The sequence below is a fragment of the Aerophototrophica crusticola genome, from assembly GCF_012913305.1.
In the GTDB taxonomy this organism is placed as follows: Bacteria; Pseudomonadota; Alphaproteobacteria; order Azospirillales; family Azospirillaceae; genus Niveispirillum; species Niveispirillum crusticola.
In genome coordinates, this window is record NZ_CP051775.1 from 3,208,975 (window position 1) to 3,264,500 (window position 55,526).

Here is a 55,526-nt window from a genome sequence, read left to right on the forward strand (position 1 = left end):
AAGGGTGCGGCGGCCCAGGCTTGGGGCCGCCGCTGCCTCGGGTCATGGCTTTGCGGTTTGCTTTTTGAACACGTCCCAGGTGAGGCGCGGGACCTGTGCTGCCAACTCTGAATAGAATTGGTGCCGGGCCCAGTGCCCGTGGTTACCGATCACATACAAGCGCTGCTTTGCCCGGGTGACCGCGACGTTCAGGATGTTCGGCCGGCGCCCGGCATAGGTTGTGATGGCCCCAGGCCGGCTGGGATTGCCACCGAGCAGCAGGACCACCGCATCCGCTTCCTTTCCTTGGAAGGTGTGGACGGTGCCGCAAATCTGGCGTGCGACCTGCCAGTTGAAAGCGCCGGCGATCAGCTTGCGCATTTCATCCGCGACACGCCGGAAGGGCGATATCACATACACGTTCGCCTTTCCGTCATCCCGGATCAGCCCGCCTTCCTGCTTGGCGATGGCGCGCAGCAATTCCAAGGCCCGTGCGCCTTCGTCGGGAAGCCAGTGCCCGTCATTGCTGGCCCCGACCACGTCGATCCAGCAGCTCGCCCCTAGCCATGGCTTGGTATCCTTGCCCATGGTCCCGTAGACCATCAGGCCCTTGTAGGCGATGGTGTTGGCGATGTCGAACATCGGGCGGAAGCACCGGCGATGGACCCGCAAGGGGAGCCGACCCAGATCCGGCCCCCGTCCTCGTTACCGTCCTCGTTACCGTCGTCGGGTGTCTCGTCCTGCTTGATCCAGGTCCCCAGGGGATTGGCCCGGTCCGCCAAGACCTGCACGGAGTGGAGGGACGGGTCCCAGGCCTCGGTCACCCCCAGGGTCCGCCCCAGCGCCGAGATGGCGCGCTTCGGTACCGTCATCACAGGCTCCACCTGGAGAGGATCGCCGACGATCACCGCGCGGCGGGCACGCCACAGGGCCCCGGCGGCGAGCTGCGGCGTTGCCTGCCCTGCCTCATCGACAAGGACCCACCCGATGCTCTCCCGCCCCAGCCCGGGGAAAAGTCGGCCGAACGACGCGAAGGTCGTGGACACGACGGGAACCGAGAGGAAGAAGGTATTCCAGAGGGTCGCCCCGCCATCATGCAGCCGACTGTGGTGCATGCTTCCCTGCAGCAGCTCCACGAAGACGCGCATGTTGGCCGCAAACCGCTTCTGTGCCCCGGCCAGGAAGGCGCGATGCAGGTCGAGGGCGGCAAGGAACAGCTCTGCCCTGGCCTCCCGTGCCGTTTCATCATCCCAAGGCGCCCAGAGCTGGAGCTCGTCCACTGGCGCATGGAATTTGCGCCATCTACCTAGGGCTTCCAGCGTGGTCCCGTTTCGGGTGATCTCGCCCAAGCTGGCCGCCATGATCGCTTGATTGCCCACGATCGCCCGTTCCAGGGCGCCAAGCTTCACCTGGGCACCCGCGCAGGCCTGTTCCGCTGCTGTCATTGCCGCATGGGCGCGGCCGAACTCAGCCTCTGCGGTCGCCATCTGCTGCCTGACCCCTTCGGCCGCGGCGTCTTGGGCCACGCCAAGGTCACGCAGCCGGCCTAGGGCGGCGTTCAACTCCGTCGATGCCTTCACCCATCGCTTATGCCAGCTTTCCGCTTGCTCAAGCTGGGCAACGATCCCCCTCAGCCGGTTCTCCGCGGCGTCCAGGGCCGTCCTGGCCTGCTCGACCTTTGCCGCCTTCTCGGACTTCTCCCTCTCCCATTCTCTCAATGCCTTGCCCAAACTCAGGAGGTTCCGCAGGCCGCCAGGCCGCAAAGCCAGATGGTTCTCATAGTCCCTTCTGGCGTCGTCATATGCCCGCTGGGCCTGCCTCACGCCAAGTTCGGCATCATTCTTTTCCCGCTTCTTCTTTTCCACGTCCAGGGTGGGCCGGGACTTGTCAAGTTTCTGGAGCTTCTGCTGCAGGGTGTCCCGTTCGACCAGTGCCTTATGGGCGTTCGAGAGCGATTGGAAGGCGGCCTGTCGCAGGTCGCGCTGCTGCCTTGCCGCGGCCAACGTTTCCGAGAGACGGGTCACCTCCCGTCGGGCATCCGGTAGGCCCGCCTCGGCCTTATCGGACTCGACCTTGGCCTGGTCATGCCGCAACAGCGCCTGGGCAAGCTTTTGCACTCGGGCGAGGGCCTCTTTCGCCCGATCCAAGGCTGCCGAGAAGGCTTTACGCGCGTCATCCCAGCTTGGGCTACGCTCAGCCTCCTGCGCCAGCGCCGTCTGGATTGACACGGCGCCCGTGGCGTTAACCCTTCCCCTTTCCGGTTGCTGCGCGAACCAGAAGCGGCCAATGAAATCACTTCGGTTGGCCTTGTTCCCCAGCACGGCGCTGATCAAGCCCCAGGTCGCGCCGGGCGAGCGGCTGTTCCTCTCGGTGCAGGCAAGGGTGTCCGCGACGTCAGCGAAGTGCCTGTAGGACCCGTAGCCCTTCCCGAGGGCGGAGATGCCCGGCAGTTCCCGCGTGACGTTCTCGACTGCCGCGTTGTTGGCCGACGCCACGACGATCCCGAAGTCCATCAGACGTTCGTCAATCGCGTAATAAGGGTATTGCTGGCCCTCGATCCGGATCGATTTCGTGAAGGCTTTTTCCGGCGATCCGAACTCTGCCAGCACCAGCGCGCGTTGGACCACGATCTGGGCAACCACATCCCGGAGCAACGTCGTCTTGCCTGTCCCGGGCGGGCCGTTGATCGAGAAAATCCCCTCGTCGGCCAGGCGCTCGAAGATCGTGTTCACCCCGGCTTGCTGGGCAAAGGCCAAGGGGTGCTCGGACGCCCAGCGTCCCAAGGGGAACTTTTCGGGAGCGACCATGGCGAAGGCCGCGTTGCGGTCATTCGCCACGTCCTTCTTCGCCTCTCGCGTCCCGAACAGGTACGATTGGAACGCTACGCCGACGTCCCCCGCCCTCACCGCGTCCTGCACAAGTTTCAGGTCCGGCGCGATGAAGCTGTTCAGGATTTCGTCGTCGGAACGATCGCCATTGGCTTCGATTGAAACGGAAACTGTTTTGGCGCGCACCGGAACGGCGATCTGGGGGGAATACTCGGCCAGCCTCTCGACAAGTTCCCGTATCGCGGCGATGTCGTCGTGGGTTAAGGGGGTCTTGCAAACGGTATCCGCGTCCAGGCCGCAACCCTTTGCATAAGCCGGGGACAGCACTGCCCGTTCAACGACCAGTGCCCGCACGCGCGATACGGCTTGGGTACAGAAATCCTCAAACTCATCCGGATCGAGCGGCATCTGAGGTTGGTGCCTGATTTTCCCTGCCGCCCAGACAAGGCTGCTGATAGATATGTCTGACGCGATGCGACCTTCCGCATCGACGGTGAATGACAGCATGGCTGCTGGCTTGGACGGCTGGAACTCCTCTTGTTCTTCGAGCAGACCCAAAGATTTACGCAAGTTTTCGACAACCCAAGACATATCCATCAAGCCGACGTACAGTATGGACTGCCAGACTTTCTTTTCGATATACGGTTGAGTTCGTATTTTTATTTGATCTTGCCATGGATACTCGCCATTCGCTTCTATAGTCCATACGCGATTTTTTGCATCCTCATCGGGAGCGGTTGCGGGTTGAAGATACTCGATTGACAACCAATACTTGATGATCTGCAACGCTGTTTGCACTCTGATCTCCGTTTGACGCTCGAACACGGTCCAGATACACGCGGGAACAATGTCCGTTATATGCCGATGTAGGATTTTTTATCCCGCGACTTGCCGATATGGAAAGACTCTTTGACTATTTGTCATATTATCAGCCTTGAAAATTTTGCCAGTTGCAGCCTTGCAAATGCTTCCATAGATAGCTGCAGGAACGCTGACCCACGCCTTCCCTTCGCGTTCCTCCAGCCTGAGGTCGCGAACCTGCACGCGCAAACGAAGGGGGTGGTGCGGGTGGAGCGGCGGGCTGCCTCAGCCTGCTCGCTCAATGCTTGATGGGGCTGGACTTGGAAGCCGCGAAGCGCGCCTTCGCCTAGTTCGAGGCCAGCCAGCGCGGGCAGATCAGCCCGGCCACCACGCCGGGCGATCAAAGGGGCGACCGATGATCGTCCGCCGCCGCGACGCCTGCCCGAGATTCCGCATTACCGTCAGCAAACCCGGCCAATGGGCCATACCTTTCCCATCCCGTCGCGGCAGACCGCGTTCCATCGCGGCATCGGGGAACCACCAAGCGATGCCATCACTGCCGTCGCGCTCGACGGTTTCCGCGATTTTCCGTACCACGGCCAGGGTTTCCCCCGTCTCCGACCCGACGGGGATGACGGGGGAGAAGAAGGTCATCGCCACCCTGAACCCATACCGGGGATTTCCGGCGGCAGCCTTGTCCCCATGGGACAGCCAAGTCGAGAAGGTTTCGGATCGCGTGCCTGGCTTTGGCCAGAACTGCTTTACTTCGATGGAAGCGGATTGCTGCTTGTCACGCTCGGCAATCCAGATATCACACCGGCCAAGATAATCGACGTCTTCTTTCTTCTTCCAATTCACAAACTCTTCGATGGCCAACAGCTTCTTTTGCCAAGCCGCTGCGGCCAGGAACGAGAGGGTGGCCCGCTCATTATAAAAATGGGGAAGGTCCTCCCAACCTCCCGCCTCAGCATAGTAAGTCAGGTTTTCATGGAATTGATGGAGAGCGCCCTCCAGAAATTTCAGTTCATCACTGACGCTGACACCTTGGCCAATTCGCATACCGCCCCCTCATAAATCGAGTAAGGGAAAATATATTTTTATCAACCGGTGGGCGTCAATCATGATACCGCCCTCTAGCGGCGAATGCTCACAGAAACCGCCCCCGCTGACCCGGCTCCGGCACCAAACACACCTCGTGCCTGCCGAAGATCCGGTAGCGGTGCCGGGCCACCCAGTCGTAGGCCCGGTCGGTCAGCCCCCGCGGCAGCAGGGACAGCACCCGCAGCCAGCGCCAGGGGGCTTTCAGGTGGCGGGCGAGGCGGAAGGCGGCGGCCGAGCGCTGGTAGACCGTCCCGTCGTCGATGAACAGAAAGGTGTCGGGCATGGCGTCCATGCCCAGGCTCGCCAGCAAAGCCTGGCCGGCGGGGGACTGGACGGCGCAGAAGCGCATCCGCTGGTCGGCCTCGTGCCGCAGCAAGAACCGCACGGTGCCGCTGCACAACACGCAGGCGCCGTCGAACAGGTACAGGGGCCCGTCGGGCAAGGGGGCAGGGGGCGGGGTCATCGCAGGCCCATCCGGTCCAGCTTCTTCAACAGGCCCATGCGGGACAGGCCCAGCAGGCGGGCGGTGTGGGTGTGGTTGTGGCCCGTCTCCGCCAGGGCCTTGGTGATCAGGCGGCGCTCCAGGGCCTCCACCTCCTCGTCCAGGGTGCGGCGGCCGGCGGGCGGGGCCCCCGGCGCCAAGTCCAGCACGGGGTCCGGCAGGGTGCCGCCGCCGGCCGCGAAGTCCAGGTCGTCGGCGCCCAGGGTGACGGTGCCGTCGGGGCCGGGGGCCGCCAGGGCGGCAGCGCATTCCACCACGGCGCGCAGTTCCCGCACATTGCCCTTCCACGGCCGCTCCGCCAGCCAGGCCAGGGCGGACGGGGTGAAGCGCGCCGGGCCGGGCAGGGCGCGGCGCAGGAACAGGGTGGCCAGCACGGGCACGTCCTCCGCCCGTTCCGCCAAGGGCGGGGTGCGCAGGACCATGCCGCGCAGGCGGTAGTACAGGTCCTCGCGGAAGGTCCCCTCCGCCACCATGGCCTCCAGGTCCCGGTGGGTGGCGGCGACGATGCGGGCGTCGGCGGTCCGCGGCTCCCGCCCGCCCACCGGCTGGTAGCTGCCGTCCTGCAGGAAGCGCAGCAGCTTGACCTGCATGGCCGCCGGCATCTCCCCCACCTCGTCCAGGAACAGGGTGCCGCGGTGGGCGGTCTCCACCAGGCCCGGCCGGTCGGCATGGGCGCCGGTGAAGCTGCCCTTCACATGGCCGAACAGCTCGCTCTCCAGCAGCTCCGCCGGGATGGCGCCGCAATGGACGGCGACGAAGGGGCGGTCGCGCCGGGGCCCGGCAGCGTGCAGGGCGCGGGCCACCAGCTCCTTCCCCGTGCCGCTGGGGCCGAGGACCAGCACGGGCAGCCCGGTGGGGGCGAGGCGCCGGACCAGGTCGCGCAGCCGGCGCAGGGCCGGGCTGGTGCCCACCATGCCAAGGTCGTCCGCGGCCCCCGCCTTGGCGCGCAAGGCCGCCAGCTCCGCCGCCAGCCGGGCCCGTTCCAAGGCGCGGGCGACGACGACGCGCAGCATGTCCGGGTCGAGCGGCTTGGCCAGGAAGTCCCAGGCCCCGGCCTCCACCGCCCGCAACGCCAGCTCGTGGTCCGCATGGCCGGTGACCACCACCACGGGGGCTGGGGCGAAGGTGGGCACCAGGGCCAACCCGGCCGCCGGGTCATGGTGGGGCGGCATGGACAGGTCCAGCAACACCAGGTCCGCCGGGTCCGCGGCGAAGGCGGCGCGGGCCGCGTCCCCGTCGCCGGCCAGGGTGACGCGGTGGCCCAGCCCCTTCAGCCAGGCGCTGCCCAGCCGCTGGAAGGCGGGCTCGTCATCCGCCAGCAGGATGTGTCCGGTCAGGGTCATGGGGTGGCGGCCTCCGCCGGCAGGGCCAGGGTGATGCAGGTGGACCAGCCGGGCCGGTCGGTGAGGCTGGCGGTGCCACCATGGGCCTCCGCGATGCGGGCCACGATGGCGAGGCCGAGGCCCGTGCCGCCGGGGCGGCGGCTGACGAAGGGGCGGAACAGGCTGTCCCGGATTTCCGCCGGGATGCCGGGGCCGTCGTCGCAGACATGCAGGGAAAGGCCGCCGGCGGGGTCGCGCTCCGCGTACACGGCCACGCGGCTGCCATGGGCGGCGGCGTTGGCCAGCAGGTTGGCGAGGGCCTGGGCCAGGCGCCTGGGGTCCACCCGGGCCAGGGTGCCGGGCGGGATGGCGATGTCCGGCCGTGGCCCCGCCAGCCCCTGGGCCGCCTGGTCCGCCAGGTCGCGCAGGTCCACGGTGCGGGGGGAAAGGGTGCCGCCGCGGGCGTAGTCCAGGATGTCCGCTACCAGATGCTCCATGCGGGCCACCTGGGCCGCCACCTCCGCCCGCACGTCAGGCGCTGCCCCGGCGGCGGCCATGGCGATGATGTTCAGGGGGTTGCGCAAATCGTGGGCCACGGTGGCGGCGAGCTGGCCCAGCTCCGCCAACCGTTCCTGCCGCTGCCGTTCCCGTTCCTGCGCGGCCAGGGCCAGGGCTTGGTCCAGCCGCCCGGCCGCAGCGGACAGGCAGGCGCCGAACAGCCCCGCTACGTGCAAGGGCCCCGGCGGGGCATCCTGCCAGCCTTGCAGGCTTACGGACCAGCCCCCCTCCGCCTGGGACAGGGACAGGGTGGGGATGGGGGAGGACGCATCACCTTTCACCACCGCCACCGCCGTGCCCAGGCGGGCGGAGAGCAGGGTCCTTGCCGTCTCCAGCAACCCCGGCCAGTCCCGCGCCCGTCCCAGGGCGGCGGCCCAGGCGGCTTGGTCCGCCGCCGTGACCGCCCCGCCGGGGAAGACCAGCCGGGTGGCGAGGCGCTGGAGGGGGGAGAGGATGGCGAGGGCCAGCAGCAGCGTCAGCGCCAGCAGGGCCCAGCGCTCCCAGAAGCCGGGGCTCGCCAACCCGGTGCCCAGGGCCAGGGGCAGGGCCGCCACCAAGGCGCTGCCCGCGGCGAGCACAAGGCTGAGCAGCCCCCACGCCACCAGCCGCCGCGCCCACAAATTCACGTCCATGAACTGGTAGCGCAGGATGCCGTACACCATGACCAGCGAATAGGCCGGCAGCAGCAGCACCGGCCAGGGGTCGGCCGGCACGCCCAGCGCCGGGAACAGGAACCCGGTGAGGGAGGCGAGGCCCACCGCGCTGGACAGCAGCACCGCCCCGGCTTGGCGCCGCCGCAACCCTTCCGCCTGCCACCAGCCCTGGGCCAGGCGCAGGTGCCCCAGCACGGACAAGGCGGCACTGGTCCCCATCACGGCCCAGCCGGCGAGGCTGGGCACGAACATGCCGGGGAAGCCGCGCCAGGGCTCCACCGACCCGGTGTCCAGCACCACCCCGCCCAGGGCCGCCACCGCGCCGGCGGCATAGGCGGCCCGGGCCACGGGCGTCAGGGCGCCGCAGCGCACGAAGGCGAAGACCAGGTGGACGAAGGCGGCGGAGGGCAGGGGCGACAGGGCCACCAGCAGGCTGGCCCAGGGATCCGCCGCCGGGCCCAACAGGGCCGGCAGGGCCATGCCGACGCTCCACCCCGCCACGCCCAGCAGGAACAGGGCCAGCACCCCCCAGACCGGCACGTGCCGCGCCCGCCAGGCCAGCAGCCCGGCCAGGGCGAGGCTGGCCAACGCCGCCGCCGCCAGGGCGGCCAGGTAGGCCTGCGCGAAGCCGGGACCCGTCGCGACTGTCAACATCGTTGATACCGACCCCCGTTCCCCTGTCCACGATGGTAGCAGCGATCCCCGTCATTGTCCGCGCGGAAGGGCTGAACTGCCGGGGCTGCCCCCCGTCACAGCATCTGGCATGCCATTCGCAGTCCCACTTGGCAGCGGCCGCCGACGGGGTGGCCGGACACGGATGGAGGGGACGATGGGTAGCTTGGGTGGTTTGTTCCTGGCCTGGGGGATCACGCTGGTGCTGGCGGGGTTCGTGGCGGCGATCCTGTGGCATCCCATGCGGGTGCTGCTGGGGGAGCTGTGCGCGACGGAGCAGCGGTCGCGCTTCTGGACCGTCTATGCCACCATCATGATGGTGTTGCTGCCCATGCTGGCGGTCACCCTGCTGGGCACTGACGAGAACCTGACGCGGCTGGTGCAAGGGGTCGTCTTCTATGCCCTGGGCGGCATCGGGCTGGCCCTGGTGGCGGTGGGCTGGACCGTGTGGAGCAACCGCCCGGCCGAGGCGCCGCCCCGCGGCCAAAGCCTGGCCGGGGTGGCGGGGGCGGAGTGACGGACATGGGCCTCAAGGTGCTGGTGGTGGGGGCGGGCGGCTTCATCGGCCGGCACCTGGTGGGGCGGCTGGCGGGGGAGGGGGTGTGCGTCATCCCCGCCGGCCGGTCGCCGGCCCGGCTGGGGCGGCTGTTCCCGGGGATGCGGTACCAAGCCTGCGACCTGGCGCGGGACGGGGTGGCGGACTGGCTGCCCCGGCTGGCAGGGGTCGACGCGGTGGTGAACCTGGCCGGGCTGATCCGCGACGGTCAGGGCGGCTTCGGCCAAGTGCATGAGCAGGGCGCCATCGCCCTGTTCCAGGCCTGCCGGCAAGCAGGCGTGCGGCGGGTCATCCAAATTTCCGCCCTGGGTGCCGACGAGGGCGGCACCACACGCTATCACCGGACCAAGAAGGCGGCGGACGATTTCCTGGCGAGCTTGGACCCCACCGGCGAAACAATGGACTGGGCGGTGCTGCGCCCGTCGCTGGTCATCGGGCCAGGCAACGCCACCGGCGACCTGCTGGCAGCCCTGGGCGCCCTGCCCTGGCCGCTGCGCCTGGGGCCGGGGACTTGGGCTGTGCAGCCGATCCATGTGGACGACCTTGTCGAGGCGGTGCTGGCCCTGCTGCGGCGGGAGGGGCCGTTCGCCCGTCGGGTGGACTGCGTCGGGCCCGAGCCCATGACCACGGACGCGGTGACGGCCACCTTCCGCCAATGGCTGGGGATGGCCCCTGCCCCCTTCATCCCCATCCCGCGCTGGGCGTTGGCCGCCACGGCTTGGCTGGGCGACAAGGTGGGTATTGGTCCGGCGACGGGGGAAAGCCTGAGCATGCTGGAGGCAGGCAACACCGCCCCGGTAGACGGCTTCCGCGCCGCCTTTGGCTTCACCCCGCGCCCGCTGGCCCAGGCTTTGGCGCGGCACCCGGCGGGGGTGGCCGAGCGGTGGCGGGCGCGGCTGTTCTTTCTGCCGGCGCCGTTGAGGCTGCTGCTGGCGGCATTGTGGCTATGGACGGGCATCGTGTCGCTGGGGCTGTACCCGGTCGCGGGCAGCCTGGAGCTGTTGGCCGGGGTGGGGCTGACCGGCGGCGTGGCGCTGGGGGCACTGTACGGGGCGGCGCTGCTGGACTTGAGCATCGGCCTGGCCCTGGCCGTGCGCTGGCGGCCGGCGCTGGTGGGGACGCTGAGCCTGGTGCTGATGCTGGGCTACACCGGCATCCTGACCGTGGGGCAACCCGACTGGTGGCTGCACCCCTTCGGGCCTTTGTCCAAGAACCTGGCCGTTGCCGGGGCGACCCTGGCCATGATGGCGCTGGAGGCCGACCATGGATGAGTATTTGCTGGTCAAGACCGTGCACATCCTGAGCAGCACCCTGCTGTTCGGCACGGGGTTGGGCACCGCCTTCCACGGCTTCATGGCAAACCGGTCCGGCAACTTGCAGGCCACCGCCGTGGTGAACCGGCAGGTGGTCTGGGCCGACTGGCTGTTCACCACCCCCGCCGTCATCGCCCAGCCGGTGACCGGCGTCTGGCTGGCGCTGCAGGCCGGGTACCCCATGACCACGGGTTGGCTGCTGCTGGCGATCCTGCTGTACGGGCTGGTGGGCGCCTGCTGGCTGCCGGTGGTCTGGTTGCAACTCCGCATGCGGCGGATGGCGGAGGCGGCGCTGTGCCAGGGCACGCCCCTGCCGCCCCTCTACCGCACCTATGCGCGCTGGTGGTTCGCCCTGGGCTGGCCGGCCTTCGTGGGTGTCATCATCATCTTCTGGCTGATGGTCGCCAAGCCGGACATCCCCCTGTGAGCACCGCCCTCGCCACCGCCCTGGGCCCCGACGCCGCCCGCCTGCCCCCCACCCTGCGCCGGGCCCACGCCACGCCCGGCAGGCACCGGTTCACCGGCCTCGCCCAGGTGGAGCGGCGCAAGGGCCCCCTGCCCTGGCTGCTCTGCGCCCTGTTGCGCCTGCCGGAGCCAGGGCGCGACGTGCCGGTGACCCTGGTGTTCGACAACGGCGCAGGCAGCGACCACTGGGACCGCCGCTTCGCCCGCCGCCGCTACCATAGTCGGTTCAAGGCGGGCGACGGCCGGGACGCGGGCCTGCTGGTGGAGCACATGGGGCCCTTGCGCTTCCGCTTCCGCCCGCGGCTGGACGGGGACGGGATGCTGCACCTGACGCTGGAGAGCATGTCCGTCCTGGGCCTGCCCCTGCCCCGGCCGTTGGTCCCCCACTGCCCCGCCCGCGAATGGCAGGACCACGAGGGCCGCTTCCGCTTCGACATCCCCGTCACACTGCCGGGGCTGGGGTTCGTGATCCGCTATGGGGGCGTGCTGGAGCCGGTTTGAGGCTTTCGAATTCGAAAGTGGCGGGATGGTGTCGGATTACGCGGCCTTGTGGCCGCTAATCCGACATACGAAGTCATCGCGGTCGGGTGCAGGACGGGCCGGTAGCCCTGGCGCAGGGCCGCGACGGTGGGTTCGGGGGTCAGGACCGTCACCGCGCCCGTGAACCCCTGCGCCGGGCCATAGCCGTCGGGGGACCAGGGGCAGGGGCCGGTTGGGCCCAGGAGCCAGGCGGTGTCGGGCTGGCCGTCCCGGACCACCATGGTGCCGGGCGGCAGGGTGGACAGGTCGGCGCGCCAGGTCCGGCGTTGGCGGGTGGCGGGGTCGATGCGGGCGGCGTGGAGCAGGCGGTCAAGGTCGGCCGCCCGGGGTGGGGCGGGCAGGGCAAGGGCGGTGGTGATGGCGTCGCGGAAGGCGCGGTAGTCGGCCCGGCGGCACTCGGCGCAGGGGCGGTGGCCGGCGGCGAGGGCCGTGGCCTCGTCCAGGAAGAACAGCTCGGTGTAGTGGCCGGGGCGCATGAGGGGGCGCCGGCGGTCCTTGAACGACGTCAGGCAGGTGATCCACAGGCGCGAGCGCCAGCCCTGGCTGGCCAGGGTTTGCCGGTCGTCATGCAGGCGGCCCCGGTTGCCCATGAACAGGCCCCGGGCCGGGTGGGCGATGATGTGGCCGAAGGGGGTGACGCGGTTCTGGAGCGGCATGGGGGCAGGGTGCCGCCACGGCCTGTCCCCCGCCACCCGGAAGTTGCGCCCGCCCCCCTTCCACGGCCGCTTCTCAGCCCCCGTTCTTGCGCCGCTCGATAGCGTCCCACAGGGTCACCTCCACCTGCACCCCGTCCAGGCGGTTGATCTCCTGGATGCCGGTGGGGCTGGTGACGTTGATCTCCGTCAGGTAGTCGCCGATCACGTCGATGCCGACGAAGACCAGGCCCTGGTCCCGCAACGTCGGGCCGATGGCGGCGCAGATGTCACGCTCCCGCGCCGTCAGGCTGGTCTTCCGGGCGCTGCCGCCGGCATGGAAGTTGGCCCGGGCCTCCCCCTTCTGCGGGATGCGGGCGACGGCGCCGGCGGGTTCGCCGTCCACCAGCAGGATGCGCTTGTCGCCCTCCCGCACCTCCGGCAGGTATTTCTGGACGATCACCGGTTCCCGGTAGAGCTGGGTGAAGGTCTCCAGCAGGGCGCCCAGGTTCTCATCGTCCGGCTTCAGGTGGAAGACGCCGGCGCCGCCGTTGCCGAACAGCGGCTTGACGATGATGTCCTTCCACTCCTCGCGGGCCCGCAGCACCTCATCCTTGCTGGAGGTGATCACCGTGGGCGGCATCAGGTCGGGGAAGTGGGTGACGAACAGCTTTTCCGGCGCGTTGCGCACCGAGGCCGGGTCGTTGACCACCAGCACCTGGGGCTGGACATGCTCCAGCAGGTGGGTGGCGGTGATGTAGGCCATGTCGAAGGGCGGGTCCTGGCGCATCAGCACCACGTCGAAGCCGGTCAGCTCCACCACCTCCGCGTCGCCCAGGGTGAAGTGGTTGCCCCGCTCCCGCCGCACCTCCATCCGCCGCACGGACGCGAACAGGCGGTTGCCGCGCAGGGCCAGGTCACGCGGGTGGTAGTGCCAGACGGCATGGCCCCGCCGCTGGGCCTCCAGCGCCATCATGAAGCTGCTGTCGGTGTCGATGTTGATGGACTGGATCGGGTCCATCTGGATGGCGACCTTCAGGCCCATGGGTCACGTCCCTTGTCGGCTGGGTGCGGGAGCAGCAACGGACGCCGGGGGCGGGGTCGCTGTCAAGGGGATGCGCGGCACTGGTGGGTCGGATTAGCGGCCGGGCGGCCGCGTAATCCGACGGCACCGGGCCCGGGGGGCTGTCGGATTACGCCGCTGGCGCGGCTAATCCGACCTACGCAGCCCTCTCAGTTCAGCCGCGTCTTCAACTGCTGCACCAGGCTGGCGGTCTGGTGGAGGAGCTGGGGGGAGGCGCCCAGCTTGGAGCCCTGGACCATGAAGGTCTCGAAGGCCTGGATGGCGGCGGTCAGCTTGCCCAGGTGGGCGTTCAGCAGGCCGGCCTCCCGCCACAGGCCCGGGTTCTCCGGGTCGAACAGCAGCATGTTCTCGATCACCTCCACCGCCTGGTCGGCCCGGTCGGACCGCAGGTGGCGGAGTTTCAGGTTGTTCTGCAGGCGCAGCAGGATTTCCCGGTTGGTCACCGGGGTATAATGCTCCGGCGTCAGCTCCGCCTCCGCGCCGGCGGTCTGCTTCAGCAGGTCGCGCAGTTCCCGCGGTTCCCGCCGGGCGGCGCCATCGAAGGGGTCGAGGATGGCGCGTTCCCCGTCCAGATCCATGCGCACCAGGAAATGGCCGGGGAAGGACAGGCCCAATATGCCCCAGCCCTGGGCCCGGGCGGCATGGATCAGCAGGATGCCCAGGGCGACCGGCAGGCCCAGCCGGCGGTCGATCACCCGGATCAGGTTGGCGTTCTGCAAATCCTCATAGGTATCGCTGTCGCCGCGGTAGCCGTGCTTGGCATAGAGCACGTCGCGCAGGGCGGCGATCCGGGTGGACAGGGGCAACGGCCCCTTGCCCGCGGCCTGGGTGGCGTCGGCCACGTCCAGGGCGAGCTGGGCCAAGTGCCGGCGGTAGGGTTCGGGCTCCGCCCCCGGCTGGTCCAGGACCGCCAGGGCGAGGGCCGCCTCGGCAAGGTCGATGCGGTCGTCGGGCAGGGTCCCGACGGTACGCAACAGCTCCAAAGCCTTCTGACGCGTCTTCACGGGGCGGTTCCGGACGGCGGATCGGGGGTGGGTCACAGGCGCGCGCCTCCCATAGCGCAGCCCGGGGGCGGGTGTCGAGGGGGTGGGCGCGGACCATTGGGTGAGGGGCCAAGCTTCAACCCAAACGGGTCACAGGAGATCGCGCCCCAGCCATATCCGGTTGTTGGCGCGGACGGCCCAGGACGGGGCGCGCCCGGCCAGCCGGGCCTGCGCCTCCTGCCAGGGGCCGACCTGCCGGACGGCACGGGGCAGGCGGGAGTAGAGGCGGGCGAGCCGGCCCGTCAGGCGGGCCACCCGGCCTTCGCTGGCGGCGTCCCAGGTCAGGCCGAAGCCGTCACGCAGCACCGGGGGCAACAGGCTTGCCGTCAAGTCCAGGGCCCAGGCCGGCTGGCGCAACCAGGGCTTCACGTCATGGAACAGGGCACGGGCAACGGTGCGGGCGGCATCGGTCACCGCCAGTTCCCCCCGGGCGTGCCGGTGAGGTCCAGGGTACGGGCGAAGGCGGCCTGGAACCCGGCCCAGTCGACGGGAAGGTCGTCGCCGGACAGGCCGAACAGCCCGGCCAGGCGGCGTGTGTCCTGCCAGTAACGTTCCCGCTCCGCCGCGTCCAGCGGGGGCAGGGCCAGTTCGTAGACCCGCAGGGCCGTGTCGGCCAGGGTGGCCTGTACCCAGGCCATGGCCGCCCGGTCGTCGGCCCGGTAGGGGCTGCCGGCCGGCCAGCGGCCGGCAGCCTGGGGCAGGGTGCCGGTCACCACGGCGTGGCGGCGGTGCAGCCGGCGGGCGGCGCCGAAGGCCTGCCCCACCGTGCCGAACAGCATGGGGTAGACCAGGCCGAAGGTGCGGTGGAACCGGCCCACCGGGTCGGCCAGGGCGCGGGAATGCCGCACGATCCCTTCGGCCACCCAGGGGTGGGCCAGTTGCAGCAGCAGGGCCCTGGCGGCACCGAGGAAGATCACCGCCTCCCCGTTCACCCGCCAGATGGGGGAGGTGGGGCCGAAAAGCCCGGCCGGGTCACCCGGCGCGCCGCGAAGGGCCGCCTGCAATCCGGCTTCCAGGTCGGCGGCAGTGACGCCGGGATCGGGCGGCATGGGGCAAGGGTCCGGGCTGACGGGGGGACGGGGCGGGCCGACAATACCGCCGGGCGGACAGATAAGGAACGCTTCACCCTTTTCGTGTATCGGCCCATTGCCCGCTGCCCCCACCCTGCGTAAAAGATGGGCATGGCCTGAGCCTTTTTCCTTGATGGACCCTTCCGTGACCAGCGTCGCCGCCCCCACCCGGCCCCAAGACACCGATCGTCCACTGCCCTTGCCGGCCAGTTCCCGCGTGCGCCAGACCCGCAAGAGCATCGCCACCCACAGGCGGATCATCGAGGCGGCCATCCACTGCTTCCTGGAGATCGGCTATCACCGCACGACCACGTCGGAGATCGCGAAGCGGGCCCGGGTGACGCGGGGTGCCGTGCAATATTACTTCCCGACCACGCCGGAGGTGCTGCGCGCCACGGCGGAGCATATCCAGACCAGCTTCCTGGCGGAATTCGACGACGCCATGAAGGCCCTGCCCGCGGGGGCCGACACCATCGACCAGGGCATCGACAAGATCTGGGAGATGGTGCGCACCAACCCGCTGTGGACCGCCTGGCGGGAGCTGATCGCCGCCGCCCGCACGGATGACGAGTTGCGGGCGGTGATGTACCCGGCCTCTGCCAGCTTCGAGGAGCGGGGGTTCGAGTCCGCCAAGGCTGCCTATCCCGAGCTGTACGCCCGCGACCCCCAGCGCTTCGCCCTGGGCCGGCAGATCACCTGGCAAGTGGTCCAGGGCCTGGCCGCCACCCCCATGGGGCCCGGCGCGGACAGCGCCAAGCAGGCCCTGGTGGACGGGCTGAAGGCCCACATGCACGATTTCTGGGGCGTGCCGCGGCGGGTGGGGTGAGTATCCCTTCCGCGGCCGTTCCGTGGGTGGGGCCCTGTTTGGGGAAAACGGAATTGAACGGATCGAAACGGATGTAAACGGTAGGCCGGTGGTGCTTCCCGGCGGTCGGGAAAGCCCGCCAGTGTTTGGGCTTCATTGCGCCGCAGGCGCGGGAAACTTCTCTCGAGCAGGCCGCGCAAGCCGCCGCCGCACGGCTATCCGTTCAATTCCGTTGTGATCCGTTCCCATCCGTTTTCCCAACACACCCCTCCGCCGCGCCACGGCTGGGGACCTCCCTCACTCCCCGGCAATCTCGTCCATGAACCGCGCCATGCGGATGTCCAGTTCGGTCACGCCGCCGGCGTCGTGGGTGGCCATGGTGACGTCCACGCGATTGTAGACATTGAACCACTCCGGGTGGTGGTCCATCTTTTCCGCCAGCAGCGCCACGCGGGCCATGAAGGCGAAGGCGGCGTTGAAGTCCGCGAAGCGGAAGCTTTTGGTGATGGCGTCGCGGCCTTCGACCTCGCCCCACCCTTTCAGGCCTGCCAGGGCCTGGGCCCGCGCCGCGGCGTCCAGTTTCTGTGCCATCGTCCTGTCCCCCTGTTCTATCCGCTGGTGCGGCCTGACGTGGCGCAGGATGATGGCCCCGTCAAGTCGCAAGGGTGCCACCCGCACCCCATCAGGTCCCAACCGGCAGCACCGCACCCCATGGCCACCATCACCTCCCTCCGCCGCTTCACCACCGCCCCCAGCCTCGAGGAGATGGAGGCCATCGCCGAGCGCGCGGCGGCCGACATCCCGGAGGAGCTTCGGCGCCACGTACGCAACGTGGTGATCCATGTGGAGGACTTCCCCGACGAGGAGACAGAGCGGGAGATGGGGCTGGAATCGCCCTTCGACCTGCTGGGCCTGTACCGGGGCGTGGGCATGCCCTGGCAGAGCGTCACCGCCCCGCGGGCCGAGCCGGACATGGTCTTCCTCTACCGCCGGCCCATCCTGGATTACTGGTGCGAGACGGGGGAGGACCTGACCCACCTGATCCGCCACGTGCTGATCCACGAGATCGGCCACCATTTCGGCTTCAGCGACGACGACATGGACGCGCTGGAGCGGCAGGGCGGGGACGAGGAGTAGGGGAGACTGCTCTTGGGCGCTAGGTTGTTGGGCGCGTTGCTCTTTCTGCTTCCCCCGCGCAGGCGGGGGTCCACTGTTTTCAGCGACAGTGCCGGCACACACCGGGTCAAGAACTGTGGGCCCCCGCCTGCGCGGGGGAAGCGGTCGTGCCTGTCACGAACGGGCCAGCCCCAGCCAGCCTAGCAGGCTTGCGCCTATCGGGGTTGATAGCCCGGCGACCTCCGCCATATCGCTGCTTCCTGATGGAACCAGCGGTGGCCCTGCCATGATCGTCGAATCCGCCTTGACCGCCCCCGACCTGCCGCCCGTGCGGGACGTGGACCTGACCGTGGTGGGGGCGGAGCTGGTGACGGCCGACATCCGCATCCTGCGCCTGGCCCCGGCGGGGCCCTTCGCCTTCCGCGCCGGGCAGTATGCCAACCTGTCCTTCGGCGGGTTGCCGGGGCGGGATTTCTCCATCGCCAGCCGGCCCAGCGACACGGTACTGGAATTCCACATCCGCGACCACGGCACCGGCGCCAGCCGCTATGCCGTGCGGCAGCTGCGGGTGGGGGAGCGGGTGGGCCTGCGGGGGCCCCTGGGCAGTGCCGTGCTGCATGACGGGCACGACGGCCCGATCCTGGCCATCGCCGGCGGCTCGGGCCTGGCGCCCATGAAGTCCATCGTGGAGGAGGCGCTGGCCCGCGGCCATCAGGCGCCGGTGCACCTGTATTTCGGCGTGCGGGGGGAGGCGGACCTGTACATGGCGGGGTACTTCGCGGACTTGGCCGCCCGCCATGCCAACTTCCGCTTCGTGCCCGTGCTGTCGGAACCGGCGGGGCCCACCGCCCACCGCACCGGCTATGTGGGCGACGTGGTGGCGGCGGACTTCCCGGACCTGTCCGGCCACAAGGCCTATCTGGCCGGGCCGCCTGTCATGGTGGAGAGCGCCGTGGCCCGGCTGCTGGCCAAGGGCATGGCCGGGGTGGACATCCACGGCGACGCCTTCTACACCGAGACGGACAAGCAGAAGCGCGCGGCGGCCGGCTGAGCCCGGGGCCGGGCGCCGGCATCCCCCCTCGCCCCAAGGCCCTCCCCCGTGCGCATCTGTACCTGGAACATCAACTCCGTCCGCCTGCGCCTGCCGCTCGTGCTGAAGCTGCTGGACGAGTACCGGCCCGACGTGCTGTGCCTGCAGGAAACCAAGGTGGTGGACGACAGCTTCCCCACCGCGGAGTTCCGGGACCGGGGCTATGTCCATATCCAGATCCACGGGATGAAGAGCTACAACGGCGTGGCCATCATCAGCCGCCTGCCCCTGGAGGGCGGGGACGTCAAGCATTGGTGCGAGAAGCAGGACTGCCGCCACGTGCTGGCCACCCTGCCCGGCGGGATCGAGGTCCACAATTTGTACGTCCCCGCCGGCGGCGACGTGCCGGACCCGGCGGTGAACGACAAGTTCGCCCACAAGCTGCGCTTCCTGGACGAGATGCGGGACTGGTTCCCGGCCAACCGGTCCAAGGACAAGCCCATGGTGCTGGTGGGCGACCTGAACATCGCCCCGCTGGAGCATGACGTCTGGAGCCACAAGCAGTTGCTGGACGTGGTCAGCCACACGCCGGTGGAGGTGGAGAAGCTGACCGCCCTGCAGGACAGCCTGTCCTGGGTGGACGCGGTGCGCCGCTTCGTGCCGGCCAACCAGAAGCTGTACACGTGGTGGTCCTACCGCGCCGCCGACTGGGAGGCCAGCGACCGCGGCCGCCGCCTGGACCATATCTGGGTCACCCCGCCCCTGGCGGGCTCCCTGACCGGGTACCAGGTCCTGCGCGAGGCGCGCGGCTGGGAACCCAAGCCCAGCGACCACGTGCCGGTCATGGTGGATCTGGCGGTGTGAGTTCTCCCCTCTCCCCAGAGAGAGGGATCAGGAAGCCACCGCCCGCACCGTCTCCAGCAGCAGCGCGATGTCCTGGTCCCGGCTCAGCCGGTGGTCGCCGTCCTTGACCAGGGTCAGGCGGACGTCCTCGCCGGACAGGGTCTCCGCCAGTTCCAGGCTCAGGCCCCAAGGCACGTCCGTGTCACGCAGGCCGTGCAGCAGGCGGGCGGGGCCGGTGAAGGGCAGGGGCTTGCCCAGGACCAAGTGGTCGCGCCCTTCCTGCACCAGCTTCCAGGTGATGCGATAGCCGGCGGGGTCGTAGGCGGAGGGGCGCAGGAAGCTGCCCTCCAGCGGCAACCGGCCTTGCGCCTCCGCCGACAGGCGCTGCCAGATCAGGCGCTCCGTGAAGTCGGGTGCGGCGGCGACGGTGACCAGGCTCTTCACCTGTTCCGGCCGCGCCTTCGCCACCAGCGACGCGACCCAGCCGCCCATGCTGGAGCCCACCAGCACAACGGGCCCTTTCGCCACCTGGTCCAGCACCGCCAGCGCGTCTCCCAGCCACAGGCCGATGGTGCAGTCCTCCCACACCCCGCTTGAGGCGCCGTGGCCCTGGTAGTCGAAGCGGATGTAGGATCGGCCGTGCGCCTGGGCCCAGCGTTCCAGCGCCACCGCCTTGGTGCCCGTCATGTCGGAGCGGAAGCCGCCCAGGAAGACAATGGTCGGCCCGGACCCGGGGGTGTGGCGATAGGCTATGGTGGCGCCGTCACGGCTTAGGCTATGTATCGGCCCGTCCATCCCGCCCCCCGTCTGGTCCTTCGTATCCATCATGTCCGTCCTGGCCGCAGCCCCCGGCACCCTATCGCCCGACCCTGCCCCGGTAAACCCGGCGGACCACTTCGGCGGCGGCCGGCCCGTGGTGATGCAGGTGATCCCCAGCCTGGTGACCGGCGGGGCGGAGCGCGGCTGCGTGGACATTGCCGCCGCCGTGCAGCGGGCAGGCGGGCGGGCCATCGTCGTCTCCTCGGGCGGGCCCATGGCGCGGGAGCTGGAGCGGTACGGCGCCAGGCACGTGACCCTGCCCGTGGACAGCAAAAGCCCCCTGGTGATCCGCCGCAACGCCAAGCGGCTGGCTGCCCTGGCGAAGGCGGAAGGGGTGGACATCATCCATGCCCGCAGCCGGGCCCCGGCCTGGAGCTGCCTGTGGGCGGCGGAGGCGCTGGGCATCCCCTTCGTCACCACCTTCCACGCGCCCTACAATTTCAAGAACGGGCTGAAGCGCTGGTACAACAGCGTCATGTCCCGGGGCGACCGGGTCATCGCCGTGTCCCGCTATGTCTATGACCATGTGGCCGCCAACTATGGCGTGGGGCCGGACCGGCTGCGCCTGGTCCACCGGGGCGTGGACGTGGACCTGCTGACGCCGGAGAAGGTGACCCAGGGGCGCATGGCCGCCCTGGTCCGGGAATGGCGCATCCCGGAGCACCAGCGCATCGTCATGCTGCCCGGCCGGCTGACCCGCTGGAAGGGGCAGGGGGTGCTGATCGAGGCGATCTCCAAACTGGGGCGCAAGGATGTCCGCGCCGTTCTGGTGGGCGGCGACCAGGGCCGCAGCGACTACCGGGCCGAGCTGGAGGGGCGCATCCGCGCCCTGGGGCTGGAGGGGCAGGTGACCATCGCCGGCCACTGCAACGACATGGCCGCCGCCTACATGCTGGCCGACGTGGTGGTGAGCGCCAGCACCGAACCGGAGGCCTTCGGCCGCATCATCGTGGAGGCCCAGGCCATGGGCCGGCCGGTCATCGTCACCGACCTTGGCGCCGTGCGGGAGACGGTCGTGGCGGGGGAGACGGGGCTGGTGGTGCCGCCGGGCGACGCCGGCGCCCTGGCCGACGCCATCCGGGAAGTGCTGGACCTGGACCCGCTGACCCGCAAGGCCGTGGGGCTGGACGGCATGCGGCATGTCCGCGCCCACTTCACCAAGGAAGGCATGTGCGCCGCCACCCTGGGCATCTATGCCGAGCTGCTGGCCGCACGGGCCCCGGTCGCCAGGGGGCGGCGGTGAGCCGGGAGCGGGTGCTGGTCATCCGCCTGGGTGCCCTGGGCGACCTGGTGCAGTGCTTCGACGCGTTCCAGGCCATCCGCGCCCACCATCCGGGGGCCGAGGCCATCCTGCTGACCAAGCCCGCCTTCGCCGGCTTCGGCCGGTCCATGCCCTGGTTCGACCAGGTGTGGGAGGACCCGCGCAGCCGGTCGCCCCTGCATTACCTGCGCATGCGGTCGCGTCTGCGGGGGGCGGGGCTATCGGTGGTGTACGACCTGCAGAACAAGCCGCGCACCAGCCTGTACCGGAAGCTGATGGCGCCAGGGCGCAAGGCCCGCTGGTCCGGCATCCTGCCCGGGGCGGACTGGCCCATCCCGGACGTTGCCGGCAGGCACAACCACGACCGCTACATGGCCCAGATCGCCGCCGCCGGGGTGCCCGACGCGGGACCGGCGGACCTGTCCTGGCTGACGGGTGACCTGGCGGGACTGCTGCCGGATGGGCCGTTCGTGCTGCTGGTGCCTGGCTGTTCCCCCCACCTTCCGCACAAGCGTTGGCCGGCGGAGGGCTATGCCGCCCTGGCCCGGCGGCTGAAGGGGCTGGGGCTGACCCCGGTGCTGGTGGGCACGGGCGCCGACCGGGAGGCCGCGGACGCCATCGGGCAAGCCTTCCCCGGGGTGGTGGACCTGGTGGGCCGGACCAGCCTGGGGCAGTTGGCGAGCCTCGCCCGGTTCGCCAAGGCGACGGTGGGCAACGACACCGGGCCGGTGTTCCTGACGGCGGCCCTGGGCTGCCCCACCCTGATGCTGATGTCCCACCATACGGACCCGGCCCGCAGCGCCCCCTGGGGGCCCCGGGCCGCTTGGCTGAAGCGCGACGACCTGTCCGGCTTGGGCATGGGCGACGTCTCAGCCGCCCTGGAGCGGCTGTTGGCGGCATGAACGACCGCCGGCCTGCCGGTGCGGCAACCTGCGGCCCCTCTTCTTATATGCAAGAAATTCCGTAGCCGCTACTCTAGCAGCGGTGGTGAAGGGGGTGGATGGTCCACCCCCGCCACCTGGAGGACAGGGCTGATGAGCAAGCCCTTCTTCCTTCACCTGAGGCTTCGGCTGTTCGGCATCTCTGTCGAACTGACGATCCGTCGGTGAGGAGCGTCGGGCGGTGTGTCACGAACACTGCCCGACTGCCCTTCGCTTATACCCCAACCCGCATCCTCTTGCAACCGCACGTCCCCTGGAGCAACGCGTGTGTCAGGGCTGGATTGCCGCAATCCTGCCCCGTTTGCGTGCGATGCGGAAGTCCGGGAACCCTGGCGGCCTTGCCTAAGCCCGGCTTTTTTGCTCTAAGGGTTCTCCTCCGATCCCTGCTGGCGTTCCAGGTGGTTCATCCATGACTCGTCGCGTTACCCTGTTCGGCCGCACCGCCCTGGTGGGCTTGGTTGCCCTGGGCCTGTCCGGCTGCTCCTGGCTGAACAGCATCGGCGCGGAGGATGAGCCGCAGACCGCGCAGCAGATGATGGTCACCCGGCAGAACACGTCCGACGTGGCCGGGATGACCGCCGCCGCGGTGCCGGCCGCCGGTGCCGCGGTGAACGCCTTCCTGTGGCGCGCCGCGCTGGACACCGTGGCCTTCATGCCGGTGACCCAGGCCGATCCCTATGGCGGCGTGATCCTGACCGACTGGTTCAGCCCGCCCGCCACCCCCAGTGAGCGGTTCAAGATCAACCTGTACATCCTGGACGCGGCGCTGCGGGCCGACGGCATCCGGGCCACGGTGTTCCGTCAGGTGAACCAGAACGGCTTCTGGACGGACGCCCCCGTGGCGCCGGAGACGGTGACCCAGATGGAGGACACCATCCTGACCCGGGCGCGGCAGCTTCGCCAGGCGAACGCGCCGGCCCGCTGAGCGGGATCGCTGCAGGTCGGAACGACCGGAGGCGTGAATCCCGCGACCACCCAACAGGGTCAGAGCGTGACACCACCCATGCTGATATCTGTCACGCTCTGACTCCGCCGACGGCGGGCGCGCCAGACCCCCATCCTGGGTGACGCCCCGCCGGAGCGCCACCCGAGATGCCGAGGGGTTGACCCCATGTCCCGCTACAACGTCCGTGAGACCGAGGCCAAGTGGCAGGCCGTCTGGGACGAACGCCGCAGCTTCGCCGTCCAGGCTGACCCGTCCCGGCCCAAGACCTATGTGCTGGAGATGTTCCCCTACCCGTCGGGGCGCATCCACATGGGCCACGTCCGCAACTACACCATCGGCGACGTGATCGCCCGCTACAAGCGGGCCAAGGGCTTCAACGTCCTGCACCCCATGGGTTGGGACGCCTTCGGCCTGCCGGCGGAGAACGCGGCGCTGGAGCGGGGCGTCCACCCGGCAAGTGGACCTATGAGAACATCGCCGCCATGCGCGGCCAGCTGCAGTCCATGGGCCTAGCCATCGATTGGAGCCGGGAAATCGCCACCTGCCGGCCGGAATACTACCGGTTCGAGCAGAAGATGTTCCTGGACTTCCTGAAGGCGGGCCTGGCCTACCGCAAGGAGTCCTGGGTGAACTGGGACCCGGTGGACAACACCGTGCTGGCCAACGAGCAGGTGATCGACGGCCGCGGCTGGCGCACCGGCGCGCTGGTGGAGAAGCGCCAGCTGTCCCAGTGGTTCCTGAAGATCACCCACTTCGCCGACGAGCTGCTGGGGGCCCTCGCCACCCTGGACCGCTGGCCGGAGAAGGTCCGGATCATGCAGGAGAACTGGATCGGCAAGTCCCAGGGCTGCCGGTTCTTCTTCAAGCTGTCCGGCGGGCATGAGGAGCTGGAGGTGTTCACCACCCGGCCGGACACGCTGTTCGGCGCCAGCTTCGTGGCCATCAGCCCCAACCACCCCCTGGCCGCCAAGCTGGCCGAGGGCAATGCCGAGCTTGGCGAGTTCATCGCCGAGTGCAACCGCATGGGCACCAGCGAGGCGGCATTGGAGCAGGCGGAGAAGAAGGGATTCCGGACGCCCGTGACGGCAGAGCACCCCTTCGTGCCGGGGTGGGAGCTGCCGGTCTATGTGGCCAACTTCGTGCTGATGGAATACGGCACCGGCGCCATCTTCGGCTGCCCGGCCCATGACCAGCGCGACCTGGACTTCGCCCGCAAGTACGATCTGCCCGTGAAGCCGGTGGTAGTCCCCGACGGGGAGGACCCGGCCAGCTTCGACGTGGGCAACGAGGCCTACACCGGCCCCGGCACCCTGCGGAACAGCCGGTTCCTGGACGGGCTGTCGGTGGAGGAGGGCAAGAAGGCCGCCATCGGCAAGATCGAGGAGCTGGGCCGCGGCACCGGCACCACCATGTTCCGCCTGCGCGACTGGGGCGTGTCCCGCCAGCGCTATTGGGGCTGCCCGATACCGGTGATCCATTGCGAGGCCTGCGGCGTGGTTCCCGTGCCGGAGGCGCAGCTGCCGGTGACCCTGCCGGAGGACGTGACCTTCGACGCGCCCGGCAACCCGCTGGAGCGGCACCCCACCTGGAAGCATGTGGACTGCCCGAGCTGCGGCAAGGCGGCCCGGCGGGAGACGGACACCTTCGACACCTTCATCGAGTCGAGCTGGTATTTCCTGCGCTTCGCCGACCCGCGCAACACCGAGGTGGCGTTTGACAAGGACGCCGTGAAGTACTGGCTGCCGGTGGACAACTACATCGGCGGCATCGAGCACGCGGTGCTGCACCTGCTCTATTCCCGCTTCTGGACGCGGGCGCTGGCCCATTGTGGCTATTTGGACCTGGCGGAGCCCTTCGCCGGCCTGTTCACGCAGGGCATGGTCACCCACGCCACCTTCCAGGACGCGGAGGGCAAGTGGATCTTCCCCACCGACGTGGACTTGGCAAGCGGCAAGGCGGTGAAGCGGGCCGACGGCAGCCCGGTCACCGTCGGCCCCGTGATCAAGATGTCCAAGTCCAAGAAGAACGTGGTGGACCCGGAAGGCATCCTGAACAGCTATGGCGCCGACGCGGCCCGCCTGTTCATGATGTCCGACAGCCCGCCTGACCGTGACCTGGAATGGACGGAGGCCGGCATCGACGGCGCCTGGCGCTACATCAACCGCCTGTGGCGGCTGGTGACGGAGCCCGGCATCACCCTGCCCGCCGCCGGCACGCCTGCCCCGGCGGAGTTCGGCGCCGACGCCACCGCCATCCGCCGCGCTGCCCACAAGGCGGCCCACGGGGTGGCGGAGGACATCGAGCAGTACCGCTTCAACAGCGCCGTGGCCAAGCTGCGCATCTTCAGCAACGCCCTGGGCGACGCCTTGTCCAAGCTGGCCGCCAAGCAGGGCAACAGCCAGGACGTGGGCGCGGACGAGGCCTGGGCCGTGCGGGAGGCGCTGGAGATCCTGAGCCAGATCGTCCAGCCTGTGATGCCCCATCTGGCACAGGAGATGTGGGTGAGCCTGGGGCACCAGGACCTGCTGGTGGAGCGGCCCTGGCCGGCCGCCGACGCGGGCTTGCTGGTGGAGGACACGGCCACCGTGGCGGTGCAGGTGAACGGCAAGCTGCGCGCGACCCTTGCCCTGCCGCGCGACGCGGCGGAAGATGTGGCCAAGGCGGCCGCCCTGGCCGACCCGGCGGTGCGGAAGGCCATGGACGGCAAGCCGCCCCGCAAGGTCATCGTCGTGCCGAACAGGATCGTCAATGTCGTGGTCTGAGACCCCCAAGGTCTTCCGCCGCCTCGGCCTGCTGGCTGTGCTCGCCCTGGTCCCTACGACCCTGGGCGGGTGTGGCTTCACGCCCGTCTATGGCACCCGCGGGGCGGCCACCGCCCCGGTGCAGCAACTTGCGCAAGTGCAGATCGACCCGATCCCGGAGCGCACGGGCCAGGTCCTGCGGAACAAGTTGATCGACCGGTTCTATGAGAATGGGCGTCCGGCCGATGCCAATTACCGGCTGGTGGTCAATCTGGCGGCCGCGGAGGAGGGGTTGGGCATCCGCAAGGACGCCACGGCCACCCGCGCGCGCCTGACAGTCCAGGCCAGCTATGAGCTGATCGAGGCCAAGACCGGCAAGGTCGCCTATCGCACCTTCAGCCGGGCCGTGGTCAGCTACAACCTGCTGGAGGCGCAATACGCCACCCTGGTGGCCCAGCAGGACGCCTATGAGCGCGCCCTGACGGAACTGGCGGAGGATGTGCGCACCCGCCTGGCCCTGTTCTTCATGCGCGACCCCGGCAGCCAGCCCTCTTGACCCCGAACCGGCCGGGCCCCCGCCCATGAAGGTCCAACCCCGCAACGCCGACGCCTTTGCCAAGCGGCCCGGCCCCGCCACCCGGCTGGTCCTGGTCTATGGCCCCGACGCCGGCCTGGTGCGGGAGCGGGGGACCCAGGCGGCCAAGTCCGCCTGCGAGGACCTGTCCGACCCCTTCCGCGTGGCGGAACTGAAGCCCGACCAGGTGGCCGCCGACCCGGCCCGCCTGTTTGATGAGATGGCCGCCATCGCCCTGACCGGCGGCCGGCGGGTGGTCCGCATCAGGGACGTGGACGACAAGCTGGAGCGGGCCGTCGCCGCCCTGTTGAAGGAGCCGCCGCCGGGCGACAGCCTGGCCGTGCTGGAGGCGGGGGAGCTGGACGGTCGGTCCAAGCTGCGCAAGCTGGTGGAGGACGCCGGCGAGGTGGGCGCCGCCATCGCCTGCTATGTGGAGGAGGGGGGGGAGCTGGCCGGCACCATCGCCCGCATCGTGGGCGAGCACGGCATGCAGATCACGCCGGAGGCGCGGGACTGGCTGGCCGCCAACCTGGTGGGCGACCGCTCCATGGCCCGCAGCGAGGTGGACAAGCTGGTCCTCTACATGCTGGGCAGCAAGGCCATCGGGATCGAGGACGTGAAGGCCGTGGTGGGCGACAGCGCCGCCATGGACATGGACGAGCCCGCCCTGGCCGCAGCCGACGGCAATCTGGCGGAGGTGGACCGGTCCTTGCGCAAGCTGTTCGCCGAGGGCACCAGCGTCGTCCCGATCCTGCGCGCCGCCCAGCGCCACTTCCAGCGCCTGCACATCGCCGTCGCCCACGTGGCCCGCGGCCAGACCCCCCAGCAGGCGGTGAAGACCCTGCGGCCCCCCGTCTTCTTCAAGCTGGAACCCCAGATGACCGCCCAGGTCCGCCGCTGGACCCTGCCCCTGCTGCAACAGGCCCTGGACCGCCTGCTGGAAGCCGAAGCCGAGTGCAAACGCACCCACAGCCCGGACGAGACGATCTGCGCGCGGGCGTTCTTCCAACTGGCGCAGTTGGCGCGGCGGGGGTGAGGCCGTACGGGATTTTTACCGGACGTGCCCAAACGAACAGAATTTTTACCGGCCGAACAGAATTCGTGCGACCATCACCGCGCTGACACGAATTTTGACGGCAGGGGCGGGCGATGCCGATCCGGCTTGGGCCCAACGAACGCTACACCGGCCAGATGGGCTTGGTCCATCGCTTCGGCCTGCGCGTGCCGCCGCCTTACACGATCTCGATTGTGGGGCAGGGCGTCTGCAAATCCATGAAACGCCCGAGCACCAAGTGGAGCGGTATGGCTCCAGCTACGACAAGGGCGACGACCCCCTGTCCGACTTAGCCTTCGCGCTGCGCTATGAGCCACTGCACCTCGGAATCTTGAAGGCGGTTTTCCGTACCATGGGCCCGGAACCCGTGAAGGCTTGGGTGCGCCAGAAGCCAACGGGCAAGTTCGCCCGGCGTGCTTGGTTCTTCTATGAATGGCTTATGGGTGAGCGCCTGGACCTGCCGGATGCGACGGCTGGGGCCATGGTGGACGCGCTGGATGAGGACAAGCACGTCACCAGCATGCTGGCCACGCCGCTACGCCGCTACCGTGTCTCCAATAATTTGTTGGGTTCGGCCGCTTTCTGCCCGGTCGTACGCCTCTCCCGGACCTTGCGCGAAAGGCAAGTCACCGAACTTGGGACGGAGGTTCGCGCCTTGGTCGAGGGCTGTGACCCCGCGGTCCTGGCGCGGGCGGTGCAATACGTGCTGACCAAGGAGACACGCAGCAGCTTCGCCATCGAGCGGGATGAGGTCGCCGGGTCGCGGGCGGAGCGCTTCATTGCCGCCCTGCGCACTGTCCAGGATTTCGACCCGGCCAGCGAGGCTGACCAGACGGGCTTGCAGAACCTGATCGTGGGCGACCCACGTTATGGGGCCCGGGGTTGGCGCGGCGCGCAGATCTACATCGGCGAGACGGTTCTGAATCAAGCCGACCGGGTCCGCTACATCTGCCCCCAGCCCGAGGACATCCGCGATTTGATGGGCGGCTTCGCCAAGATGGTACGTGGACAGCTTGGGGAGGTGGAGTTCGACAGGAGCTTGTCGGCCGCATTCGGCGCGACGATCCCGCACCCGCCGGCCATGCTGGACCCCATCACCGCCGCCGCCGTCATCAGCTTCGCCTTCGTCTTCATCCACCCGTTCGAGGATGGCAACGGCCGCATCCACCGCTTCCTGATCCACCATGTGTTGGAGCGGCTGGGTTTCACCCCGCCCGGCCTGTTGTTCCCCGTTTCCGCCGTCATCCTGCGCAACCGGCGAGCCTATGACGAGGCGCTGGAGGCCTTCTCTGAGGCCATCATGCCCTTCATCGACTGGGATTGGACCCCGGGCCCGGACGGGCTGCCGACCGTCGTGGTGAAGAACGACACCGCGGACCTGTACCGCTACTTCGACGCCACGCCCATGGTGGAGTTCCTGTACCGCTGCGTGGCGGAGGCGATCCGGGTGGACCTGAAGCAGGAGATCGCCTTCCTCGCCAAGTATGACCGGGCCCTGCGTGCCCTGATGGAGGTCAGCGCCATGCCGGACCGCAAGGCGGGCCTGTTCACCAACCTTGTGCTCCAGAACGGCAAGGTGGGTGCGGAGAAGCGCCGGCGCCATTTCGCCGAGTTGACGGAGGAAGAGGCCGACCGGCTGGAACAGGTGGTCCTGTCGGCCGCGCGGGAAGCGGTAGCGGATGGGGCGGCCGGTGATGGCCGCCCCGCCGTGGACATCACAATTTCCAGGTCTCCAGGTCCGCCTCCACCTTCTCCACCAGCTTGTCGACGATGAAATCGGCGATGGCGCCGTCGGCCACGTTCTCGATCAGGAAGCGCTTGAAGAAGCCCTTCGGCCGATCCTCGTCCGTGATCTGGTCCACGACCTTGCGGATACGATTGCGGAACAGCCGCTCCACCTTGCTGACGACCACCCGCCCGGCGGGCCAGGGCTCCAGCCGCTGCTCCTCCGCAGCCGTCCCGACCAGGGGATGATGGGCAGGAAGCGGTCGTCGGCCTTCTTCCAGGCCGCCAGGCCGGCGGCAACCTCCTGCTGGTCGAAGACCAGGTTGCCAGGATCAAGGACAAACTCCGTCCTCAGGTAATCCTGGCAGTTCTTGCGTCCCAGGAAGTAGTCGTGGCGGCGAAGCGCCTCGTCCAGGAAGCCCATGAAGGCGCCGAAACCGGCGCTGGCAATGGCTTTCGCCCCGACCAAGGGGGGGCGTCGCCATCCTCCCGGACCGGCGTGATCATGAAGCGGCTGAACACGGTCTCGTCCAGGGCCAGCAGCAGGTCGGACGTGCTGTAGCGGGCCTGCCCCACCAGGGACCCGACCGTCTGGAGCCCGGCCGACAGGAGCTGGGTGGTGATGTCGGTCGAGTCGAAGGTGGGCATGTCGGCGAAGGGGTCCACCAGCAAGACGCCGCGGTTGGCCTCCGTTGCGTTCCGTGGGTTCCGCCCTGTCACGCCAGCCAGGGCGGTGCGGGCCAGCTCCACCGGCTGGTTGTCCGTGCCGCCGCCATCCACCGCCACGAACTCGTAATCCTGGGGCAGCACCCCCCGCTGGTCGCGCAGCAGGTCGAAGACGGGGGTGCGCAGCACAACCCTGGGCCCACCCTGCTCACCGGGCAGCACCGCCGGCCGCCACAGGTAATGTTCCAGGGGGCGGCGCAGCTTGCGGGCAGGGAAGCCTGCCGGGAACGCCCCCGTGGCCCGGGCGAAGAGGCTGAACTCCTCCCAGTCTATCTGGTGAAGGTCGCCGGCGTTGCCCGGCTCCGCCACCACGAGAAAAGAATCTCCTGCCGCTTCACGCGGGGCCTTGGGTTTGCTGGCCGTGTCCAGCCCGATGGCAAAGCGGACATGGTCCGCATGGTCGGTAAAATACTGGCCCTTCGCCGCGCCGGAAAAGGCGACGGTGTATGGCATGCCCCGCAGGTTGGTCAATGTGAGGATAAGTTCGAGCGGGTCCGCCAAGTAACCCTGCCGGTCGACCCTATCGCCGGCGAACGAGGCGATCGCCAAGGCAGCGCTGTCGATCGGGGCCGGGCAGAGCAGGCTTTCCACGACCCGGTTGCCCTTCAGGTCAGACGTATCGGTGAAGCCGGCCACGTCAAGCTTGCTGACCCAGGTGTTGTAGAAGGGGTTGCGCATCCGCACGGCGTTGGCGGACACCGGCGTGACATGGGGGAAGCCGTTGGTAGCGACCTTCGCGAAGATCGCCCCGTTCACCCCGCCGCCCGAGGCGCCGGCCACGACCTTCACCATCAACTTATGGGTCGGCACAGTCTTCTTGGCGGACGGCTTCGCCTGCAGCTGCTTTGCTTTTTCCCATTCTTCCAGCGCTTCCAGCAGGAAATCCAGGACACCCGCCGTGTAGGCCCCGGCCGACACAGTGCCGCCCAGGACCAGGGCGAGTTCATAGGTGTTGGCAGGTACCGGGAGCTTGGCCTGGTCCTCGTATGCCTTGCGAATCTTCTCAAGCGCGTCCTTGTACGCCTGGACAACCGGATCGGGCTTTCCCTGGGGGTCTTTCTTGTCCAGGTCCCTTTCAGGAGGGATGGTGACAGTCATGGTGCGTCCTCCGTTGACGAGCCCCTTGCTGGCGAGGAGGAGGCGCGGCTCTCCGATAGCCGTCGCGACGCTTATGCCTGATTAGCGGATAACGGCGAGGCACACGTCCTTCCCGACAAGGATACTATATCGATCCGCTATCATTGGGGCATTGTGAATATGTGACGTCGCCAGCTTGCGGGACAACGCCATCGCAAGCCTGGCCTGTGCCGGACTGGTTCCGTGGCGGGTCACGTCAACCGATGACGGCGTGCCCCGCCCCGCGCAGGGCGGCGACGGCCGCGTCCAGCATGTCCGCCTTCACCAGCAGATAATCCGTGTCATAGGTGGCGACGGCGAACAAGCTGATGCCGGCCTCTGCCAGGGGCCGGGCCAGGGCGGCGAGGATGCCGGTCAGGGCGAAGTCCAGCGGCCCTTCCACCTTCAGCGCCCGCCAGGGGGCGACGGCCTGCACCCCGTCCGGTACCCGGTCGGCGAGGCAGACGACGGACAGCTCCTCCGCCGTGCGGGTCAGGGACAGGAAACCCGGCCCGTCGGCCCAGGCAGGGAACGGGGCGTCCGGGGGCAGGCGGCAGACCGCCAGTTCCCCCGGCAGGACGGTAAGGGGGATGCCGGCCGGCATCACGCCGCAGGGTTGGCGGCGGGCAGCATCACCGGCTCTTCGTAGGAGATCACCACGGCCAGCTTCCAGGCGCCGTCATCGGCCTTGCGCAACACATAGCTGGTGGAGAAGCGCATGATCTCCTCCCGCCCCTCGTTGCGTAGCAGCCAGAGCACCTCCGCCCGGGCCAGCCGGGGGCCGCAGGGCCAGGCCCAGACCGCCGCGGGCACCGGCCAAGCCAGGCCGATGCTGTGGTAGACGCCCAGCAACTCCTCCACATAGCCCCGCACCGCCGCGGCGTCCGGGTAGGACAGGGGCTTGTCCGCCGTCAGCACAGCCAGGGGCTGGTCGAACAGGGCAGCCACCGCGTCAGCGTCGTACTTGGCGAAGGCGGCGGAGTAGGTGCCGAAGAAGGCGGCGGCCTCGGCCCCGATGGTGTCGGCGATCTGGGTGGCGTCGGGGGTGTCGGCCATGGGTGAAATCCGGGGATAGGGGGACGGGCGCCGGGACAGGGTGTGTCCGCACCTATCCTTTTGCTTCTACCGCCATCCCAGCGCAAGCCCGGAGGTGCAAGGTCAAACCCAACGCCCTTCCTGCTTCCCCGCGCAGGCGGGGGTCCACAGTTCTTCAGCGACGGTGACGTAGGGACGGGATCAAAAACCGTGGGCCCCCGCCTTCGCGGGGGACGCGGATTACCTTGGGTAAGCGTATCGCAGACGAAGCCCTTGTCTCACCGCCGGCCCAGGATGCGGGTCAGCACCCCGTCCAGCTGGTCCAGGCTCTTGTAGTGGATCTGCAGCGTGCCCTTCGGGCCGGCGGAGTTCAGCGTCACCTTCAGGCCCAGGGCCTGGGAAACCTCCTTTTCCAGGGCCACCGTATCGGGGGCCTTGGGCGTCGGCGCCTTGGCCGGGACGGGCTGGGCGCCCAGCTTCACCAGCGCCTCCGTCTGGCGCACGTTCAGGCCGCGCTCCACGACGATCTTGGCCAGCTCCAGCGGGTCGGCGGCGGTCAGCAGGGCGCGGGCGTGGCCCATGCTGAGCTGACCGTCCTGCACCATCTGCTTCACCCCGTCCGGCAGGGACAGCAGGCGCAGCATGTTGGCCACGTGGCTGCGGCTCTTGCCCACGCTGTGGGCCAGGTCCTCCTGGGTGTGTTGGAACTCGTCCATCAGGCGCTTGAACCCTTCCGCCTCCTCCAGCGGGGTCAGGTCCTGGCGCTGGATGTTCTCGATGAGGGCGATCTCCAGCGCCTCCCGGTCGGTCAGGGACCGCACCAGCACCGGCACCTCGTGCAGCCCGGCGAGCTGGGCCGCGCGCCAGCGCCGCTCCCCGGCGATGATCTCATACTGGGTGGCGCCGGGGGCGGCGGCAGGGTCCTTGCGCACCAGCAGGGGCTGGAGCACGCCGCGCTCCCGCACGCTCTCCACCAGGGCGCGCAGCTCCTCCTCATCGAACTTGCGGCGGGGCTGGTACTTGCCCGGGCGCACCTGGTCGATGGGGACCAGCCGGGTCAGGCGGACCCGGTCCACCTGCTCCTCCTGGCCGCCCTGGGCCTCCCCGAACAGGGCGGACAACCCGCGCCCCAGGCCCGTGCGCTGCTTCTTCGACTCGTCCATTCCCACCATCACGCCATCTGCCGCTTGCGCTCACGCTTCAGGATCTCGCCCGCCAGGTGGATATAAGCCTGGGCGCCCGCCGACTTCATGTCGTAGAGCAGCACCGGCTTGCCATGGCTGGGCGCCTCGGAGACCCGCACGTTCCGCGGGATCACCGTCTCATACACCTTGTCGCCGAAGAAGCCGCGGACATCCGCCGCCACCATTTCCGACAAATTGTTGCGGCGGTCGAACATGGTCAGGACCACGCCGCCGATCTCCAGGGACGGGTTGAAGGCGCGCTTCACCCGCTCGATGGTGCGGACCAGGTGGGACAGGCCCTCCAGCGCATAGAACTCGCACTGCAACGGCACCAGCACCGCCGTGGCCGCCGCCAGGGCATTCAGGGTCAACAGCCCCAGGGCCGGCGGGCAGTCGATCAGCACATAATCATAGGCGCGGGAAGAGCGGGCGAGGGCATCCTTCAGCCGGTACTCCCGCCGGTCCACGTTCACCAGCTCCACCTCCGCCCCGACAGGTCCACGTTGGCGGTGACGATGGACAGGTTGGGCACCGCCGTGGGCACCGCCACCTCCTCCACCGACAGATCGGCGAAGAGCAGGTCGTAGATGCCGAACTCCCGGTCGGCTTGCGCGATGCCGAGGCCGGTGGACGCATTGCCCTGGGGATCGTTGTCGATGATCAGCACCCGCTTGCCGCAGGCGGCGAGGGCGGTGGCCAGGTTGATGGTGGTGGTGGTCTTGCCCACGCCGCCCTTCTGGTTGGCGAGCGCGATGACGCGCGCGGCAGGGGCGGGGACGGGCAGGGGGGCGGTCGTCACGGGGTTCAGGCCTTTCGCGCGACGTTACTTCGCGGAGATGTCGGACAGGCGCAGGATGGTGCCGGCGGGGTCCGTCCGGCTGGGGAACGCCTCGGTCCGCATTGTCCAGGAATCCGCCACCCCGGTCAATTCATCCGCCGCCGACCTGCCCTTCGGGAAGATGCAGGTGCCCCCCGGTTTCAGCAGGCGCAGGGCCCAGGGTAGCAGTTGCGACAGGTCGGCCAGGGCGCGGGCGCTGACCACATCGGCCGGCGGCAGCTCCACCGCCTCGATCCGGCTGGCATGCACGGTGGCGGGAGCGCCAGTGACGCGCGCCACCTCCCGCAGGAAGGTGGCCTTGGTCTGGTCGGACTCCACCAAGTTGACGTGAGGCACGCCCAGGATCGCCAGCACCATGCCGGGGAAGCCTGCGCCGGAGCCGATGTCGGTGAGGGTCTGGGTTCCGGGTGGCAGCAGGGGGAAGAGCTGGGCGCTGTCGGCGAAGTGCCGGGTCCAGACATCCGCGAGGGTGGTCTTGGAGACCAGGTTCACCACCGGGTTCCACTTGCGCAACAGCGCCTCATAGGCTTGCAGCCGTTCCAGTGTTTCACGTGGAACATGGAAGGTGGCGGCGAAGTCGGTGGGGGTCATAGACGCCATAGGATCACGCGACCGGGCTGAACAGCTTCAGGCCGACGATGCCGGCGATGATCAGCAGGATGCACAGGATGCGGGCGAGGTTTGCCGGCTCCCCCAGCACCACCATGCCCAGGATGGCCGTGCCCACGGCACCGATGCCGACCCAGATGGCATAGCCGGTGCCCACGGGGATGGTCTTCAGCGCCTGGGACAGCAGGATGAAGCTGCCGGCCATGGCCGCCAGGGTCCAGACGGAGGGCCAGAGCTTGGTGAACCCCTCCGTGTATTTCAGCCCGATGGCCCAGACGATCTCCAGCAGGCCGGCGATGACCAGATAAACCCACGCCATGTCAGGCCACCGCCGCCGCGGGAGGCTTGCGCTTCACATAGCGCAACAGCGCGGTCAGGGCAGCCGGGGTCATGCCGGGGATGCGGGCGGCGGCGCCAAGGGTGGCGGGGCGCACGGTCTTCAGCTTCTGCCGGATCTCCGCCGAAAGGGCAGCGATGCGGTCGGGGTCCAGGTCGGCGGGCAGGGCTAGATCCTCATCCCGGCGGAAGGCGCGGATGTCCGCCTCCTGCCGGTCCAGGTAGCCGGCATACTTGCCGTCAATTTCCACCTGTTCCGCGATGTCGGCGGGCAGGGCGGCCAGCTCCGGCCAGACCGTGGACAGGCGGGCAAGGTCGATGTCCGGGTAGCGCAGCAGGTCCAGGGCGGTGCGCCGCACCCCGTCCCGGTTCACATGGATGCCGTGCCTTGCCAGCTCGTTCGGCGTGGCGGCGAGGCTGGTGGCGAGGTCCCGCGCCGCGGCCAGGGCCTGCTTCTTCGCCTGCCAGTGCGCCTGCCGCTCCGCCCCACCACACCCACGGCGAGGCCCCGGTCGGTCAGGCGCTGGTCGGCGTTGTCGGCGCGCAGCAGCAGCCGGTACTCCGCCCGGCTGGTGAACATGCGATAGGGCTCGGTGGTGCCGCGGGTGATCAGATCATCGATCAGGACGCCGATATAGGCCTCCGCCCGGTCCAGCACGAAGGGGGCGGAGCCCGCCACGGCCAGGGCGGCGTTCAACCCGGCGACCAGGCCCTGGGCCGCCGCCTCCTCATACCCGGTCGTGCCGTTGATCTGGCCGGCCAGGAACAGGCGGGGCAGGCGCTTGGTCTCCAGCCTGTTGGTCAGCTCCCGCGGGTCCACATAATCATACTCGATGGCATAGCCGGGCCGCAGCATCACCGCCCGCTTCAGGCCCGGGATGTTGCGCAGCATCTCCGCCTGCACGTCGCGGGGCAGGCTGGTGGAGATGCCGTTGGGATAGACCGTGTCATCGTCCAGCCCCTCCGGCTCCAGGAAGATTTGGTGCCGCTCCTTGTCGGCGAAGCGGACGACCTTGTCCTCCACGCTGGGGCAATAGCGGGGGCCCGTGCCCTCGATCTGGCCGGAATACATGGGTGCCCGGTGCAGGTTGGCGCGGATGGCCGCGTGCACCGCCGGGGTGGTGTAGGTGATGGCGCACTGCACCTGCGGCGTGGTGATCGCCGTGGTCAGGGTGGAAAAGGGCGGGGGCGGGTCGTCGCCCGGCTGCATCTCCAGCGCCGCCCAGTCGATGGTGCGGCCGTCCAGCCGGGGCGGGGTACCGGTCTTCAACCGGCCCAGGGGGAAGCCGAAGCGGGCCAGGGTGGCGGACAGGCCCAGGGCAGGGGCCTCCCCCACGCGCCCGGCCGGTATCTTCTCCTCCCCGATATGGATCATGCCGCGCAGGAAGGTGCCGGTGGTCAGCACCACGGCCCCGGCGCGGATCACTTCCCCCTCCGCCGTCACGACACCGGCGCAGGTGCCGCCGCCGTCAATGACCAAATCCTCCACCGCCGCGGCGATGATGTCCAGGTTGGGCTGGGCGGCCAAGGTGGCCTGCATGGCCTGCCGGTACAGCTTGCGGTCCGCCTGGGCCCGGGGGCCGCGGACGGCAGGGCCCTTGGATCGGTTCAGCACCCGGAACTGGATGCCGCCCTGGTCCGTCACCCGGCCCATGACCCCGTCCAGGGCGTCAATCTCACGGACAAGATGGCCCTTGCCCAGGCCGCCGATGGCCGGGTTGCAGGACATCTCCCCGATAGTCTTGACCTTGTGGGTCACCAGCGCCGTGCGGGCCCCCGCACGCGCCGCCGCGGCAGCAGCCTCGCATCCCGCATGGCCACCGCCCACCACGATCACGTCATAGCTGCGCATGGCGCGGAATGTATGGATGAGGGGCCGAGGAGTCCAGTGTTCCACGTGGAACAGGGGGGACATCTGCCGTCCATGCAGAGCGCTGATGTCACCCCGGGCTTGACCCGGGGCCCTCGGGATCGGTCGATGCAGATCACCGAAAGCGGTGTTTTTCTTTGTCCTTTTGCCCGCTGCCGCCCCTTGGCACGTCCGCTTTCCCAAGGGCCCCGGCTCAAGGCCGGGGTGACATCAAGTGATTGGCATCGGCGATCACTTCCCGATGCAGAAATCCCGGAAGATCACGTCCAGCAGCTCCTCCACGTCCACCCGCCCGGTGATGCGGCCCAGGGCGCGGGTGGCGAGGCGGATGTCTTCGGCGGCCAGTTCGGGCAGGGGGGCGGACAGGGCGCGGAGCAGGCTGTCCCGGCAGTCCTCCAGGGCGGATCGGTGCCGGGCCCGGGTCAGGGCGGGGGCGCCGCTGGGGGCGTAGCGTCGCTCCACCTCCGACCCCAGCGCCGACAGCAGCGCGGGCAGGCCTTGGCCGGTGGCGGCGGAGACGGGCAGGGCGGGGCGGCCCCCCACCACGGGCTCGGCCGGGTGTGCGGCCAGGTCGGCCTTGTTCAGCACGGGCAAGGCGTCCTCGTCCAGCAGCGCCAATGTGGCTGGATCGAGCAAGGGCCAGCGGCTGCCGTCAAACACCAGCAGCTTAAGGTCCGCCCGCGAGGCCCGGTCCAGGGCGCGGCGGATGCCTTCCGCCTCGATGGCCTCCGCCGCCTCCCGCAGGCCCGCCGTGTCGGCCAGCAACACGGGGTAGCCGCCCAGGTCCAGGTGCACCTCGATGACGTCCCGGGTGGTTCCCGCGGTGTTGGAGACGATGGCCACGTCCCGCCGGGCGATGGCGTTCAGCAGGCTGGACTTGCCGGCGTTGGGGGCGCCCAGGATGGCGATGGAGATGCCGTCGCGTAAGCGCTCCCCCCGGCTATTGTCGGCCAAGTGGGCCCCGATCTCCGCCGCCAAGCCTTCCACCACGGGCCGGACCGCGTCGGACAGGCCGCCGGGCAGGTCTTCCTCCGGGAAGTCGATATCGGCCTCAAGGTGGGCCAAGGCACGGGTCAGGCGGGTACGCCAGCCGTCATAGAGGCGGCCCAGGTCGCCATCCAATTGCCGCAAGGCTTGGCGGCGCTGGGCCGCCGTTTCAGCATCCACCAGGTCGGCGATGGCCTCCGCCTCCGTCAGGTCCAGCTTGCCGTTCTCGAAGGCGCGGCGGCTGAATTCCCCTGGCTCGGCAACGCGCAGGCCCAGGGTGGTGAGGGCGTCGGTAACGGCGGACAGGACGGCCCGGCCGCCATGCAAGTGCAGCTCCGCCACGTCTTCCCCGGTGAAGCTGGCAGGGCCGGGGAACCAGAGCACCAAGCCCTTGTCGATCACCTCGCCACTGCCGGGTTCGCGCAGGCTGGCCAGGGTGGCTTGGCGCGGCGGGGGCAGGGGGCGGCCGGTCAGATGCCCCAGGGTCGCACCGGCATCCGGCCCGGACAGGCGGATGACCTGCACCCCGCCCCGGCCCGGTGCGCTGGCGAGGGCGAAGATGCTGTCGCTCATGGCCTGTGTTCCACGTGGAACATTGGGTCGGCTCACGCCTTGCGTGACGACCAATGGATATGGTGGATGCGCCAGCCATCATCGCCGCGGCGCAGGATCATCGTCTCCGTCCCGCGCACATCCACGGGCTTGTCCTTGAACGTGCCCGTCGTGCGGGTCTCACAAGCTTCCCAGGCCAGGTCGTCGGAACGGCCGGAAACGAAGTTGGACACCTCCCGCCTCGTGGCCTGGGCGAACTCCATGTCGGCGCGGAGATGGTGGTTCACATACTCCCGCGCCGACCGCTCCACCCCGCCCTGCTCATAGACGGTCACGCCGATGTGCAGCCGCCGGACGGCCCCATCCAGGTCGCCGGCGGCCAAGGCCTTGTGGAAGGCTTCGACCACCTTGCGGGGCCCATCATCCTCACCGGCGGCGGGAAGGGCGGCAAGGGTGGCCGCACCGGCCCCGGCCAGCATCACGGCACGGCGGTCCATGTCCATGGCTCAGGCCCCCACCACCAGCCGGGCCTCACGGTCCTCCGGCTTCTTGTCACCGGGCTGCAGCATCAGCCGCTCCACCCGGCCACCCTCCACCAGGTGGGTCTGCAGGATCTCATCCAGGTCCGCCTCATCGGCATAGGTGTACCAGACCCCTTCCGGGTAGATGACCAGCGTCGGCCCCAGCTCACAGCGGTCCAGGCAGCCGGCATTGTTCACCCGCACGGCCTTGCCCAGGCCAAGCGCGGAGGCGCGCTTCTTCATGTAGTCGCGCAACTGCTCCGCCCCTTTGGCCTTGCAGCAGCCGCGGGGGTGGCCGTCCGGCCGCTCATTGGTGCAGACAAAGACATGCGCGCGGAAATAGGGGGCGGGATCAGTCACTTCTTTCCATCCTTCGACGGGCCGGCGGCACCCATGGCGGCCGCCATCTGGTTCCAGAGCATCTTCTGGATCTGCTCGAAGCCCTGGATGCTGGCAGGCAACCAGGTCCTTACCATCACCTCGGGGTCCATGGCCTGGATATTGGCGCTCAGCCGATCCTGCAACTGCTGCATCAGCGCCTGCTGCATGGGCTGCACGTCAGGCAGGCCGAAGAAGGTCCGGGCCTCCTCCGGCGTGCAGTCGATGTTGACCGTCACCTTCATCGCCGCCCTCCCATCCCTGCTGAAGAACCGGCCGGCCCGCGGATCGGGGCCATAACCGTAAGTTATCCAAGGCCATTTTCCTGGCGCGGGTCAGTCTACACGAGGTTACACTGCCCGCAAACGGCCCCCGACCCGGCGGCCCCACGCCAAAGCGGCGCGCGGCCTGTTGGGATTTGGGGGAAATCGGGGGAAAGGGAAGGGACCATGGCCGAAGGCGCGAACCTTCTGGGGCGCGAGACGAGCCCCTATCTGCTCCAGCACGCGGACAACCCCGTGCACTGGATGGCCTGGGGGCCGGAGGCCTTCGCCCGGGCCAAGGCGGAGGACAAGCCCATCCTGCTGTCCGTGGGCTACGCCGCCTGCCATTGGTGCCACGTGATGGCCCATGAGTCCTTCGAGGACCCGGAGATCGCGCGCTTGATGAACGAGCTGTTCGTCAACGTGAAGGTGGACCGGGAGGAACGGCCGGACCTGGACCAGGTCTACCAGCAGGCCCTGTCCCTGCTGGGGCAACAGGGCGGCTGGCCGCTGACCATGTTCCTGACGCCCGGCGGGGAGCCGTTCTGGGGCGGCACCTATTTCCCGCCGGCCACCCGCTGGGGCCGGCCCGGCTTCCCCGACGTGCTGCGCGGGGTGGCCAACACCTACCGGACGGAGCCGGAGAAGGTGACCCGCAATGTCAGCGCCCTGAAGGACGCGCTGACCAAGCTGTCGCAGAACCGCCCGGGCGGCAGCGTGGAACCGGCCGTGCTGGACCAGGTGGCGGAGCGCCTGGTGCGGGAGGTGGACCCCTTCAACGGCGGCATCGGCGACGCGCCCAAGTTCCCGCAGCCCAGCATCTTTACCCTGCTCTGGCAGGCCTTCAAGCGGACGGGCAAGCCGCCCTATGCCAGCGCCGTGATCAACACCCTGACGCGGATGAGCCAGGGCGGCATCTATGACCACCTTGGCGGCGGCTTCGCCCGGTACAGCACGGACGCCCAGTGGCTGGCACCCCACTTCGAGAAGATGCTGTACGACAACGCCCAGCTGCTCGAGCTGCTGACGGCGGTGTGGCAGGAGACGCGCGACCCCCTGTTCGAGGCGCGCATCCGGGAGACGGCCGCCTGGGTCCTGCGGGAGATGGTGGCCGAGGCCGGGGGCTTCGCCGCCACCCTTGATGCCGACAGCGAGGGGGAGGAGGGCCGGTTCTACGTCTGGTCCAAGGCGGAGGTGGACACGGTGCTGGGCGCCGACGCGGACGCGTTCTGCGCGGTCTACGACATCTCCCACCATGGCAACTGGGAGGAGACGAACATCCCCAACCGGCTGAAGGACACGTCCTGGCTGGGGGCGGAGCGGGAAACGGCGCTGGCCGCCCAGCGCGCCAGGCTGCTGGCCGTGCGGGACAAGCGGGTGCGGCCGGGCTGGGACGACAAGGTGCTGGCCGACTGGAACGGGCTGATGATCGCCGGCTTGGCCAAGGCGGGCGCGGCGCTGGGGGAACAGGCCTGGATCGACGCGGCCGCCCGCGCCTTCGGCTTCGTCGCCTCCTCCATGCAGGAACATGGGCGGCTGAAGCATAGCTGGCGGCATGGGCAGTTGAAGCACGCCAGCACGCTGGAGGACCACGCCAACATGGCCCGTGCCGCCCTGGCCTTGTTCGAGGTCATCGGCGACTGGTCCCTGGTGGAGCAGGCCAGGGCCTGGGTGGCCGTGCTCGACAAGCATTATTGGGATGGGGAAGGGGGTGGCTACTTCATCGTCGCGGACGATGCCACCGACCTGATCGTCCGCCCGCGGCATGCCCATGACAACGCCGTGCCCGCCGGCAACGGCACCATGGTGGGGGTGCTGGCCCGGCTGTGGCTGCTGACGGGAGAGGAGGCCTATCGCCAGCGGGCCGACGCGCTGGTGGATGCCTTCAGTGGCGAGCTGACCCGCAACTTCTTCCCCCTGGCCACCTGGCTGAACGGGATCGAGCTGCTGGAGACGGCGGTGCAGGTGGTGGTGGCTGGGGAACCGGGGGCGGCGGACACGCGCGCCCTGCTGGCGGCCGTCCATGGCCTGTCCCTGCCCACCCTGGTGCTGACACCCTTGGCGCCGGGCATGGCCCTGCCGGAGGGGCACCCGGCCGCAGGCAAGGGCTTGGTGGATGGCAAGGCCGCGGCCTATGTCTGCCGTTATGGCAGTTGCGGCCTGCCGGTCACCGACCCGGCGGAACTGACGAAGGCGCTGGGCGGCTGATGCGGCTGGGACGGGGGATCGGGGCCGCCCTGCTGGCCTTGGCGCTGCTGGCGCGGCCGGCCGTGGCGGAGACGCGCACGGAGCTGCTCGACCGCACCCTGGCGGCCCTGGTGGCGGACAAGACGGCGCCGGTCAGCGGGGTGGCGCTGGTGGTGCTGGACAAGGGGCGGGAGGCCTTTGCCAACGCCGCCGGGCTGGCCGTCATCGACCCGGCGGACCCGGCCCGGCAGCAGGCCCTGGACGTGGACACGCCCGTGCGGGTGGCCAGCATCTCAAAGCTGGCGGTGGCGATCACGGCGCTGCGGCTGGTGGAGGAGGGCAAGCTGACCCTCGACGGGGATGCCGGCGCGGTGCTGGGCTTTGCCTTACGCAACCCGCATTGGCCTGACCGCCCCATCACCCTGCGCCATTTGCTGACCCATACCAGCAGCCTGCGCGACGGGGAGGTCTATGCCCTGCCGGTGCAGCACAGCCTGGAGGAGCTGGTGCGGCCCGGCGGCCCCTGGGACAAGGACGGCAGCCGCTGGGCCAAGCCGGACGGCGACGGCAGGGACCGCGGGCCCGGCGCCTGGTTCAGCTACGCCAACATCAATCTGGGCGTCGTCGCCACCATGATGGAGCGGGTGACGGGGGAACGGTTCGACTCGACCGTGGACCGGGTGCTGTTCCGGCCCCTGGGCATCCAGGCCGGCTTCGACGTGCGTCGCCTGCCCGACCCCGCCTTTGCCAAGCTGGCCCCGGTCTACCGCAAGGTGACGGGGGAGGTGAGCGACCCTGGGGGTACCTGGTCGGCCCAGGTGGACGATCACCGGGGCGTCCGGCCCGACGGCTTCGTCAGCCCCTTCGGCGTGACGGCGACACTTCCCCTGTCCGCCTACCAGCCCGGCCGCAACGCCACCACCCTGGCGCCCCAGGGCGGCCTGCGCATCTCCGCCCGCGGCCTTGCCCGCATGCTGCGGGTCCTGCTGGACCGCGGGACGGTGGACGGGGTGCGGGTGCTGAGGCCGGAAACGGTGGACGCCATGCTCGCGCCCGCCTGGGCCTTCCCGAATGGTGATGGTGACACCGAACGCGGGCTGTACCAGCGCTGGGGCCTGGGCGTGCATTGCCTGAACACGGGGGAGGGCGACCGCATCGCCCCTGGCGCCCCTATGCTGTGCGGGCACCTGGGTGATGCCTATGGCCTGATCGGCGGGGCGTTGGTGGACCCGGCCGGGGGCTGGGGGTTCGTCTACCTGGTCACCGGCACCAGCCTGGACTCCGCCGACGCTTCCATCCCGCCCTCGGCCCTGACACGGTGGGAAACCACCATCGGCAGGGCCGTGCTGGAGGGCAGGGCACCCGGGCGGTGACACCAGCGGCCCAAGCCCGCGGACGCGGGTGCCTGAGAGGGCGCCATGAACATCGCGTTACCCCCGCTTTCCCTGCCGTGACAAGCGCTTGGCTGCTTAGTATCGTGCCGCCGAACCGTTCGGCGCCCGCCACCGACCCTGGGCGCCGTGCCATCAAGCAAACAGGGGGCAGGCATGACCGAGGTTACCATCCAGGCCAAGGACGGCGGCAGCTTTACCGGCTATCTGGCCCTGCCCGCGGGCGGCAAGGGCCCCGGCATGGTCGTGATCCAGGAGATCTTCGGGGTCAACGACGTGATGCGCGGCCTGTGCGACCAGTACGCGGCCCAGGGATACGTCGCCCTCTGCCCCGACCTGTTCTGGCGGCAGGAACCGGGCATCCAGATTTCCGACAAGACGGATGCGGAATGGCAGAAGGCCTTCCAGCTCTACCAGGGCTTCAACGAGGCCAAGGGTGTAGAGGACCTGATCGCCACGCTGGATTTCCTGCGCGGGCATGAGGCCGTCACCGGCAAGATCGGCAGCGTCGGCTACTGCCTGGGCGGCAAGCTGGCCTATCTGATGGCCACCCGCTCCGACGCGGATGCCAATGTCAGCTATTACGGCGTCGGCATCGATGGCGCGCTGGGGGAGGCCACGGCCATCGACAAGCCGCTGCTGATGCACATGGCCGGCAAGGACAAGTTCGTGCCGCCCGAAGCGCAGGAAAAGATCAAGGCCACCCTGTCCGACAACCCGCTGGTCACCATCCACGCCTACCCGGACCAGGACCACGCCTTCGCTCGCACCGACGGCATCCATTGGGACCCGGAGGCCGCGAAGGCCGCCAACGAGCGCACGGCCGCTTTCTTCTCCCGGTATCTGAAGAGCTGATCCATCATGCCTGGAGTGGGTGTCGCGCGGCACCCGCCCCTTATCTTTTCCCAATTCCGGAGCCATCCCATGCCCCACGCCATCCGCATCCACCAGCACGGCGGCCCCGAGGTCCTGGCGTGGGAGGAGGTCGAGGTGGGGGAACCGGGCCCGGGGCAGGTGCGGCTGCGGCACACGGCCGTCGGGCTGAACTTCATCGACGTCTACCACCGCACAGGCCTGTACCCCATCCCGCTGCCCTTTTCGCCGGGGTCGGAAGGGGCAGGGGTGGTGGAGGCGGTGGGACCCGGGGTGACCAACCTGAAGCCCGGCGACCGGGTGGGCTATTGCACTGCCGGGGTGGGCGGCTATGCGGAGGTGCGGCTGGCCCCGGCGGACAAGCTGGTGCCCCTGCCGGACTGGCTGGATGACCAGACAGCCGCCGCCATGTTGCTGCAGGGCATGACCGCCCGCTACCTGCTGCGCAAGACCTATCCGGTGCGGGCGGGGGACACGGTGCTGGTCCATGCCGCGGCCGGCGGGGTGGGGCTGATCGCCTGCCAGTGGGCCAATGCCCTGGGCGCCACGGTGATCGGCACTGTGGGCTCTGCCGCCAAAGCGGAACTGGCCCGCGCCCACGGCTGCCACCACGTCATCAACTATGCGCAAGAGGACTTCGCCGCCCGCACGCGGGAGCTGACCGGCGGGCGCGGGGTGGAGGTGGTCTATGACGGTATCGGCAAGGACACCTTCGAGAAGAGCCTGGATTGCCTGAAGCTGCGCGGCTTCATGGTCACCTTCGGCAACGCCAGCGGCCCCGTGCCGCCCATGCCGCCGGCCTTGCTGGGCCAGAAGGGCGGCCTGTTCCTGACCCGCCCGTCACTCGCCCACTATACCGCCACGCGGGATGAGCTGCTGGAAACGGCGGCGGACCTGTTCGGCGTGGTGCGGGACGGCCGGGTGAAGATCAACGTCCACCAGACCTTCGCCCTGAAGGACGCCGCGGAGGCGCACCGGGCGCTGGAGGCGCGGAAGACCACCGGCTCCACGGTGCTGCTGCCGTGATGTTCCACGTGGAACATGGAAGTGCAGGGCACGTGAGGTCACCCCGGGCTTGACCCGGGGTCCTCGGGATCGGCCGATGCAGATCACCGAAAGCCACGCTTTTCCTTATCCTGCACCCACTTTCGAATTCGAAAGTCGCGTTTGGTGCAAATCCCGGGGGCCCGCTGCCGCCCCTTGGCACATCGGCTTTCCCAAGGACCCTGGGTCAAGCCCGGGGTGACTCCGTGCTTGGCATCAACCGGCCTTCTCCCCGAACCACAGCGGCGGGGCCTTGAAGCCTTTCAGGAAGGCCTCGTGGGCTGCCAGCTCCTCCGCGGAGGGCGCATGCGGGCGGGCGGGGCGGAAGGGGCGCTCGACCTTCACGATTGCCCCGCCCGACGCGTTGGTGGGACCGCCGGCCAGGACCAAGTCCGGCTGCCGGCCGCCCATCAGCTCCAGGTAAACCTCGGCCAGCAGTTGGGCGTCCAGCAACGCGCCGTGCAGGGTGCGGTTGGAGTTGTCGATCTCAAACCGGCGGCACAGGGCGTCCAGGCTGGCGGGGGCGCCGGGGAAGCGGCGGCGGGCCACCTGCACCGTGTCCAGCACCGGGTTGCGCAACGGCTTCATGCCGATGCGCGCCAGTTCCGCGTTCAGGAAGCCCATGTCGAAGCTGGCATTGTGGATCACCAGCTGCGCGTCGCCGATGAACTCCAGGAAGTCGCCGACCTTCTGGGAGAACAGCGGCTTGTCGCTCAGGAATTCCGTGGACAGGCCGTGGACGGCGAAGGCCTCCGCCGGCATGTCGCGCTCGGGGTTCAGGTAGACGTGGAAATGGTTGCCGGTGCTGACATGGTTCAGCAGCTCCACGCAGCCGATCTCCACCACCCGGTCGCCGTTCAGGGCGTCGATGCCGGTGGTCTCGGTATCCAGCACGATCTCGCGCATGGGGGCGGTCCTGATATCACGGGGACTGGTAATGGCGGCTGCGGGGGATGGGGGGCCAGACCCGGCCCCGCTGTCCCCGCAGCATCCTGACGATGCCCGCCAACTTGGTCAACGTGTAGCGCTTGCCAAGGCCCGTGGGCACCACATGCTCCGCCTGCCGGCGCTTGTCACGGTCGGGCATCTGCCGGGCCAGGATGGTGGCCAGCTTCTGCGGCGTCATCCCGGGCCGGGCCAGCACCCGGCGGCGCTGGATGAAACCTGGGGCGGTGACCACCACCACCTGGTCCACCCGGTTGCGGCCCCGGCTTTCAAACAGCAGGGGGATGTCCAGCACGGCGACCGGCACCCGGGCCCGGGCGCACCGGCGCAGGAACTGGTCACCCGCCTGCCGCACCAGCGGGTGGACCACGGCTTCCAGCTTCTTCAACGCGGTGGGGTCGGCCACCACGATGGCGGACAGGGCGGCGCGGTCCACGGCCCCGTCGCGGATGGCCTGGGGATAGAGGGCGGCGATGCGCGGAACGGCGCCGCCGCCCCGGGCATAAAGTTTGTGGACGACGGCGTCGGCATCATGCACCGGGCAGCCCAGCCGGCGCAGCATGCCGGCGGCCGTGCTCTTGCCCATGCCGATGGAGCCGGTCAGGCCAAGGACGATCAAATCCCCTCCAGCACGAAACGGCGCAGGGCAGGGGTCACCTGGGGGAGCAGGCCGAACCAGGCCTGGAAACCCGGGCGGGCCTGGTGCAGCAGCATGCCCAGCCCGTCCACGATCGGGTTGCCCCGCCGCTTCGCCTCCGCCAACAGGGGCGTCAACAGCGGGGTATAGACGATGTCCGTCACCACGGCGGCCGGGGCAGGGCGGCGAGGTCCAGCTCCAATGCCGGCTGGCCCTGCATCCCCTGGGTGGTGGTGTTGACCAGCAACCCTGAGTCGGCCAGGGCGCGGCCCCGCCATTCCCAGGGGATCACGGTGACGGCGGCGCCCAGGTCGGCGGCCAGCTCCTCCGCCTTGGCCCGGGTGCGGTTGACCACCCGCAGCTCCGGCACGCCCATGTCCAGCAGGGCCACGGCCACGGCCCGGGCGGCCCCGCCGGCCCCGACCACCATCGCGGGCCCCGCCGCGGGCTGCCAGTCCGGCGCGCCTTCCCGCAGGTTTTCCGCGAAGCCGAAGGCGTCGGTGTTGCGGCCCTCCAGGCTGCCGTCGGGGCGGACGATGACGGTGTTCACCGCCTTGATCCGCCGCGCCGCCGGGTCCAGCACGTCAACGATGCGGAACGCCGCCTCCTTGTGCGGCACAGTGACGTTGCAGCCCTTCATTCCCAGGGCGGGCAGGGCGCGCAGGGCCTGGGCGATGCCGTCGGGCGGCACGGCCAGGGGGATGTAGGCGCCGTCGATGCCATAGCTCTCCAGCCAGTAACCGTGCAGCCGCGGGCTGCGGGAATGGCCCACCGGCCAGCCCATCACCCCCGCCACCTTGGCCTTGCCACTCAGGATCATCGGTGCCCATCCATAAGATATCCGGGACAGGGTAGGGGGTGCGCGCGTCCTGGGGAAGGGGGGAGATCATCAAGGACGGCAGCCATCTTCCCCTCTCCCAACCGGGGAGAGGTCGCCTGCGCTAGCGGGCGGGTGAGGGGGTGTCTCCGCCGCACCGGGGCTGGACGTCTTGCTGCTCCGGCACCCCTCACCCCAACCCTCTCCCCGGCGGGAGAGGGGGAAGTTGGCATCCTTCCACTGGCTCAAGCCAACACCACCCCACGCCCGCGCAGGAACCCCAGCAACGGCAGCAGGGGCAGGCCCAGGATGGTGAAGAAGTCGCCGGTCACGTTCGTGAACAGCTGCGCCCCCAGCCCCTCCAGCTGGTAGCCGCCGACGCTGCCATGGGCCTTTTCCCCCACCGCGTCCAGGTAGCGTTCCAGGAAGTCTTCCCCCAGCGGCCGCATGGTCAGGGTGGCGTGGTCGGTGGTGTGCCAGACCCGGGCGCCGTTGTGGAAGACCACGGCGGCCGAGACAAGCCGATGGGTTTTCCCTGACAGGCGGCGGAGCTGGTCGCGGGCCCCGTCGCGGCCCACGGGCTTGTCGAACCAGGCGCCGCCGCATTCCAGCATCTGGTCGGCGCCGATGACATAGGTGCCGGGATAGCGGCGGGCGATCTTCTGGGCCTTCAACTCGGCCAGGGCTTCCGCCACCTCCTCCACCTTCATGCCGGCGGCCTTGCAGGAGTGCTTGACCTCCTCCTCATCCACGGCCGCCGCCTCCGCATGCACCTCCAGCCCGGCATTCTCCAGCATCAGGCGGCGGGTGGCGCTGGCAGAGGCCAGGATGACCGGCTGGGTGGACAGGAACACGCTCACGGCTTCACCTCCGCCGGGATGGCGCCGGGGCCGCGGCGCCGGGCCAGGATCATCAGGATCTCGGCCGCCGTCTCCTCGATGCTGCGGCGGGTCACGTCCAGCACCGGCCAGCCCTTGCGGGTGAACAGGCGGCGGGCCTCCGTCAGCTCGGCGCGCACCTGCTCCGGGTCGGTATAGCTGGTGTCGTCGCCCTGGTTCAGCAGGCGCAGGCGGTTGCGCCGGATCTGCACCAGCCGCTCCGCATCCTTGGTCAGGCCGACGATCAGGGGGCGGGTGACCAGGTCCAGCTCCGCCGGCAGGGGCACGCCGGGGACATAGGGGATGTTGGCCGCCTTCACCCCCCGGTTCGCCAGGTAGATACAGGTGGGCGTCTTGGATGTCCGGCTGACGCCCACCAGGATCACGTCCGCCTCATGCAGGTCCCAGCCGCTCTGCCCGTCATCATGGTTCAGGGCGAAGTCCATGGCGTCGATGCGGCCGAAATATTCCGCGTCCAGCGCGTGCTGCCGGCCGGGCTGGCTCTGGCTCTCCAGGCCAAGGTAGGCGCCCAGGGCATTGATCAGCGGGTCCAGCACGGGGATGCAGGGCACGGCCAGGTCGCGGCAGGTGTCCTGCAGCTTGCGCCGCAGCTTGTCGTTCACCAGGGTGAACATCACCAACCCTGGATTGTCCCTAATGCCTTCCATCACCATGTCCAGCTGCCGCTCGGTGCGGACCAGGTTCCAGAAATGCTCGATGGGCTGGACCCGGTCGAACTGGCTGACGCAGGCGCGGGCGACGGAATTGATCGTCTCCCCCGTGGCGTCGGACACCAGGTGCAGGTGGAAGGTCTTGGCAGGTGACGGGGGGGAGGGGGGGGCTGTGGACATCTGTGGGGGAACCCTGGGAGAACCGGTGGGCATAGATAACCCGGAATCAGGTGTCCCCGCACCAGGGTCTGTTGACAGGCCGCTTGCTGGCCTTGGGATTGCCGCGTCGGGCTTGCCTGTGAATCCGGGACGAATCGGTTCGGAAGCGTTCCTTTTCCCCAAGACTCATGGTTCCGCAAGCCAAGCATCCATGCGGGTTGCGGCCGCGTACGCCCGGAGTTTTCCACAAAACTTTTCGCAGCCGCGAAAGCCGTCCGCGGCCTGTGGACAATCATGCGGACAAATGGGAATTACCGATATCCACAGGCCCCACTACCCCTCCATCCCTTCCCTAAAAAACAGAGAGGGTAATAGGGGGGCCTGGGATAAGCTGACGGCCTGACCTTGAACATGACGGACCTAGGATGACGGACCACGGGAAGGGCGCCGGCCCACGGCGCAAACCGATGCTGCGCACGCTGGCGGGGGAGGGGCTGGCCCGGCCGCCCTTCTGGCTGATGCGCCAGGCGGGGCGGTACCTGCCGGAATACCGGGCGACCCGGGCCCAGGCCGGGGGCTTCCTGGACCTGTGCATGAATCCGGAACTGGCCTGCGAGGTGACGTTGCAGCCGCTGCGCCGCTACGGCTTCGATGCGGCCATCCTGTTCAGCGACATCCTGACCGTGCCCTTCGCCCTGGGCCAGAAGGTGGCCTTCGCCGAGGGCGAGGGGCCGGTGCTGGAGCCGATCCGCGATTCAGAGGCGCTGAAGCGGCTGGAGCCGGGCCGCCTGCGGGAACGGGCCGCACCGGTGTTCCAGGCGGTGCGCAACATCCGCGCCGCCCTGGAGAAGGATTTCCCGGACACGGCGCTGATCGGCTTCGCGGGCAGCCCCTGGACCGTGGCGTCCTATGTGGTGGAGGGCGGCGGCTCGCGGGAATATGCGCATGTGAAGCGCTGGGCCTATGGCGACCCGGCCGGATTCCAGCAGCTGATCGACCTGCTGTGCGACGCCACGGTGGATTACCTGTCCGCCCAGGTGGAGGCCGGGGCCGAAATCCTGCAACTGTTCGATTCCTGGGCCGGCGCCCTGCCGGCGGCGGAGTTCGAGCGTTGGGTGATCCGGCCGACCCGCAGGATCACCAGCGCCCTGAAACAGCGCCACCCTGACATCCCGATCATCGGCTTCCCGCGCCAGGCTGGCCTGAACCTGGAAACCTTCGTGCTGGAGGCCGGCGTGGACGCCGTGTCCCTTGACCCCGGCGTGCCGCCGCGCTGGGCGGCGCGGGTGTTGCAGCCGCGGCTGGCCGTGCAGGGCAACCTGGACCCCATCACCCTGCTGGTGGGTGGCGAGGCGCTGGACCGCGGCATCGACGACCTGATGGAACAGCTTGCCGGCCGGCCCTACATCTTCAACCTGGGCCACGGAATCCTGAAGGAGACGCCGCCGGAGCATGTGGCGCGGCTGGCGCAGCGGCTCCGCAAGCAGGGCTGATTTCGCCTTCCCAAGGCCTCGGCACCCGCATCCGCGGGCATTGGTTTGGGCGGGCCGGCCCTGGGCGGCATCCGATGGCCACAAGCCCCTTGCGTTACCCCTGGCGACGGTCCAGGGTCACGGCCCCATGTCCTGGGGCCGTGATCCGGGGCGGTTTGTCGCTGTCGGCTGTTGTCCCGCCAGCTTGATCGGTCCGCCTCCCGGCCTACCTAGGCAGGGTGTCCGACCCAAACCGGGTGAGAAGAGCCGTGTCAGACCCCATTCCCTTCAAGGCCCCCGCAGGGCGGCGCAAGATCGCCATCGTCCTGTTCAACCTCGGCGGGCCCGACCGGCTGGAGTCGCTGAAGCCTTTCCTTTTCAACCTTTTCAACGACCCCGCCATCATGCGGGTCCCCGGCCCGGTGCGCTACCTGCTGGCCAAGCTGATTTCAGGCCGGCGCGCAAAGGTGGCGGCGGAAATCTATGAAAAGATGGGCGGCGGCTCGCCCCTGCTGCCCAACACGGTGGCCCAGGCCCGCGCGCTGGAAGAGGCGCTGTGGGACGAGGGGGAGGTGCGCTGCTTCATCGCCATGCGCTACTGGCACCCCATGTCGGATGAGGCCGTGGCCGAGGTGAAGGCCTGGAACCCGGATGAGGTGGTCTTGCTGCCCCTCTACCCGCAATTCTCCACGACCACCACGGCGTCCTCCGTCCGCGTCTGGCACGAGGCGGCGGCCAAGGTGGGGCTGGTGAAGCCCACGAAGCTGATCTGCTGCTATCCCACGGAACCCGGATTCATCACCGCCAACGCCCGGCTGGTGCGGGAAGCGCTGGTGGAGGCCGGCAAGCACGGCACCCCGCGGGTGCTGTTCTCCGCACATGGCCTGCCGGAGAAGGTGGTCAAGGACGGCGACCCCTACCAGTGGCAGTGCGAACGCACGGCCGAGGCGCTGGTCAAGGAACTGGCCATCCCCGACCTGGACTGGGTCAGCACCTACCAGAGCCGCGTCGGCCCCCTGAAATGGATCGGCCCGTCAACGGATGACGAGGTGCACCGCGCCGGCCGCGACCGGGTGCCCCTGGTGGTGGTCCCGATCGCCTTCGTGTCCGAGCATTCGGAGACGCTGGTGGAGATCGGCGACGAGTACCGGCACTTGGCGCTGGAGAACGGCGTCCCCCACTTCACCGCCGTGCCCACGGTCAGCGTCTCGCCCGAGTTCATCCAGGGGCTGGCCAACCTGGTGCGCCAGGTGCGGGCCGCCGGCGGCGACGCCAAGGTCTGCAACGCCTTCGGCACCCGCCTCTGCCCCGCCCAGTTCAGCGGCTGCCCGCACGCGAAGGCCACGGGACGGCAGGCGTTGGCGGCGGAGTGAGGGGCACCCTCGCCAGATCCGGAGCTGGCTAGTGCTTCGGCTGCGCTCAGCTTCCGGTTGGCTTTCCCGTGAAGGTCACGACCGCCGGGTCCGGCGCGATCCTTGCCGAAAGCTGGGCTATGTCGCAGGGCGGCATGTCCAGCAGGGAAGCCTGCAAGCTGGCCTTCCGCGACTGACCACTTGACCTTGCCAGGACCTTGACTCGGTCGGGCCCGACAGCCACCCGCTCGACCTCCGCCCAGGCATGGCGGCGCCTCGTCAGCCCGTCCAAAACCACCAGGCCCCGCCGGTCCGCTATCAGGACGGGGCCGGACAGCATCGGTGCCAACCTGATCGCCGGGATTGCCATGGCAAGGGCCAGCAGGCAGAGGAGTCCACGCGACATCCATGGCGGGAGCTGCTCCCGCAACCACCGGACCATCCCGACGACCAGGTTCGCATTGTCGTCGGCATACGACAGGAAGCCGGCAGGTGTCACAGCCTCCCAGGCCAGCAACGCGGAGCCGATTGCGCAGAACAGGAAAAGGAAAAGCGTCGGACCACGTTTGGCGGCTACCGTGACGACTTCCTGCCTGTCAGCCATGCCAGAATTCCCTTGTGAGGTGCCTGACTGTTTCGATACACGCCTTCCGAATTAGGGGTATGGGGCGTGTATGTCCAGATGGCGCAGGTGATCCCGATGCCGGCGAACCCGCGACAGCTCGCTGGCATTCCCCTGGGCCAAGTAGCCTTCCCCAGACCGTGTATCCACCGCCCAGGGGTGTCCCTTGCCGTTCGCGTCCAAGCTGGGGTTGCTGTCGGGCAGCTTCATCGCCCTCGGTCTCCTCGCCAGCCTGCCGGTCCACGCCGCGGCGTGCCACCGCTATGACGAGCGCGTGGTGCTGGAAGGGTCGGTGGTCCGCAAAACCTTCCCCGGCCCGCCCAACTATGAGAGCGTGGCGGATGGCGATAAGGCCGTGACCCTGTTCGTCCTGCACCTTGCCCAGCCCACCTGCTTCGAGCCGGAAGACAAAACGGACAGCCTGTACGAATCCGCTTACGACGTGGCAGACATCCAACTGGTCCTGCCGTCGGAACAGGCCTATGCCAAGCTACGGCCGCTGCTGGGCAAGCCCGTGCGGCTGGCGGGCTCGGCCTTCGGGCAGCACACGGGTGGACATTTCACGCCGGTGCTGCTGGAAAAGGTCGAGCTGCTGCCCTGATGGGCCTCACCCCAGCCCGAACACCTCCACCGGCTCCTTCAGCCCCTTCACCGGATGGTAGCCCAGGCTCTTCAGCCGGTCGCCGGGCCAGGCGGCGGCGAACTCGGCGGAGGTCAGCAGGGGGCGGTCCAGGGTGCGGGTCAGGCCCTCCAGCCGGGTCACCAGGTTCACCGCCGGGCCGATCACGGTGAAGTCCAGCCGGTCCGTGGTGCCGATGTTGCCGTACAGCACGTCGCCCACATGCATGGCGATGCCGGCGCCCAGCTGGGGGATGCCCCAGGCGGCGCGTTCCGCGTTCACCGCCTCCATGCCGGCCATGGCCTCCTCCGCCGCGCCCATGGCCAGGGCGCATTTGGCGGCGCGGTCGGCGTCGCCGCCCGCGGGGTCCAGGGGGAAGATGGCCAGGATGGCGTCGCCCACGAACTTCAGGATCTCCCCGCCGCGGCGCTGCACGGCGCCGCCCATGATCTCGAAATAGTTGTTCAGCAGGGCGATCAGTTGGCCGATGGGCAGCGTATCGGCCAGCACGGTGAAGCCGCGCAGGTCGCAGAACCACAGCACGGCGCCGATGGTCAGCCCGCTGCCGCGGCGGATGTCGCCGTCCAGGATGCGCTGCCCGGCGCCGGGCCCGACATAGGTGTTCAGCAGGTTGCTGGCCAGCAGCCGCAGCATCCGCGTCTCCAGCAGCACCGTCAGGGCCGGCAGGGAGGCGTAGAGCAACGCCAGTTCATCCGTGGTGAAGCCCTCCGGCCGCCGCGTGGCGACGGAGAAGACGTTGCGGCGGCCGTTGCTGAACAGCAGCGGCATGGCGGCATAGTCGGTGAAGCCCTCCGCCGCCAGCTCGTCGACGATGGGAAAGCCATAGGGCGGCGGCACTCGGCCCATGGGGACGCGGATGCCCTCCGACCCGTCCTCCATGATGGCGGCGATGGGGCTGGTCTTGTAGCCGGGCGTGTGCTCCACCCCGTGCTCGCGGTTCACCTGCTCCACCCCGTCCCGGTCGGAGCGCCAGGTGTAGGTGATGCCCCGGATCTGCGGGTGCAGCAGCCGGACGTTCAGGGAACAGCGGTCGATGCCCAGGCCCAGGGCGCGGAGATGGGCCAGGAACCCCTCCAGCAAGGTGGGCGCCGTGGAGAGGTGGTAGCCTTCCGCCAACAGCCAGGCGACCACGGGTGCGGCGGGGCCCAGGGGCCCGCCGGAACCCGTGCCCTGTCCGTCATCCTGCTGTCCCATGGCCGAATCCCGCATGGCCGACCTGTCCCGGTCATGTCCACCCGGGTCAACGGATGGCTTGATCTGCCGCGGCATACTGCCCACTTTCGCGGGGAATGACCACCGCCCCGCACGATGGGCGGCGCGGACCCACGAGGGCGACCCCCATGTTCATCCAGACCGAAGAGACCCCGAACCCCGCCACCCTGAAGTTCCTGCCCGGCCGCGACGTGCTGGGCCGGGGCACGGCGGACTTCACCGCCCCGGAGGGTGCCGGCAACTCCCCCTGGCGCAGCGCCTGTTCGAGGTGGAGGGGGTGAGGCGGGTCTTCCTGGGCGCCGACTTCGTGACGGTGACCAAGGCCGACGACAAGGACTGGTACCTGCTGAAGCCCAGCATCCTGGGCGTGATCATGGAGCATTTCACCGCCGGCCGGCCGGTGCTGCTGGCGGAGCAGGCGGACGACAACGCCGTGTCGGAGGACGATGACGAGGTCGTCGCCCAGATCAAGGAGCTGCTGGACACCCGCGTCCGCCCGGCCGTGGCCCAGGACGGCGGCGACATCACCTTCCACGGTTTCGACCAGGGTGTCGTCTACCTGGCGATGAAGGGTGCCTGTGCGGGGTGCCCCAGTTCCACCGCTACCCTGAAGGCGGGGATTGAGAACATGTTGAGGCACTACATTCCAGAGGTTGTCGAGGTGCGGCAAATCCGGTAGGGTAAGCGCACCTGCCTAAATTTTGACTGAAATGGCAGGCAAATGCGGAGCCAGGGAGCAGTGCTCTTTCGGGGTAGAAGACCCCGACTGGCCCCCCGCGAAGGGTCGGAAAGGCCGACAGGGATGCACCCGCGTGTGACGGGACTCCCGGCCGACACCGACCCGGATCCGTGCTCCGACCTCATGCGGCAAGGTCGGCGGCGGATCTGACCGGACGAGTTCCGGCACCGGAGACGTTGGGGCGGAGAAGTCCGCCCCGGCAACTCCTTAGGCCTTGGAAACGGGACGGAGCGATTTGCCAATGCCGAGTGATGAGACCGAGGGCCGACAAGGCCCGCGTAATGCCTCCCTTTTTGCCATGGCGGTGACCCTGCTGCTGGTCCTGCCATCCGCAGTCTTCGGGACCGTGTCGTCCCGACCCTGGGGCGTGTCGGCGCCAGAGGTTTTGCTGCCCGTGCTGCGCCCCGTGGACGCGCCGGCGGTGGAGGCGGCCGTGCTGCCGCCCGCGAAGACCGAGGTCACCATAAAGCTCGAGGCGCGCACCGTGCTCGCCATGTT

Annotated in this window: 53 protein-coding genes and 5 pseudogenes (2 of these 58 only partly in view); 25 read left to right on the plus strand and 33 right to left on the minus strand. The window is 69.3% G+C overall.

The annotated features are described in order from the left end of the window. Window positions 1-111, plus strand: the final stretch of a protein-coding gene (locus tag HHL28_RS15720; protein WP_169655434.1) for a hypothetical protein. Its footprint begins 753 nt before the window's first position; the window shows 111 of its 864 coding nt (coding positions 754-864); the start codon falls outside the window, past its left edge; the stop codon is at window positions 109-111. Here the strand turns inward: HHL28_RS15720 and HHL28_RS15725 are convergent. The 6 genes from HHL28_RS15725 to HHL28_RS15750 all read right to left on the minus strand — a co-directional run bounded on the left by HHL28_RS15725 (window position 43) and on the right by HHL28_RS15750 (window position 8,398). Next, window positions 43-621 (minus strand): AAA domain-containing protein, encoded by a 579-nt coding sequence (locus HHL28_RS15725; RefSeq protein WP_169655436.1) that lies wholly within the window; start codon window positions 619-621, stop codon window positions 43-45. The genes HHL28_RS15720 and HHL28_RS15725 overlap by 69 nt on opposite strands. Next, entirely contained in the window at window positions 582-3,632 is a 3,051-nt protein-coding gene (locus HHL28_RS15730) for an AAA domain-containing protein (protein ID WP_169655438.1), read from the minus strand. Before HHL28_RS15730 ends, HHL28_RS15725 begins: the two co-directional genes overlap by 40 nt. Before the next feature lie 351 nt (window positions 3,633-3,983). Next, the gene (locus HHL28_RS15735) at window positions 3,984-4,667 is read right to left on the minus strand and encodes a hypothetical protein (RefSeq protein WP_169655440.1); all 684 of its coding nucleotides are present in this window, start codon (window positions 4,665-4,667) and stop codon (window positions 3,984-3,986) included. Window positions 4,668-4,755: 88 nt separating this feature from the next. Further along, entirely contained in the window at window positions 4,756-5,172 is a 417-nt protein-coding gene (locus HHL28_RS15740; RefSeq protein WP_075770184.1) for a thiol-disulfide oxidoreductase DCC family protein, read from the minus strand. Further along, window positions 5,169-6,554, minus strand: coding sequence for a sigma-54-dependent transcriptional regulator (locus HHL28_RS15745; protein ID WP_075770185.1), 1,386 nt, complete (start codon window positions 6,552-6,554; stop codon window positions 5,169-5,171). The genes HHL28_RS15740 and HHL28_RS15745 overlap by 4 nt, the downstream gene beginning before the upstream one ends. Next, a complete protein-coding gene (locus HHL28_RS15750; RefSeq protein WP_075770186.1) occupies window positions 6,551-8,398 on the minus strand; it encodes a sensor histidine kinase in 1,848 nt (615 codons plus the stop codon). Before HHL28_RS15750 ends, HHL28_RS15745 begins: the two co-directional genes overlap by 4 nt. A gap of 175 nt (window positions 8,399-8,573) precedes the next feature. Between HHL28_RS15750 and HHL28_RS15755 the strand changes: the two genes are divergently transcribed. From HHL28_RS15755 to HHL28_RS15770, 4 genes are read left to right on the plus strand one after another with little or no spacing between them, the layout of a single operon-like run. After that, window positions 8,574-8,933 carry a hypothetical protein gene (locus HHL28_RS15755; protein ID WP_169655442.1) on the plus strand — a complete coding sequence of 120 codons (360 nt, stop codon included), beginning with the start codon at window positions 8,574-8,576 and terminating at the stop codon, window positions 8,931-8,933. A gap of 5 nt (window positions 8,934-8,938) precedes the next feature. Further along, on the plus strand, window positions 8,939-10,243 hold the full coding sequence (locus HHL28_RS15760) for an SDR family oxidoreductase (protein WP_075770188.1): 1,305 nt from the start codon (window positions 8,939-8,941) through the stop codon (window positions 10,241-10,243). After that, window positions 10,236-10,712 (plus strand): DUF2269 family protein, encoded by a 477-nt coding sequence (locus tag HHL28_RS15765; RefSeq protein ID WP_075770189.1) that lies wholly within the window; start codon window positions 10,236-10,238, stop codon window positions 10,710-10,712. Before HHL28_RS15760 ends, HHL28_RS15765 begins: the two co-directional genes overlap by 8 nt. Continuing rightward, on the plus strand, window positions 10,709-11,251 hold the full coding sequence (locus HHL28_RS15770) for a DUF4166 domain-containing protein (protein WP_075770190.1): 543 nt from the start codon (window positions 10,709-10,711) through the stop codon (window positions 11,249-11,251). The genes HHL28_RS15765 and HHL28_RS15770 overlap by 4 nt, the downstream gene beginning before the upstream one ends. Here the strand turns inward: HHL28_RS15770 and HHL28_RS15775 are convergent. From HHL28_RS15775 to HHL28_RS15790, 5 genes are all read right to left on the minus strand, one after another. Then, the gene (locus tag HHL28_RS15775) at window positions 11,224-11,946 is read right to left on the minus strand and encodes a hypothetical protein (protein ID WP_075770191.1); all 723 of its coding nucleotides are present in this window, start codon (window positions 11,944-11,946) and stop codon (window positions 11,224-11,226) included. The genes HHL28_RS15770 and HHL28_RS15775 overlap by 28 nt on opposite strands. 73 nt (window positions 11,947-12,019) lie before the next feature. After that, window positions 12,020-12,967, minus strand: coding sequence for a glutathione synthase (gshB, locus tag HHL28_RS15780; RefSeq protein WP_075770192.1), 948 nt, complete (start codon window positions 12,965-12,967; stop codon window positions 12,020-12,022). A 188-nt stretch (window positions 12,968-13,155) separates the two neighbouring features. Further along, complete coding sequence (locus HHL28_RS15785; protein ID WP_075770193.1) at window positions 13,156-14,010, minus strand: SirB1 family protein; 855 nt, start codon at window positions 14,008-14,010, stop codon at window positions 13,156-13,158. Window positions 14,011-14,139: 129 nt separating this feature from the next. Further along, window positions 14,140-14,463: an oxygenase MpaB family protein gene (locus HHL28_RS18885; RefSeq protein ID WP_404325950.1), complete on the minus strand. Its 324-nt coding sequence runs from the start codon at window positions 14,461-14,463 to the stop codon at window positions 14,140-14,142. Beyond that, the gene (locus HHL28_RS15790) at window positions 14,460-15,098 is read right to left on the minus strand and encodes an oxygenase MpaB family protein (RefSeq protein ID WP_404325952.1); all 639 of its coding nucleotides are present in this window, start codon (window positions 15,096-15,098) and stop codon (window positions 14,460-14,462) included. Before HHL28_RS15790 ends, HHL28_RS18885 begins: the two co-directional genes overlap by 4 nt. 238 nt (window positions 15,099-15,336) lie before the next feature. Between HHL28_RS15790 and HHL28_RS15795 the strand changes: the two genes are divergently transcribed. Beyond that, window positions 15,337-15,945, plus strand: coding sequence for a TetR/AcrR family transcriptional regulator (locus HHL28_RS15795; RefSeq protein ID WP_169655444.1), 609 nt, complete (start codon window positions 15,337-15,339; stop codon window positions 15,943-15,945). Between the two features lie 276 nt (window positions 15,946-16,221). On the opposite strand, the gene HHL28_RS15800 is transcribed toward HHL28_RS15795, so the two are convergent. Continuing rightward, complete coding sequence (locus HHL28_RS15800; RefSeq protein WP_075770195.1) at window positions 16,222-16,515, minus strand: 4a-hydroxytetrahydrobiopterin dehydratase; 294 nt, start codon at window positions 16,513-16,515, stop codon at window positions 16,222-16,224. 120 nt (window positions 16,516-16,635) lie between these two features. Between HHL28_RS15800 and HHL28_RS15805 the strand changes: the two genes are divergently transcribed. The 3 genes from HHL28_RS15805 (at window position 16,636) to HHL28_RS15815 (ending at window position 18,934) form a co-directional block, all read left to right on the plus strand. Beyond that, window positions 16,636-17,061 (plus strand): metallopeptidase family protein, encoded by a 426-nt coding sequence (locus tag HHL28_RS15805; protein ID WP_404325954.1) that lies wholly within the window; start codon window positions 16,636-16,638, stop codon window positions 17,059-17,061. A gap of 265 nt (window positions 17,062-17,326) precedes the next feature. Next, window positions 17,327-18,091: an FAD-binding oxidoreductase gene (locus HHL28_RS15810; RefSeq protein ID WP_075770196.1), complete on the plus strand. Its 765-nt coding sequence runs from the start codon at window positions 17,327-17,329 to the stop codon at window positions 18,089-18,091. A 48-nt stretch (window positions 18,092-18,139) separates the two neighbouring features. Then, window positions 18,140-18,934, plus strand: a complete 795-nt coding sequence (locus HHL28_RS15815; protein ID WP_075770197.1) for an exodeoxyribonuclease III — start codon at window positions 18,140-18,142, stop codon at window positions 18,932-18,934. A 27-nt stretch (window positions 18,935-18,961) separates the two neighbouring features. Here the strand turns inward: HHL28_RS15815 and HHL28_RS15820 are convergent, their stop codons facing one another. Beyond that, entirely contained in the window at window positions 18,962-19,741 is a 780-nt protein-coding gene (locus HHL28_RS15820) for an alpha/beta fold hydrolase (RefSeq protein ID WP_404325956.1), read from the minus strand. Between HHL28_RS15820 and HHL28_RS15825 the strand changes: the two genes are divergently transcribed. From HHL28_RS15825 to HHL28_RS15855, 7 genes and pseudogenes are all read left to right on the plus strand, one after another. Then, on the plus strand, window positions 19,740-20,975 hold the full coding sequence (locus tag HHL28_RS15825; RefSeq protein ID WP_083698955.1) for a glycosyltransferase family 4 protein: 1,236 nt from the start codon (window positions 19,740-19,742) through the stop codon (window positions 20,973-20,975). The two genes, HHL28_RS15820 and HHL28_RS15825, sit on opposite strands and share 2 nt — an antisense overlap. Further along, window positions 20,972-21,895, plus strand: coding sequence for a glycosyltransferase family 9 protein (locus HHL28_RS15830; protein WP_075770198.1), 924 nt, complete (start codon window positions 20,972-20,974; stop codon window positions 21,893-21,895). Before HHL28_RS15825 ends, HHL28_RS15830 begins: the two co-directional genes overlap by 4 nt. 448 nt (window positions 21,896-22,343) lie before the next feature. Continuing rightward, window positions 22,344-22,859 (plus strand): DUF3576 domain-containing protein, encoded by a 516-nt coding sequence (locus tag HHL28_RS15835; protein WP_075770199.1) that lies wholly within the window; start codon window positions 22,344-22,346, stop codon window positions 22,857-22,859. A gap of 186 nt (window positions 22,860-23,045) precedes the next feature. Further along, window positions 23,046-25,642, plus strand: a pseudogene (leuS, locus tag HHL28_RS15840) (leucine--tRNA ligase). After that, a complete protein-coding gene (gene lptE / locus HHL28_RS15845) occupies window positions 25,629-26,177 on the plus strand; it encodes an LPS assembly lipoprotein LptE (RefSeq protein WP_075770201.1) in 549 nt (182 codons plus the stop codon). The pseudogene leuS and the gene lptE overlap by 14 nt, the downstream one beginning before the upstream one ends. Window positions 26,178-26,202: 25 nt before the next feature. Next, window positions 26,203-27,231, plus strand: coding sequence for a DNA polymerase III subunit delta (holA, locus tag HHL28_RS15850; RefSeq protein WP_075770202.1), 1,029 nt, complete (start codon window positions 26,203-26,205; stop codon window positions 27,229-27,231). A 256-nt stretch (window positions 27,232-27,487) separates the two neighbouring features. Then, the gene (locus HHL28_RS15855) at window positions 27,488-29,023 is read left to right on the plus strand and encodes a Fic family protein (protein ID WP_169655446.1); all 1,536 of its coding nucleotides are present in this window, start codon (window positions 27,488-27,490) and stop codon (window positions 29,021-29,023) included. Here the strand turns inward: HHL28_RS15855 and HHL28_RS15860 are convergent. From HHL28_RS15860 to HHL28_RS15920, 13 genes and pseudogenes are all read right to left on the minus strand, one after another. Beyond that, complete coding sequence (locus tag HHL28_RS15860) at window positions 28,965-29,162, minus strand: hypothetical protein (RefSeq protein WP_169655448.1); 198 nt, start codon at window positions 29,160-29,162, stop codon at window positions 28,965-28,967. The genes HHL28_RS15855 and HHL28_RS15860 overlap by 59 nt on opposite strands. A gap of 163 nt (window positions 29,163-29,325) precedes the next feature. Next, a complete protein-coding gene (locus HHL28_RS15865) occupies window positions 29,326-30,798 on the minus strand; it encodes a patatin-like phospholipase family protein (protein ID WP_169655450.1) in 1,473 nt (490 codons plus the stop codon). Window positions 30,799-31,033: 235 nt separating this feature from the next. Beyond that, complete coding sequence (locus HHL28_RS15870) at window positions 31,034-31,420, minus strand: ACT domain-containing protein (RefSeq protein WP_075770205.1); 387 nt, start codon at window positions 31,418-31,420, stop codon at window positions 31,034-31,036. After that, a complete protein-coding gene (locus tag HHL28_RS15875) occupies window positions 31,420-31,872 on the minus strand; it encodes a Cif family virulence factor (RefSeq protein ID WP_075770206.1) in 453 nt (150 codons plus the stop codon). The genes HHL28_RS15870 and HHL28_RS15875 overlap by 1 nt, the downstream gene beginning before the upstream one ends. Window positions 31,873-32,129: 257 nt before the next feature. Beyond that, window positions 32,130-33,014 (minus strand): ParB/RepB/Spo0J family partition protein, encoded by an 885-nt coding sequence (locus HHL28_RS15880; protein WP_075770207.1) that lies wholly within the window; start codon window positions 33,012-33,014, stop codon window positions 32,130-32,132. An 8-nt stretch (window positions 33,015-33,022) separates the two neighbouring features. Beyond that, window positions 33,023-33,843: pseudogene (locus HHL28_RS15885) on the minus strand (ParA family protein). Between the two features lie 15 nt (window positions 33,844-33,858). Further along, entirely contained in the window at window positions 33,859-34,464 is a 606-nt protein-coding gene (rsmG, locus tag HHL28_RS15890; RefSeq protein WP_075770208.1) for a 16S rRNA (guanine(527)-N(7))-methyltransferase RsmG, read from the minus strand. Window positions 34,465-34,477: 13 nt separating this feature from the next. Then, entirely contained in the window at window positions 34,478-34,801 is a 324-nt protein-coding gene (sugE, locus tag HHL28_RS15895) for a quaternary ammonium compound efflux SMR transporter SugE (protein ID WP_075770209.1), read from the minus strand. A gap of 1 nt (window position 34,802) precedes the next feature. Beyond that, window positions 34,803-36,670: pseudogene (mnmG, locus tag HHL28_RS15900) on the minus strand (tRNA uridine-5-carboxymethylaminomethyl(34) synthesis enzyme MnmG). Window positions 36,671-36,919: 249 nt separating this feature from the next. Further along, complete coding sequence (gene mnmE / locus HHL28_RS15905) at window positions 36,920-38,248, minus strand: tRNA uridine-5-carboxymethylaminomethyl(34) synthesis GTPase MnmE (protein WP_075770211.1); 1,329 nt, start codon at window positions 38,246-38,248, stop codon at window positions 36,920-36,922. 32 nt (window positions 38,249-38,280) lie between these two features. Next, entirely contained in the window at window positions 38,281-38,730 is a 450-nt protein-coding gene (locus tag HHL28_RS15910) for a YybH family protein (RefSeq protein WP_083698957.1), read from the minus strand. Window positions 38,731-38,733: 3 nt separating this feature from the next. Then, window positions 38,734-39,108: a (2Fe-2S) ferredoxin domain-containing protein gene (locus tag HHL28_RS15915; RefSeq protein WP_075770212.1), complete on the minus strand. Its 375-nt coding sequence runs from the start codon at window positions 39,106-39,108 to the stop codon at window positions 38,734-38,736. Next, complete coding sequence (locus tag HHL28_RS15920) at window positions 39,105-39,371, minus strand: DUF6489 family protein (RefSeq protein WP_075770213.1); 267 nt, start codon at window positions 39,369-39,371, stop codon at window positions 39,105-39,107. The genes HHL28_RS15915 and HHL28_RS15920 overlap by 4 nt, the downstream gene beginning before the upstream one ends. 204 nt (window positions 39,372-39,575) lie before the next feature. On the opposite strand from HHL28_RS15920, the gene HHL28_RS15925 reads away from it, so the two are divergent. From HHL28_RS15925 to HHL28_RS15940, 4 genes are all read left to right on the plus strand, one after another. Then, window positions 39,576-41,597: a thioredoxin domain-containing protein gene (locus tag HHL28_RS15925; RefSeq protein WP_075770214.1), complete on the plus strand. Its 2,022-nt coding sequence runs from the start codon at window positions 39,576-39,578 to the stop codon at window positions 41,595-41,597. Further along, complete coding sequence (locus HHL28_RS15930; protein WP_169655452.1) at window positions 41,597-42,949, plus strand: serine hydrolase domain-containing protein; 1,353 nt, start codon at window positions 41,597-41,599, stop codon at window positions 42,947-42,949. The genes HHL28_RS15925 and HHL28_RS15930 overlap by 1 nt, the downstream gene beginning before the upstream one ends. 174 nt (window positions 42,950-43,123) lie before the next feature. After that, window positions 43,124-43,822 (plus strand): dienelactone hydrolase family protein, encoded by a 699-nt coding sequence (locus tag HHL28_RS15935; RefSeq protein ID WP_075770215.1) that lies wholly within the window; start codon window positions 43,124-43,126, stop codon window positions 43,820-43,822. A gap of 69 nt (window positions 43,823-43,891) precedes the next feature. Further along, a complete protein-coding gene (locus HHL28_RS15940; RefSeq protein WP_075770216.1) occupies window positions 43,892-44,866 on the plus strand; it encodes a quinone oxidoreductase family protein in 975 nt (324 codons plus the stop codon). 234 nt (window positions 44,867-45,100) lie between these two features. Here HHL28_RS15940 and dnaQ read toward each other — a convergent pair whose 3' ends face one another. From dnaQ to HHL28_RS15965, 5 genes and pseudogenes are all read right to left on the minus strand, one after another. After that, complete coding sequence (dnaQ, locus tag HHL28_RS15945; protein WP_075770217.1) at window positions 45,101-45,790, minus strand: DNA polymerase III subunit epsilon; 690 nt, start codon at window positions 45,788-45,790, stop codon at window positions 45,101-45,103. Between the two features lie 16 nt (window positions 45,791-45,806). After that, on the minus strand, window positions 45,807-46,448 hold the full coding sequence (coaE, locus tag HHL28_RS15950) for a dephospho-CoA kinase (protein ID WP_075770218.1): 642 nt from the start codon (window positions 46,446-46,448) through the stop codon (window positions 45,807-45,809). Continuing rightward, window positions 46,445-47,283, minus strand: a pseudogene (locus HHL28_RS15955) (shikimate dehydrogenase). The gene coaE and the pseudogene HHL28_RS15955 overlap by 4 nt, the downstream one beginning before the upstream one ends. Window positions 47,284-47,528: 245 nt before the next feature. Further along, a complete protein-coding gene (locus HHL28_RS15960; RefSeq protein ID WP_404325963.1) occupies window positions 47,529-48,143 on the minus strand; it encodes a Maf family protein in 615 nt (204 codons plus the stop codon). Continuing rightward, entirely contained in the window at window positions 48,140-49,012 is an 873-nt protein-coding gene (locus HHL28_RS15965; protein ID WP_075770220.1) for a pyruvate, water dikinase regulatory protein, read from the minus strand. The genes HHL28_RS15960 and HHL28_RS15965 overlap by 4 nt, the downstream gene beginning before the upstream one ends. Before the next feature lie 446 nt (window positions 49,013-49,458). On the opposite strand from HHL28_RS15965, the gene hemE reads away from it, so the two are divergent. Beyond that, the gene (gene hemE, locus HHL28_RS15970; protein WP_169655454.1) at window positions 49,459-50,484 is read left to right on the plus strand and encodes a uroporphyrinogen decarboxylase; all 1,026 of its coding nucleotides are present in this window, start codon (window positions 49,459-49,461) and stop codon (window positions 50,482-50,484) included. A gap of 248 nt (window positions 50,485-50,732) precedes the next feature. Then, entirely contained in the window at window positions 50,733-51,836 is a 1,104-nt protein-coding gene (hemH, locus tag HHL28_RS15975) for a ferrochelatase (RefSeq protein WP_075770222.1), read from the plus strand. 46 nt (window positions 51,837-51,882) lie between these two features. Here hemH and HHL28_RS15980 read toward each other — a convergent pair whose 3' ends face one another. After that, on the minus strand, window positions 51,883-52,419 hold the full coding sequence (locus HHL28_RS15980; RefSeq protein WP_075770223.1) for a hypothetical protein: 537 nt from the start codon (window positions 52,417-52,419) through the stop codon (window positions 51,883-51,885). Window positions 52,420-52,603: 184 nt separating this feature from the next. Here HHL28_RS15980 and HHL28_RS15985 point away from each other — a divergent pair, with 184 nt between their 5' ends. Then, window positions 52,604-53,038 (plus strand): DUF4431 domain-containing protein, encoded by a 435-nt coding sequence (locus HHL28_RS15985; RefSeq protein WP_075770224.1) that lies wholly within the window; start codon window positions 52,604-52,606, stop codon window positions 53,036-53,038. Window positions 53,039-53,044: 6 nt separating this feature from the next. On the opposite strand, the gene HHL28_RS15990 is transcribed toward HHL28_RS15985, so the two are convergent. Next, window positions 53,045-54,271 carry an adenylate/guanylate cyclase domain-containing protein gene (locus tag HHL28_RS15990; protein WP_404325966.1) on the minus strand — a complete coding sequence of 409 codons (1,227 nt, stop codon included), beginning with the start codon at window positions 54,269-54,271 and terminating at the stop codon, window positions 53,045-53,047. 146 nt (window positions 54,272-54,417) lie between these two features. Here HHL28_RS15990 and HHL28_RS15995 point away from each other — a divergent pair. Then, window positions 54,418-54,968: pseudogene (locus HHL28_RS15995) on the plus strand (NifU family protein). A 358-nt stretch (window positions 54,969-55,326) separates the two neighbouring features. Beyond that, window positions 55,327-55,526 carry the 5' portion of a glucosaminidase domain-containing protein gene (locus HHL28_RS16000; protein WP_169655456.1) on the plus strand. It continues 547 nt past the right edge of the window, so the window shows 200 of its 747 coding nt (coding positions 1-200); it begins with the start codon at window positions 55,327-55,329; the stop codon falls past the right edge of the window.

Bases quoted from the DNA above. Each gene is read 5' to 3' on its own strand.
- HHL28_RS15725 (WP_169655436.1), bottom strand. From the start codon at position 621: ATGTTCGACATCGCCAACACCATCGCCTACAAGGGCCTGATGGTCTAC.
- HHL28_RS15735 (WP_169655440.1), bottom strand. From the start codon at position 4,667: ATGCGAATTGGCCAAGGTGTCAGCGTCAGTGATGAACTGAAATTTCTG.
- HHL28_RS15740 (WP_075770184.1), bottom strand. From the start codon at position 5,172: ATGACCCCGCCCCCTGCCCCCTTGCCCGACGGGCCCCTGTACCTGTTC.
- HHL28_RS15745 (WP_075770185.1), bottom strand. From the start codon at position 6,554: ATGACCCTGACCGGACACATCCTGCTGGCGGATGACGAGCCCGCCTTC.
- HHL28_RS15750 (WP_075770186.1), bottom strand. From the start codon at position 8,398: ATGTTGACAGTCGCGACGGGTCCCGGCTTCGCGCAGGCCTACCTGGCC.
- HHL28_RS15755 (WP_169655442.1), top strand. From the start codon at position 8,574: ATGGGTAGCTTGGGTGGTTTGTTCCTGGCCTGGGGGATCACGCTGGTG.
- HHL28_RS15760 (WP_075770188.1), top strand. From the start codon at position 8,939: ATGGGCCTCAAGGTGCTGGTGGTGGGGGCGGGCGGCTTCATCGGCCGG.
- HHL28_RS15765 (WP_075770189.1), top strand. From the start codon at position 10,236: ATGGATGAGTATTTGCTGGTCAAGACCGTGCACATCCTGAGCAGCACC.
- HHL28_RS15775 (WP_075770191.1), bottom strand. From the start codon at position 11,946: ATGCCGCTCCAGAACCGCGTCACCCCCTTCGGCCACATCATCGCCCAC.
- gshB (WP_075770192.1), bottom strand. From the start codon at position 12,967: ATGGGCCTGAAGGTCGCCATCCAGATGGACCCGATCCAGTCCATCAAC.
- HHL28_RS15790 (WP_404325952.1), bottom strand. From the start codon at position 15,098: ATGCCGCCCGATCCCGGCGTCACTGCCGCCGACCTGGAAGCCGGATTG.
- HHL28_RS15800 (WP_075770195.1), bottom strand. From the start codon at position 16,515: ATGGCACAGAAACTGGACGCCGCGGCGCGGGCCCAGGCCCTGGCAGGC.
- HHL28_RS15805 (WP_404325954.1), top strand. From the start codon at position 16,636: ATGGCCACCATCACCTCCCTCCGCCGCTTCACCACCGCCCCCAGCCTC.
- HHL28_RS15810 (WP_075770196.1), top strand. From the start codon at position 17,327: ATGATCGTCGAATCCGCCTTGACCGCCCCCGACCTGCCGCCCGTGCGG.
- HHL28_RS15825 (WP_083698955.1), top strand. From the start codon at position 19,740: ATGTCCGTCCTGGCCGCAGCCCCCGGCACCCTATCGCCCGACCCTGCC.
- HHL28_RS15820 (WP_404325956.1), bottom strand. From the start codon at position 19,741: ATGATGGATACGAAGGACCAGACGGGGGGCGGGATGGACGGGCCGATA.
- HHL28_RS15835 (WP_075770199.1), top strand. From the start codon at position 22,344: ATGACTCGTCGCGTTACCCTGTTCGGCCGCACCGCCCTGGTGGGCTTG.
- lptE (WP_075770201.1), top strand. From the start codon at position 25,629: ATGTCGTGGTCTGAGACCCCCAAGGTCTTCCGCCGCCTCGGCCTGCTG.
- holA (WP_075770202.1), top strand. From the start codon at position 26,203: ATGAAGGTCCAACCCCGCAACGCCGACGCCTTTGCCAAGCGGCCCGGC.
- HHL28_RS15865 (WP_169655450.1), bottom strand. From the start codon at position 30,798: ATGACTGTCACCATCCCTCCTGAAAGGGACCTGGACAAGAAAGACCCC.
- HHL28_RS15870 (WP_075770205.1), bottom strand. From the start codon at position 31,420: ATGCCGGCCGGCATCCCCCTTACCGTCCTGCCGGGGGAACTGGCGGTC.
- HHL28_RS15875 (WP_075770206.1), bottom strand. From the start codon at position 31,872: ATGGCCGACACCCCCGACGCCACCCAGATCGCCGACACCATCGGGGCC.
- HHL28_RS15880 (WP_075770207.1), bottom strand. From the start codon at position 33,014: ATGGACGAGTCGAAGAAGCAGCGCACGGGCCTGGGGCGCGGGTTGTCC.
- rsmG (WP_075770208.1), bottom strand. From the start codon at position 34,464: ATGACCCCCACCGACTTCGCCGCCACCTTCCATGTTCCACGTGAAACA.
- sugE (WP_075770209.1), bottom strand. From the start codon at position 34,801: ATGGCGTGGGTTTATCTGGTCATCGCCGGCCTGCTGGAGATCGTCTGG.
- mnmE (WP_075770211.1), bottom strand. From the start codon at position 38,248: ATGAGCGACAGCATCTTCGCCCTCGCCAGCGCACCGGGCCGGGGCGGG.
- HHL28_RS15910 (WP_083698957.1), bottom strand. From the start codon at position 38,730: ATGGACATGGACCGCCGTGCCGTGATGCTGGCCGGGGCCGGTGCGGCC.
- HHL28_RS15920 (WP_075770213.1), bottom strand. From the start codon at position 39,371: ATGAAGGTGACGGTCAACATCGACTGCACGCCGGAGGAGGCCCGGACC.
- HHL28_RS15925 (WP_075770214.1), top strand. From the start codon at position 39,576: ATGGCCGAAGGCGCGAACCTTCTGGGGCGCGAGACGAGCCCCTATCTG.
- HHL28_RS15930 (WP_169655452.1), top strand. From the start codon at position 41,597: ATGCGGCTGGGACGGGGGATCGGGGCCGCCCTGCTGGCCTTGGCGCTG.
- HHL28_RS15935 (WP_075770215.1), top strand. From the start codon at position 43,124: ATGACCGAGGTTACCATCCAGGCCAAGGACGGCGGCAGCTTTACCGGC.
- HHL28_RS15940 (WP_075770216.1), top strand. From the start codon at position 43,892: ATGCCCCACGCCATCCGCATCCACCAGCACGGCGGCCCCGAGGTCCTG.
- dnaQ (WP_075770217.1), bottom strand. From the start codon at position 45,790: ATGCGCGAGATCGTGCTGGATACCGAGACCACCGGCATCGACGCCCTG.
- HHL28_RS15965 (WP_075770220.1), bottom strand. From the start codon at position 49,012: ATGTCCACAGCCCCCCCCTCCCCCCCGTCACCTGCCAAGACCTTCCAC.
- hemE (WP_169655454.1), top strand. From the start codon at position 49,459: ATGCTGCGCACGCTGGCGGGGGAGGGGCTGGCCCGGCCGCCCTTCTGG.
- HHL28_RS15980 (WP_075770223.1), bottom strand. From the start codon at position 52,419: ATGGCTGACAGGCAGGAAGTCGTCACGGTAGCCGCCAAACGTGGTCCG.
- HHL28_RS15990 (WP_404325966.1), bottom strand. From the start codon at position 54,271: ATGGGACAGCAGGATGACGGACAGGGCACGGGTTCCGGCGGGCCCCTG.